The organism is Gordonia amarae NBRC 15530, assembly GCF_000241345.1.
Lineage (GTDB): Bacteria > Actinomycetota > Actinomycetes > Mycobacteriales > Mycobacteriaceae > Gordonia > Gordonia amarae.
Genome location: NZ_BAED01000061.1, coordinates 1 through 55457, shown reverse-complemented (window position 1 = coordinate 55457; position 55457 = coordinate 1). Strand labels below are relative to the sequence as shown.

The 55457-nt window shown below is 67.3% G+C and carries 54 protein-coding genes and 7 tRNA genes (1 of these 61 running past the window's edge); 28 read left to right on the top strand and 33 right to left on the bottom strand.

The window, feature by feature from the left end:
• Both GOAMR_RS17560 and GOAMR_RS17555 read right to left on the bottom strand, forming a co-directional pair.
• Positions 1–354, bottom strand: partial view of a sulfurtransferase gene (locus tag GOAMR_RS17560; RefSeq protein ID WP_005190946.1) — the beginning only. The gene continues 486 nt to the left of window position 1, outside the view; only the first 354 of its 840 coding nucleotides appear in the window; its start codon is at positions 352–354; its stop codon lies off the left edge, out of view.
• Between the two features lie 365 nt (positions 355–719).
• The gene (locus GOAMR_RS17555; RefSeq protein WP_005190943.1) at positions 720–1679 is read right to left on the bottom strand and encodes an LmeA family phospholipid-binding protein; all 960 of its coding nucleotides are present in this window, start codon (positions 1677–1679) and stop codon (positions 720–722) included.
• 111 nt (positions 1680–1790) lie between these two features.
• Between GOAMR_RS17555 and GOAMR_RS17550 the strand changes: the two genes are divergently transcribed.
• Together GOAMR_RS17550 and mshD are read left to right on the top strand one after the other, a co-directional pair.
• Complete coding sequence (locus tag GOAMR_RS17550) at positions 1791–2564, top strand: winged helix-turn-helix transcriptional regulator (RefSeq protein ID WP_005190940.1); 774 nt, start codon at positions 1791–1793, stop codon at positions 2562–2564.
• The gene (gene mshD / locus GOAMR_RS17545; protein WP_005190936.1) at positions 2557–3450 is read left to right on the top strand and encodes a mycothiol synthase; all 894 of its coding nucleotides are present in this window, start codon (positions 2557–2559) and stop codon (positions 3448–3450) included. The genes GOAMR_RS17550 and mshD overlap by 8 nt, the downstream gene beginning before the upstream one ends.
• Before the next feature lie 96 nt (positions 3451–3546).
• Here the strand turns inward: mshD and GOAMR_RS17540 are convergent, their stop codons facing one another.
• A complete protein-coding gene (locus GOAMR_RS17540; protein ID WP_005190933.1) occupies positions 3547–4770 on the bottom strand; it encodes a citrate synthase in 1224 nt (407 codons plus the stop codon).
• An 81-nt stretch (positions 4771–4851) separates the two neighbouring features.
• On the opposite strand from GOAMR_RS17540, the gene GOAMR_RS17535 reads away from it, so the two are divergent.
• Positions 4852–5982, top strand: a complete 1131-nt coding sequence (locus tag GOAMR_RS17535) for a citrate/2-methylcitrate synthase (protein WP_040515707.1) — start codon at positions 4852–4854, stop codon at positions 5980–5982.
• Positions 5983–5995: 13 nt separating this feature from the next.
• Here GOAMR_RS17535 and GOAMR_RS17530 read toward each other — a convergent pair whose 3' ends face one another.
• Positions 5996–7132, bottom strand: a complete 1137-nt coding sequence (locus GOAMR_RS17530; RefSeq protein ID WP_005190928.1) for an LLM class flavin-dependent oxidoreductase — start codon at positions 7130–7132, stop codon at positions 5996–5998.
• Between the two features lie 241 nt (positions 7133–7373).
• Here GOAMR_RS17530 and pstS point away from each other — a divergent pair, with 241 nt between their 5' ends.
• From pstS to pstB, 4 genes are all read left to right on the top strand, one after another.
• Positions 7374–8438, top strand: a complete 1065-nt coding sequence (gene pstS, locus GOAMR_RS17525; RefSeq protein WP_005190926.1) for a phosphate ABC transporter substrate-binding protein PstS — start codon at positions 7374–7376, stop codon at positions 8436–8438.
• Positions 8439–8578: 140 nt separating this feature from the next.
• Positions 8579–9613: a phosphate ABC transporter permease subunit PstC gene (gene pstC, locus GOAMR_RS17520; protein WP_005190924.1), complete on the top strand. Its 1035-nt coding sequence runs from the start codon at positions 8579–8581 to the stop codon at positions 9611–9613.
• A 1-nt stretch (position 9614) separates the two neighbouring features.
• Positions 9615–10517 (top strand): phosphate ABC transporter permease PstA, encoded by a 903-nt coding sequence (gene pstA / locus GOAMR_RS17515; RefSeq protein WP_005190921.1) that lies wholly within the window; start codon positions 9615–9617, stop codon positions 10515–10517.
• A gap of 49 nt (positions 10518–10566) precedes the next feature.
• Positions 10567–11343, top strand: a complete 777-nt coding sequence (pstB, locus tag GOAMR_RS17510; RefSeq protein ID WP_005190919.1) for a phosphate ABC transporter ATP-binding protein PstB — start codon at positions 10567–10569, stop codon at positions 11341–11343.
• Positions 11344–11508: 165 nt separating this feature from the next.
• On the opposite strand, the gene phoU is transcribed toward pstB, so the two are convergent.
• The 5 genes from phoU to GOAMR_RS17485 form a co-directional block, all read right to left on the bottom strand.
• Positions 11509–12171: a phosphate signaling complex protein PhoU gene (gene phoU / locus GOAMR_RS17505; protein ID WP_005190917.1), complete on the bottom strand. Its 663-nt coding sequence runs from the start codon at positions 12169–12171 to the stop codon at positions 11509–11511.
• Between the two features lie 114 nt (positions 12172–12285).
• Positions 12286–14625: an LCP family protein gene (locus GOAMR_RS17500; protein WP_005190914.1), complete on the bottom strand. Its 2340-nt coding sequence runs from the start codon at positions 14623–14625 to the stop codon at positions 12286–12288.
• 463 nt (positions 14626–15088) lie between these two features.
• Entirely contained in the window at positions 15089–16294 is a 1206-nt protein-coding gene (dusB, locus tag GOAMR_RS17495; protein WP_085949080.1) for a tRNA dihydrouridine synthase DusB, read from the bottom strand.
• Positions 16291–17289 carry an acyl-ACP desaturase gene (locus GOAMR_RS25385; protein ID WP_005190909.1) on the bottom strand — a complete coding sequence of 333 codons (999 nt, stop codon included), beginning with the start codon at positions 17287–17289 and terminating at the stop codon, positions 16291–16293. The genes dusB and GOAMR_RS25385 overlap by 4 nt, the downstream gene beginning before the upstream one ends.
• A gap of 136 nt (positions 17290–17425) precedes the next feature.
• The gene (locus tag GOAMR_RS17485) at positions 17426–17953 is read right to left on the bottom strand and encodes a nuclear transport factor 2 family protein (RefSeq protein WP_005190907.1); all 528 of its coding nucleotides are present in this window, start codon (positions 17951–17953) and stop codon (positions 17426–17428) included.
• 164 nt (positions 17954–18117) lie between these two features.
• On the opposite strand from GOAMR_RS17485, the gene GOAMR_RS17480 reads away from it, so the two are divergent.
• On the top strand, positions 18118–19515 hold the full coding sequence (locus GOAMR_RS17480) for a WS/DGAT/MGAT family O-acyltransferase (RefSeq protein ID WP_005190903.1): 1398 nt from the start codon (positions 18118–18120) through the stop codon (positions 19513–19515).
• Positions 19516–19700: 185 nt separating this feature from the next.
• On the opposite strand, the gene GOAMR_RS17475 is transcribed toward GOAMR_RS17480, so the two are convergent.
• The 3 genes from GOAMR_RS17475 to GOAMR_RS17465 form a co-directional block, all read right to left on the bottom strand.
• Entirely contained in the window at positions 19701–21722 is a 2022-nt protein-coding gene (locus tag GOAMR_RS17475; protein ID WP_040515738.1) for an NAD(+) synthase, read from the bottom strand.
• Between the two features lie 70 nt (positions 21723–21792).
• A complete protein-coding gene (locus GOAMR_RS23770; RefSeq protein ID WP_005190897.1) occupies positions 21793–22461 on the bottom strand; it encodes a TetR/AcrR family transcriptional regulator in 669 nt (222 codons plus the stop codon).
• Positions 22461–23366: a fumarylacetoacetate hydrolase family protein gene (locus tag GOAMR_RS17465; RefSeq protein WP_005190894.1), complete on the bottom strand. Its 906-nt coding sequence runs from the start codon at positions 23364–23366 to the stop codon at positions 22461–22463. The genes GOAMR_RS23770 and GOAMR_RS17465 overlap by 1 nt, the downstream gene beginning before the upstream one ends.
• A 172-nt stretch (positions 23367–23538) precedes the next feature.
• Between GOAMR_RS17465 and GOAMR_RS17460 the strand changes: the two genes are divergently transcribed.
• Together GOAMR_RS17460 and GOAMR_RS17455 are read left to right on the top strand one after the other, a co-directional pair.
• Complete coding sequence (locus GOAMR_RS17460; protein ID WP_005190892.1) at positions 23539–23841, top strand: helix-turn-helix domain-containing protein; 303 nt, start codon at positions 23539–23541, stop codon at positions 23839–23841.
• A gap of 79 nt (positions 23842–23920) precedes the next feature.
• Positions 23921–24658, top strand: coding sequence for a type II toxin-antitoxin system HipA family toxin (locus GOAMR_RS17455; RefSeq protein WP_005190890.1), 738 nt, complete (start codon positions 23921–23923; stop codon positions 24656–24658).
• Positions 24659–24720: 62 nt separating this feature from the next.
• On the opposite strand, the gene GOAMR_RS17450 is transcribed toward GOAMR_RS17455, so the two are convergent.
• The gene (locus GOAMR_RS17450) at positions 24721–25779 is read right to left on the bottom strand and encodes an MBL fold metallo-hydrolase (RefSeq protein WP_005190887.1); all 1059 of its coding nucleotides are present in this window, start codon (positions 25777–25779) and stop codon (positions 24721–24723) included.
• A 146-nt stretch (positions 25780–25925) separates the two neighbouring features.
• On the opposite strand from GOAMR_RS17450, the gene GOAMR_RS17445 reads away from it, so the two are divergent.
• Positions 25926–27077, top strand: coding sequence for a CaiB/BaiF CoA transferase family protein (locus GOAMR_RS17445; protein WP_050942793.1), 1152 nt, complete (start codon positions 25926–25928; stop codon positions 27075–27077).
• A 4-nt stretch (positions 27078–27081) separates the two neighbouring features.
• On the opposite strand, the gene GOAMR_RS17440 is transcribed toward GOAMR_RS17445, so the two are convergent.
• Complete coding sequence (locus GOAMR_RS17440; protein WP_005190883.1) at positions 27082–27990, bottom strand: hypothetical protein; 909 nt, start codon at positions 27988–27990, stop codon at positions 27082–27084.
• Between the two features lie 107 nt (positions 27991–28097).
• Here GOAMR_RS17440 and GOAMR_RS23765 point away from each other — a divergent pair, with 107 nt between their 5' ends.
• From GOAMR_RS23765 to GOAMR_RS17420, 4 genes are all read left to right on the top strand, one after another.
• A complete protein-coding gene (locus GOAMR_RS23765) occupies positions 28098–28673 on the top strand; it encodes a hypothetical protein (RefSeq protein ID WP_005190881.1) in 576 nt (191 codons plus the stop codon).
• A gap of 67 nt (positions 28674–28740) precedes the next feature.
• Complete coding sequence (locus GOAMR_RS17430) at positions 28741–29412, top strand: YcnI family protein (RefSeq protein WP_005190878.1); 672 nt, start codon at positions 28741–28743, stop codon at positions 29410–29412.
• Entirely contained in the window at positions 29405–29923 is a 519-nt protein-coding gene (locus GOAMR_RS17425) for a copper resistance CopC family protein (protein ID WP_005190877.1), read from the top strand. Before GOAMR_RS17430 ends, GOAMR_RS17425 begins: the two co-directional genes overlap by 8 nt.
• A gap of 7 nt (positions 29924–29930) precedes the next feature.
• Entirely contained in the window at positions 29931–30860 is a 930-nt protein-coding gene (locus GOAMR_RS17420; RefSeq protein ID WP_005190875.1) for a CopD family protein, read from the top strand.
• An 11-nt stretch (positions 30861–30871) separates the two neighbouring features.
• On the opposite strand, the gene GOAMR_RS17415 is transcribed toward GOAMR_RS17420, so the two are convergent.
• Positions 30872–31789 (bottom strand): alpha/beta fold hydrolase, encoded by a 918-nt coding sequence (locus GOAMR_RS17415; RefSeq protein WP_005190873.1) that lies wholly within the window; start codon positions 31787–31789, stop codon positions 30872–30874.
• A gap of 125 nt (positions 31790–31914) precedes the next feature.
• On the opposite strand from GOAMR_RS17415, the gene GOAMR_RS17410 reads away from it, so the two are divergent.
• Positions 31915–32802, top strand: coding sequence for an alpha/beta fold hydrolase (locus GOAMR_RS17410; protein WP_040515702.1), 888 nt, complete (start codon positions 31915–31917; stop codon positions 32800–32802).
• Here the strand turns inward: GOAMR_RS17410 and GOAMR_RS17405 are convergent.
• The 4 genes from GOAMR_RS17405 to GOAMR_RS17390 all read right to left on the bottom strand — a co-directional run bounded on the left by GOAMR_RS17405 (position 32792) and on the right by GOAMR_RS17390 (position 35522).
• Complete coding sequence (locus tag GOAMR_RS17405; protein WP_005190868.1) at positions 32792–33250, bottom strand: hypothetical protein; 459 nt, start codon at positions 33248–33250, stop codon at positions 32792–32794. The two genes, GOAMR_RS17410 and GOAMR_RS17405, sit on opposite strands and share 11 nt — an antisense overlap.
• Positions 33251–33562: 312 nt before the next feature.
• Positions 33563–33636, bottom strand: a tRNA-Lys gene (locus GOAMR_RS17400).
• A 96-nt stretch (positions 33637–33732) separates the two neighbouring features.
• Positions 33733–34488: an HAD family hydrolase gene (locus GOAMR_RS17395; RefSeq protein ID WP_005190867.1), complete on the bottom strand. Its 756-nt coding sequence runs from the start codon at positions 34486–34488 to the stop codon at positions 33733–33735.
• A 32-nt stretch (positions 34489–34520) separates the two neighbouring features.
• Positions 34521–35522, bottom strand: coding sequence for a phosphotransferase (locus GOAMR_RS17390; RefSeq protein ID WP_244427442.1), 1002 nt, complete (start codon positions 35520–35522; stop codon positions 34521–34523).
• A gap of 207 nt (positions 35523–35729) precedes the next feature.
• Between GOAMR_RS17390 and GOAMR_RS17385 the strand changes: the two genes are divergently transcribed.
• The 3 genes from GOAMR_RS17385 to GOAMR_RS17375 all read left to right on the top strand — a co-directional run bounded on the left by GOAMR_RS17385 (position 35730) and on the right by GOAMR_RS17375 (position 36027).
• Positions 35730–35802, top strand: a tRNA-Glu gene (locus GOAMR_RS17385).
• A gap of 42 nt (positions 35803–35844) precedes the next feature.
• Positions 35845–35918: transfer RNA gene (locus GOAMR_RS17380), tRNA-Asp, on the top strand.
• Positions 35919–35950: 32 nt separating this feature from the next.
• Positions 35951–36027 (top strand) — tRNA-Phe (locus GOAMR_RS17375).
• 199 nt (positions 36028–36226) lie between these two features.
• Here the strand turns inward: GOAMR_RS17375 and GOAMR_RS17370 are convergent.
• From GOAMR_RS17370 to galT, 3 genes are all read right to left on the bottom strand, one after another.
• The gene (locus tag GOAMR_RS17370) at positions 36227–37249 is read right to left on the bottom strand and encodes a restriction endonuclease (protein ID WP_005190864.1); all 1023 of its coding nucleotides are present in this window, start codon (positions 37247–37249) and stop codon (positions 36227–36229) included.
• Positions 37250–37343: 94 nt separating this feature from the next.
• Positions 37344–38417, bottom strand: a complete 1074-nt coding sequence (galK, locus tag GOAMR_RS17365) for a galactokinase (protein ID WP_005190862.1) — start codon at positions 38415–38417, stop codon at positions 37344–37346.
• Entirely contained in the window at positions 38414–39577 is a 1164-nt protein-coding gene (gene galT, locus GOAMR_RS17360; protein WP_005190860.1) for a galactose-1-phosphate uridylyltransferase, read from the bottom strand. The genes galK and galT overlap by 4 nt, the downstream gene beginning before the upstream one ends.
• A gap of 158 nt (positions 39578–39735) precedes the next feature.
• On the opposite strand from galT, the gene GOAMR_RS17355 reads away from it, so the two are divergent.
• The 4 genes from GOAMR_RS17355 to GOAMR_RS17340 all read left to right on the top strand — a co-directional run bounded on the left by GOAMR_RS17355 (position 39736) and on the right by GOAMR_RS17340 (position 41819).
• Positions 39736–39808 (top strand) — tRNA-Glu (locus GOAMR_RS17355).
• A gap of 42 nt (positions 39809–39850) precedes the next feature.
• Positions 39851–39927, top strand: a tRNA-Asp gene (locus GOAMR_RS17350).
• A 28-nt stretch (positions 39928–39955) separates the two neighbouring features.
• Positions 39956–40032, top strand: a tRNA-Phe gene (locus tag GOAMR_RS17345).
• A 164-nt stretch (positions 40033–40196) separates the two neighbouring features.
• On the top strand, positions 40197–41819 hold the full coding sequence (locus GOAMR_RS17340; RefSeq protein ID WP_005190858.1) for an AMP-binding protein: 1623 nt from the start codon (positions 40197–40199) through the stop codon (positions 41817–41819).
• A gap of 14 nt (positions 41820–41833) precedes the next feature.
• On the opposite strand, the gene GOAMR_RS17335 is transcribed toward GOAMR_RS17340, so the two are convergent.
• The 4 genes from GOAMR_RS17335 to GOAMR_RS17320 all read right to left on the bottom strand — a co-directional run bounded on the left by GOAMR_RS17335 (position 41834) and on the right by GOAMR_RS17320 (position 43222).
• Positions 41834–42262 (bottom strand): type II toxin-antitoxin system VapC family toxin, encoded by a 429-nt coding sequence (locus tag GOAMR_RS17335; RefSeq protein ID WP_005190855.1) that lies wholly within the window; start codon positions 42260–42262, stop codon positions 41834–41836.
• Positions 42259–42477 carry a hypothetical protein gene (locus tag GOAMR_RS17330; protein WP_040515730.1) on the bottom strand — a complete coding sequence of 73 codons (219 nt, stop codon included), beginning with the start codon at positions 42475–42477 and terminating at the stop codon, positions 42259–42261. The genes GOAMR_RS17335 and GOAMR_RS17330 overlap by 4 nt, the downstream gene beginning before the upstream one ends.
• A gap of 86 nt (positions 42478–42563) precedes the next feature.
• Positions 42564–42824 carry a metal-sensitive transcriptional regulator gene (locus tag GOAMR_RS17325; protein WP_005190849.1) on the bottom strand — a complete coding sequence of 87 codons (261 nt, stop codon included), beginning with the start codon at positions 42822–42824 and terminating at the stop codon, positions 42564–42566.
• Entirely contained in the window at positions 42821–43222 is a 402-nt protein-coding gene (locus GOAMR_RS17320; RefSeq protein ID WP_005190844.1) for a DUF302 domain-containing protein, read from the bottom strand. The genes GOAMR_RS17325 and GOAMR_RS17320 overlap by 4 nt, the downstream gene beginning before the upstream one ends.
• 315 nt (positions 43223–43537) lie before the next feature.
• On the opposite strand from GOAMR_RS17320, the gene GOAMR_RS17315 reads away from it, so the two are divergent.
• From GOAMR_RS17315 to GOAMR_RS17310, 3 genes are all read left to right on the top strand, one after another.
• Complete coding sequence (locus GOAMR_RS17315) at positions 43538–43918, top strand: carboxymuconolactone decarboxylase family protein (protein ID WP_005190842.1); 381 nt, start codon at positions 43538–43540, stop codon at positions 43916–43918.
• Positions 43919–43945: 27 nt separating this feature from the next.
• Positions 43946–44113 carry a DUF8730 family Cys-rich protein gene (locus tag GOAMR_RS25980; protein WP_005190838.1) on the top strand — a complete coding sequence of 56 codons (168 nt, stop codon included), beginning with the start codon at positions 43946–43948 and terminating at the stop codon, positions 44111–44113.
• Positions 44114–44321: 208 nt separating this feature from the next.
• Positions 44322–44921, top strand: coding sequence for a dihydrofolate reductase family protein (locus GOAMR_RS17310; RefSeq protein ID WP_005190834.1), 600 nt, complete (start codon positions 44322–44324; stop codon positions 44919–44921).
• A gap of 1 nt (position 44922) precedes the next feature.
• Here the strand turns inward: GOAMR_RS17310 and GOAMR_RS17305 are convergent, their stop codons facing one another.
• From GOAMR_RS17305 to GOAMR_RS17275, 7 genes are all read right to left on the bottom strand, one after another.
• Positions 44923–46467: a ferredoxin reductase domain-containing protein gene (locus GOAMR_RS17305; protein WP_005190832.1), complete on the bottom strand. Its 1545-nt coding sequence runs from the start codon at positions 46465–46467 to the stop codon at positions 44923–44925.
• Entirely contained in the window at positions 46464–47351 is an 888-nt protein-coding gene (locus GOAMR_RS17300; RefSeq protein WP_040515727.1) for an FAD:protein FMN transferase, read from the bottom strand. The genes GOAMR_RS17305 and GOAMR_RS17300 overlap by 4 nt, the downstream gene beginning before the upstream one ends.
• Before the next feature lie 112 nt (positions 47352–47463).
• Positions 47464–49548, bottom strand: coding sequence for an AMP-binding protein (locus tag GOAMR_RS17295; protein WP_005190827.1), 2085 nt, complete (start codon positions 49546–49548; stop codon positions 47464–47466).
• The gene (locus tag GOAMR_RS17290) at positions 49545–50423 is read right to left on the bottom strand and encodes a 1-acyl-sn-glycerol-3-phosphate acyltransferase (protein ID WP_005190825.1); all 879 of its coding nucleotides are present in this window, start codon (positions 50421–50423) and stop codon (positions 49545–49547) included. The genes GOAMR_RS17295 and GOAMR_RS17290 overlap by 4 nt, the downstream gene beginning before the upstream one ends.
• Before the next feature lie 132 nt (positions 50424–50555).
• The gene (locus GOAMR_RS17285) at positions 50556–51314 is read right to left on the bottom strand and encodes an IclR family transcriptional regulator (protein WP_005190823.1); all 759 of its coding nucleotides are present in this window, start codon (positions 51312–51314) and stop codon (positions 50556–50558) included.
• A 17-nt stretch (positions 51315–51331) separates the two neighbouring features.
• Positions 51332–52525 (bottom strand): cytochrome P450, encoded by a 1194-nt coding sequence (locus GOAMR_RS17280; RefSeq protein ID WP_005190821.1) that lies wholly within the window; start codon positions 52523–52525, stop codon positions 51332–51334.
• Between the two features lie 15 nt (positions 52526–52540).
• Complete coding sequence (locus tag GOAMR_RS17275; protein WP_005190819.1) at positions 52541–53512, bottom strand: PDR/VanB family oxidoreductase; 972 nt, start codon at positions 53510–53512, stop codon at positions 52541–52543.
• A 147-nt stretch (positions 53513–53659) separates the two neighbouring features.
• On the opposite strand from GOAMR_RS17275, the gene GOAMR_RS17270 reads away from it, so the two are divergent.
• Both GOAMR_RS17270 and GOAMR_RS17265 read left to right on the top strand, forming a co-directional pair.
• Positions 53660–54844 carry a 4-hydroxybenzoate 3-monooxygenase gene (locus GOAMR_RS17270; RefSeq protein ID WP_005190818.1) on the top strand — a complete coding sequence of 395 codons (1185 nt, stop codon included), beginning with the start codon at positions 53660–53662 and terminating at the stop codon, positions 54842–54844.
• Between the two features lie 62 nt (positions 54845–54906).
• Positions 54907–55457 (top strand): dioxygenase family protein (locus GOAMR_RS17265; RefSeq protein WP_005190815.1); only part of this gene is annotated, 551 nt, incomplete at its 3' end.

Genomic DNA, 55457 nt, shown 5'->3' with positions numbered 1-55457 from the left:
GAGCTCCCACTTCTTGCGGCCGCCGTCGAGCAGCTTGACGTCCTGATGGCCGTACAGCTTGAAGTACCAGTAGGCGTAGGCGGCGAACCAGTTGTTGTTGCCGCCGTACAGGATGACGGTGTCGTCGTTGGCGATGCCGCGCTCGGACAGCAGCGCCGAGAACTGCTCGCGGTTGACGAAGTCGCGACGGACCTGATCCTGCAGGTCCTTCTTCCAGTCGAGCTTGATGGCGCCGGGGATGTGGCCGCCGTCGTAGGCGCTGGTGTCCTCGTCGACCTCGACGAAGACGGTCTTGTCGGCGTTGAGGTTCTGCTCAGCCCATTCGGTGCTGACCAGGACGTCGGAACGTGCCATTGTGGTGTCCTTTCGAAAGACAGGATGTCTCGATTTTCTTGGATCTTGCTGGTGGGGAGTCTGCAGGCCGACGGCACGGAGAGGCCGGGACGCTGCGGGCGTGGACATGGCTGTCCTTCGAGATGCACCGGGAACGGGACACTTCTGGGTGAAAGCGCTCACCCGTCGAGCGGAACGCGGCGCGGTCGCTGATCAGCGACAGCAACAAGTGGCGCAACGACAGAAGTCGATCGCGCGGCGACGGGTGAGAAGGAACTCACGGCGCTGTTGCATGGGGACGAGACTACAGGAGCCTGTTGCCGCGCCCACACCCACGGGGTGCGCGGCACCACCGGACATGCTCGACTACCGGATGGAAGCGCAGGTCAGAAGCTGTTCAGGCTGAGATCACGATGATCGGAACGGCCCTCGATGAGGATGTCGCTGCCCGCGCTGGTGACCGACGACGGTGACATCCCCCACGGCATCGGGATGGGTGGGAGCGCGATCGTGAACCGCTTGAGCACGGCCTGCAGCAGGTCCGCCTTGGCCGGGTTCGTGTCCAGATCGCCGGCGTCGGCATGCTCCTCCGGGCCCTTGTACAGCCCGTACGCGGACACCCGCAGGCGGCCGTCGCTGAGCGACAGGTCGACCAGCACGCTCACCCGGACCGTTTCGCCGGTGAACCCCGAGGCCGACGGGGAGGTCGCCGGGGTGGGCAGGCCGCCGGGCGGGGTGGGCGGCACGGCGACCGTCCCGTTGAGCACCACCCCGTGTGAGCGTGTGAGGACGCCGTCACCGGGTCCGCCGGCGCCGGCCTTGCCCGGTTCGGCAGGGGTGGTGACGTACAGGTCGGTGATGCCCAGCAGTCTGCCCAGGTTGGGGGAATCGAGCCGGACCGAGGCGGTGACGTCGTCGGCGGTGAGGGTGTCGCCGGAACCGAACCGGAAACCGCCGCCTGTGTCGGGCCTCACGGCACCGGTGAGCACGGTCATCTCCGCGAAACAGCCGCCGCGGGACTCGCAGCCTTCGATCGGCACCCCGCGGGCGGTGATGATCGAGCCGGAGAACTCGCCGTCGCGGGCGTGGTTGATGAACGGGAAGCCCTTGAGGGTGACCTGTGGTTCGTAGTCGACGCGCGGGGAGGTCAGCAGCGCCCGCGCCAGCGATCGTTCGGCCCGCACGGCCAGCGCGGCGTCTGTCAGATACGCCACCCCGGCGGCGGCGAGCACCATGACAATGATCACGATGAGCGGGCGGTTGTGCCCGAAATGCCGCCTTTTGCCGCTGGTGGGCGCGCCGGTACGACCTCGCGTATGCGCCTTGTTAACAGCCGGGTCCGACATTGGCGTTATTCTGTCATCTGTCGCGTACAAGGTGGTAAGGCGATGGACACAAAGCGGACCGGGTCCTAATACATTCCGGTCTGCCCGACGTAGCCGATCGGAGCTGCATTCGTGGATCTCCTGCTCCTCACCGCCGACCCCAACCCGGATTCGGTGCTGCCCGCACTGTCGTTGCTGGCGCACAACGTCCGCGTTGCGCCCACAGAGGTGTCGTCGCTGATGGAGGTCGGCAACGCGGATGTGGCGATCGTCGACGCCCGCACCGACCTCGCCGCCGCCCGCGGCCTGTGCCGTCTCCTCGGCAGCACCGGATCGTCGACACCCGTCGCCGCCGTCCTCACCGAAGGCGGCCTGGTGGCCGTCAACGCCGACTGGGGCATCGACGAGTTCCTGCTGCCCGCCACCGGCCCCGCCGAGATCGACGCCCGGCTGCGCCTGCTCATGGTGCGCACCCGTGGCCTGAGCACCGACGAGGCGGCCGGCAAGGTCACCCTCGGCGAGCTGGTCATCGACGAGGGCACCTACACCGCCCGGCTGCGCGGCAAACCGCTCGACCTCACCTACAAGGAGTTCGAACTCCTCAAATATCTGGCGCAGAACGCGGGCCGGGTGTTCACCCGCGCGCAACTGTTGCAAGAGGTGTGGGGCTACGACTTCTTCGGCGGCACCCGCACCGTCGACGTCCATGTGCGACGCCTGCGCGCCAAGCTCGGCAGCGAGCACGAGTCGCTGATCGGCACCGTGCGCAACGTCGGCTACAAGGCGGTCCGGCCCAACCGTGGCCGCAATGCCGCCCCCGACCAGGGTGCCGACGATCATGCCGACGACGACTTCGACGGCGCGGACGTGGACAGCATGGAAGGAGAGCTTGTCGCCGATGAGTGAGGTGCGGGTGGCCGATACGCTCACCGCCGACGAAGCCCGGTGGGCGCACGAGCTGATCGCGTCGGCCACCACCGCCGACGGTGTCGCGCCGCTGTCCGAGCAGGGCCGGCTGGCTGTCGACGGACTCGGCGACAGCACCGACGGTACTGTGCGGCACATTCTCCTACCTCACGGATATGCCGTCGTGGTGGTGGCTGCGGGTGACGGGTCGGCGATGATCGAGGCCGTCGTCGATCCGGAACATCGCCGCCACGGGTACGGCCGTGCGCTGGTCGAGGAGGCGTTCGCGCAGGCCGGGGAACTCGGTGTTCAGGCGAACATCTGGGCGCACGGTGATCTGCCCGGCGCCGCTGCACTCGCGACATCGCTCGGCCTGACCCGCAATCGTGAACTGCTGCAGCTGCGTCGGCCTGCGGGAGACGGCTCCGACCTGCCTGAGCAGGTGGTGGATGAGTCTATCGAACTGCGCACCTACAACGGACCTGCCGACGACGCCGAGATCCTGCGGGTCAACAACGCGGCCTTCGACTGGCACCCCGAACAGGGTGGTTGGAGTCTTGCGCAGATCCACGAACGAACCGGTTCCGACTGGTTCAACCCCGAAGGGCTGTTCCTCGCCTACGACCGGGAATCATCGCAGCTCTTGGGTTTTCACTGGACCAAGATGCAGTCGCCGGAACTGGCCGAGGTGTACATCGTCGGCGTCGACCCGGCCGCCCAGGGTCGCGGCCTCGGCCGGCTGCTCACCCTGGCCGGCCTGTATTACTTTGTGCGCGTGGGTGCCTCAGAGGTCATGCTGTACGTCGAAGGCGACAACACCGCCGCCCTGAACACCTACGAGAAACTCGGATTCACCCGGTACGCGGTGGATATCGCATACGGGTGAGAACACGCTCGGCTCACCGGGTTTCGAGGCTCCTCGCCTAGCGGCTCGTCGCGCCTCAACCGGCATCGGGGCCGGTGTATCAGGTGGTTGGTACGACTAGGGCCGGACTCCGGTGTAGACCCCTTCGGGGCGGAACCGGAGACGGCGTTCCTGGTACTCCTCGAGGGCGTGTGCGGTCCAGCCGGCCGTTCGGGCGAGAGCGAAGATCGTCTCGGCCGCATTGTCATTCATCCCGAAGCTCAGCGCCATGGCGGCGAGAGCGAGGTCGGAGGTGATGAATCCGTGATGCTCCTCCCGGGTGTCGATCGACCTGGCGACGACGTTCAGCGCGGCTACTGGCCGGGGGTCGGGAGGGTTTGCTGCGGTGAGGAATTCGATGATGCACTCGGCGCGGGGGTCGCGGTGCGAGTAGACGACATGACCGGTTCCCGGGATGGGGGTGTCGGCGGCGATGCGTTCGGAGACGGCCCTTTCCGGGTTGTCCAGGGCGGATTGCAGAAAACGGTAGGCCATCGTGGTCGCACCGCCGTGCATCGGTCCGTCGAATGCGCCCAGGCCGGCACTCAGAACTGCGTAGATGCTGCCGCGGGCGCTGGCCGCCACCCGCGCGGCCACGGTGCCCGCGGACAGGTCGTGGTCGGCGAGCAGGACCAGCGCGGCGTTGAGCAGGGAGGTTCGTTCGGGTGAACCCGGTTCGGTGGTCAGGTGTGGCCATAGGCGTTCGGCCACAGTGCCTTCGGGATCGACAACAGGTTCACCCACGGCTGCGATCGCGGTGGCCATGACCAGGGCGGCCGACGATGAAACCGATTCCGGGTCGATGCGATGGCGCAGAACTTCGTGGGCACCAAGAAGATCCACGACGATCCGGATGCGATCGAGGTCTCGGGCGCTGTCGCCGCACACCGCTCGCACCGAGGCGGCGACCTGCTCATCGGCCGGTTGGTCCGGCCACGGCACCTGCCATAGCATTCCCGCGACTTCCTCGAATGCTGTTGTGCGGGCGAGTTCCCGCGCATCAAGGCCGCGGTAGTACAGCGTGTCGTCGTGCAGGTGGGTGACCTGGGTCCGGATGCGTTCGACGACACCCGACGGTGGTCGGTTACGGGTGCCCGACAAGAGCTTCTCCACCTCGTCGACACCGAAGACGCTGCCATCGTGGCCGTCGATCCGGCTGCTGGTGAGCCGCCCGCGGCTGACGTACGAGTAGACCGTCGCCGGTTTGACGCCGAGGACCCTGGCGACCTGTTCGGTGGTCAGGTAGTCGCGCCCGTCATGGTGGATCGGGGCAGGCCAGCGCCGGGAATGTGTCCGCTTCACACATTGATTAAATCAACATTGACTGAGCTTGCTCAAGGTTGTCATCGTGGCGGGAGGGCAACCGCACCAGAGGAGCACACAATGAGCGAGACGATGATCGCACCACCCGGACTCAGCGGAGTCGTGGTCGCCGACACCGAGATCGGGGACGTGCGCGGGGACGAGGGCTTTTACCACTACCGGCAGTATCCGGCGATCGAGCTGGCCCGCAGCAGCAGCTTCGAAGAGGTGTGGCATCTGTTCGCTCACGGACACCTGCCCGACGAACCCGAGCTGGCTGCGTTCGGCAGGAAGGTCGCGACAATGCGCCCCATACCGGACGAGGTCGGTGGGATCGTCGCGTCGGCGGCGTTGCTTGGCGCGCCGCGAACCGAGCTGTCGGCGTTGCGTACGGCGCTGTCCGCGGTCGGCGCCGCAGCCGGGGCCCGTCCGCTGTGGGATGCGACCGACGAGCAGGCACTCGGTGACGCTCTGCGCGCTGCGGCGGTGACACCGACGCTGCTGGCGGCCATGTACCGGCTACGCAACGGTGACGATCCGGTGCCCCCGCGCGAGGATCTTCCGGTCGCCGCGAACTGGCTGTACATGCTGACGGGCCACGAACCCGCACCGCACTACGCGCGCGCCGTCGAACAGTACCTGATCGCGACCATCGATCACGGATTCAACGCCTCCACATTCACCGCGCGGGTGATCGCCTCCACCGGTGCGGATGTGTACGCCGCGATATGCGGTGCCATCGGCGCTTTCTCGGGGCCACTGCATGGCGGTGCGCCCGATCGGGCACTGGATTCACTGGATGAGATCGCCGCCCACGGCAACGCGGCCGGGTGGGCGCGGCAGCAGGTCGCCGAGCGCAAACGCATCATGGGATTCGGTCACGCGGTGTACCGCACCACCGATCCTCGGTCAGAGCTGTTGCGCGGCATCGCCGTTGAGTTGGGTGGCCCGCTGGTCGATCGGGCGCTGGAGGCCGAGCGAGCCGTCACCGATGTTCTCGCGCAGGCGCACCCGGACCGTCCGCGCTATGCCAACGTCGAATTCTATGCCGGAGTGGTGATGGAGAGCTGCGGGATCCCCCGGTCGATGTTCACCCCTACGTTCGCGGTGAGCCGCGTCGTCGGATGGTGTGCGAACATTCTGGAACAGTCCAAGAGCCGCAAGATCATTCGGCCGGCTGCCCGATATGTGGGTACTCCGCCGCGGCGGTGACCAGCGGGACCGGTCAGCCCTTCAGCAGTGGGATGAGGAGGTCGGCGGCGATCTCGGCCTCGCGGGCCAGGGGCCAGCCCGACAGGATCCAGGCGTCGACGCCGGCCTGTTCGCCGACCTTGCGCATCGCCTTGGCGACGTTCTCGGCGCTGCCGACGAAGTAGGTGCCGGTGCCCTTGCCCGCGATGTCGAAGGGAGGCTCGGCGGCGGTCCAGGTGGTCAGGCCCGCTGCCATGTTGGGGGCGAACTCCAGCGCCGAACGATCGGGGAGCTTTCCGGCGCGCAGGGCCTCGATGCGGGCGAGGACCTGCGGGTCGTCGCTGGTCAGGTCGTCCAGGCCGGGGTATCCGAAGCTCTTGAGATTGCGGTCGGCGGTGGCCAGCACCGTCTCGGGCCGGGTCTGGGTGAGTTGCCACTCGAACCGGTCCCACGCCTCCTCCTCGGTCTCCCGGACGATGACGCTGGCGAGCACGCCGAACCTGAGGGTGCGTCGGCGTTCGGCGGCCGCGGTGCGGACCTTGTCGAACAGGGCGGTGAGGGCATCCGGTTCGGACATGAACGACAGGTACACGTCGAGTACGTCGACGGCGTGCTCGATGCCCTCCGGGGAGGCGCCGGTACCCCAGATCGGAAGTCCGCCCGGCTGTCGCGGCCCGGGGATGGCCGGCTTGTACCGCTTGTCGTAGGAGAAGAACTCACCCTCGTATGCGTCGGTGTCGTCGAGGTACAGGTCCTTCACCTTGGACCAGTACTCCGACGACAGCCGGTAACGCTCGGCCTTCGGGGTGAACTGTCCGTAGCGCCGCAGCACCGGGTCGGCGCCGTTGACCTGGTTGATGATGAGCCGGCCACCCGAGTACTGGTCGAACACCTGGGCTTCCTCGGCCATCAGCACCGGCGGTTTGACGCCGGGGTAGCAGGGGATGAGGAAGCGCAGGTCGGTGGTGTCGCCGATCAGGGCGATGGGTTCGCGGGCGGTGGTCAGCGCGCCGTAGAAGCCGAGCCGGTCCAGGGTGCGGGCCTGGTGACGGATGACGTCGAACGACGGGGTGACCCGCTGCTCTGGTTCCCAGGGCGCCTCACCGTCGGTGGGGTTGATGTACCAGAGGAACGCCGGGTCGCCGGGATGGAAATCGTCTGCGTCGCGCACAAAGGCAAGGCTAGCCTAGTTACTGCCCCGGTGAGCAACGGCAGTGGTCACACCGTACCTTCCGGTATCGCCCTTAACGCCCCGCGCTATTCACTCCCAGTTCACCTCGCGTCGAGAAGTCGGCCACTGGTCGCCCCTAGCGTCAAACCGGACACCGGCCCCGGGACTCCCGGGGCGCCGGTGACATCTGCCCCGACAGTCGTGTGCGGGCGCATGTGATGAGCGAAAGGCGACACCAGAGGTGAAGATTTCCCGTAAAGGCGCGGCTCTCGCGCTGACCGCGGCCGCGGCGACCGTGCTGGCGACCTCGTGCAGCAGCGACGGAGACAAAGCGATCAGCGGTGAGGGATCGACCGCACAGCAGAAGGCAATGGAGCACTTCAGCGACAAACTCGCCGAAAACACCGACATCATCCTGGACTACACCGGAAGCGGCTCCGGCGACGGCATCAAGAAGTTCATCAGCGGAGACGTCGACTTCGCCGGCTCCGACTCGGCACTCAAGGACGCCGAGATCACCGACGCCAAAGCCCGCTGCGGCGGCAACGACGCCTGGCACATCCCGCTCGTCGCCGGCCCCGTCGCCATCGCCTACAACCTTGAGGGCGTCGACAAGCTGACCCTGAACCCGCAGGTCCTCGCCGGGATCTTCGACTCGAAGATCACCAAGTGGAACGACCCGGCCATCGCCAAGCTCAACCCGGGCGTCACGCTGCCCGACACCGCCATCAAGCCGGTGCACCGCAGCGACAGCTCCGGCACCACCGACAACTTCCAGCGCTTCCTGCAGAGCGCCGCCCCCACCGCGTGGCCGTACGAGCACAGCAAGGAATTCCAAGGCAAGGGCGGTTCGGGCGCGGCCAAGTCGACCGGCGTCGGCGACACCGTGAAGAAGTCGCCCGGCTCGATCACCTACGTCGAGTGGGGCTTCGCCACCGAGAACAAACTCGGCATCGCGGCCATCGACTTCGGATCCGGCGCCGTCCAACTCAACGCCGAGAGCGCCGGCAAGGCCCTCGACGCGGTCAAGTTCACGACGCCCGGCAGCAAGGACCTCGTCGTTGACACCGACGCGCTGTTCGCCTCCCAGGAACCCGGCGCCTACCCGCTCGTGCTCACCCCGTACTCCATCGTGTGCTCCACCGGCTACGAGGACTCGGAAATCAGCAGCACCCTCAAAGAGGCCTTCACCAAGATCCTCGACGAAGGTCAGGAAGGCCTCGGCGAGGTCGGGTACGTGCCGCTGCCCGACGGCTTCAAGACCACGCTCCGGACCACCATCGACGCCCTGGACTCCGGCAACTAGGGCGTGCCCACGGGCCGAACCGGCGGGAGACCCGGTGCCTGATCCGGCGGGCGCAGGGGCGGCGTCCGCGTGAGACACTCGATACGTCGCGAGGAAGTGACATGACCAGGGCAGATGATCGGACCAGAACAGGGAGAACGATGACCTCCCTCACCAAGGGGCCGAGCCCGGACAGCGGCGACGCCATGTCCGGACACGACACCGGCGGCACCCCGCCGGACGGGAAGGGACGGGTGCTCGGCACCGACGGCGGTAAACGGCTCGGCGACGTCATCTTCAAGAACCTCGCCGTCGGGTCGGGCATGCTGGTGACCGCGGTCATCTTCCTGATCGCCGCGTTCCTCGTCGCGCAGGCCGTGCCGTCCCTGTTCGACAACAAGGCCAACTTCTTCACCTACCAGGGACAGTGGGTGACCTCCGGCGGCGACCTACGATTCGGCATCCCGCGCCTGCTGTACACGACGATCTTCGTGTCGGTGATCGCGCTGCTGATCGCGATGCCCGTCGCCCTGGGCATCGCGATCTACCTCACCGAGTACGCGCCGAAACGGCTCGTCGGACCCATCACCTACACGGTCGACCTGCTCGCGGCTGTTCCGTCGATCGTGTACGGCCTGTGGGGCATCCTCGTGCTCGGGCCGGTGCTGCAACCCATCAACGAATGGCTCGTCGGGCACCTGACCTGGCTGTTCCTGTTCCAGGAACCCGAACAGGCCACCAACATGGACACCGGCGCCACCCTGCTGACCGCCGGTATCGTGCTCGCGGTGATGATCCTGCCCATCATCACCGCCGTCACCCGCGAGGTGTTCGCGCAGACTCCCGTCGGGCATCGTGAGGCCGCCCTCGCGCTCGGTGCCACCAAATGGGAGGTCGTGCGGGTGGCCGTGCTTCCCTTCGGCAAGTCCGGCTACATCAGCGGCGGCATGCTCGGCCTCGGCCGCGCCCTGGGCGAGACCATGGCCCTGATGCTGATCATCTCCTCGGCCGGGCCGATCAACTTCAACCTCATGGAGAGCGGCGAGACCTTCGCCAGCAAGATCGCCCTCAACGCCGCCGAATTCGACTCACCGGCCAAGACCGGTGCGTACATCTCCGCGGGCCTGACCCTGTTCGTGCTGACGTTCATCGTCAACGCCGCCGCGCGTGCGGTGGTCAGCGGAAAGGCCAACTGACATGTCGATAACCCTCGACGACCACGGGGCCGTCCCCGTCAAGAACACACCGTCCGGATTCACCCCGCTCAGCCGCCGCCGGACCGTCACCGACAAGGTGGTGCGGGTCCTGGTCCTCGCCGCCCTGCTGCTCGCCCTGGTACCGCTGGTGTGGCTGACGATCACCCTCGTCAGCAAGGGCATCGGCCCCGTCATCGACCCCGAATGGTGGACGAAACCGCAGATCCGTGGCGGTGCGGCCAACGCCATCATCGGCACCCTCATCCAGACGGCGCTGGCCGCGGTCATCTCCGTGCCGCTCGGCATTCTGGTGGCGATCTACCTGGTCGAATACAGCGACCGGACCTCGCCGATGGCCCGGGCCACCACCTTCATGGTCGACATCCTCTCCGGCGTGCCGTCGATCGTGGCCGCGCTTTTCGTGTACGCGGCCTGGCGCACCACCCTCGGCATGGAACGCTCCGGTTTCGTCGTGGCCATCGCGCTGGTGCTGCTCATGGTGCCGCTGGTGGTGCGGTCCACCGAGGAGATGCTCAAGATCGTCCCGCAGGATCTGCGCGAGGCGTCGTACGCGCTCGGCATCCCCAAGTGGAAGACGATCGCGGCGATCGTGCTGCCCACCGCGCTGTCGGGCATCGTCACCGGCGTGATGCTCGCGATCGCACGAGTGATGGGCGAATCGGCGCCCGTGCTGATCCTTGTCGGATCCACCCGCGCCACCAACTGGAATCCCTTCGACGGCAGCCAGCAGTCGCTGCCGCTGATGATGGTGCAGGAATACGGCAAAGGCCCCGGCTCCTTCGACAACGTGTGGGGTTCAGCGCTGACGCTGGTCATTCTCGTGGCGATCATCTACTTCGGCGCCAAGGTCGTCTCGAAGGCGTTCTCCCCTCAACAGTCCTGACATAACCGGCATCTCCGCATGCCGGATCTCTCCCCAGAACGGACCGATCATGGCCAAGCGCCTCGACATCAAAGATCTGAATATCTATTACGGCAACTTCCACGCCGTCAAGGACGTGAGCCTGGAGGTGCCGCCGCGCAGCATCACCGCGTTCATCGGGCCGTCGGGCTGCGGTAAATCCACCGTGCTGCGCACCCTCAACCGGATGCACGAGGTCACCCCGGGCGCGTACGCCGTCGGCAGTGTGCTGCTCGACGGTGAGGACATCTACGCCAAGAACGTCGACCCGGTGAGTGTGCGCGCCACCATCGGCATGGTGTTCCAGCGGCCCAACCCGTTCCCCACGATGTCGATCCGCGACAACGTTGTCGCCGGCCTGCGGCTGCAGGGGGTGCGCAACAAGGCCGAACTCGAGGAGGTGGCCGAACGTAGCCTGCGCGGGGCCAACCTGTGGAACGAGGTCAAGGACCGGCTCGACAAACCCGGCGGCGGACTGTCGGGCGGTCAGCAGCAGCGGCTGTGCATCGCCCGGGCCATCGCGGTCTCGCCCGCGGTGCTGCTCATGGACGAGCCGTGCTCGGCGCTCGACCCCATTTCGACGCTCGCGATCGAGGACCTGATGGGTGAGCTCAAGAAGGACTACACGATCGTCATCGTCACCCACAACATGCAGCAGGCAGCCCGGGTGAGCGACCAGACCGCGTTCTTCAACCTCGAAGGAGTGGGGCAGCCCGGTCAGCTCGTCGAGATCAACGACACCGAGACCATGTTCACCCACCCGGCCAAGAAGGAGACCGAGGACTACATCTCGGGCCGGTTCGGCTGAGGTTTTCGCTGGTTGAGGTGTGAGGAGCGCTAGCGACGAGCCTCGAAACCGGGCGAGCCGACAATGTCATCTCACCGGGTTTCGAGGCTCCTCGCCTAGCGGCTCGTCGCACCTCAACCGGCGAAGGGGAAGGGGGCCCGAACCGGCGACGAGGGAGGCTGGCGGCTAGGAGGCGTCCTCGAATTGTTCGGGGAGTTTGCCGGTGGCCTGGAAGAAGACGCGGCGGCCCACCATGACGGCGTGGTCGGCGAAGCGTTCGTAGTAGCGGCCCAGCAGGGTGACGTCGACGGCTGCGGCCACACCGTGATCCCAGTCCCGGTCCATCAGGACCGTGAAAAGGTGACGGTGCAGGTCGTCCATCGCGTCGTCGTCCTCCTGCAGACGGGCGGCGGCCTCGTGGTCGAGGGAGTTGAGCACCTCGCGGGCGTTGTGGGCCAGGGCGATGGCCAGCCGGCCCATCTCGGCAAAGTAGCCGTTGACCTCCTCGGGGAGGGCCTTGGCCGGGTGGCGGCGGCGGGCGACCTTGGCCACGTGCAGCGCGAGGGCCCCCATCCGGTCGACGTCGCCGACGATCTGGAACGCGCTGACCACGCCGCGCAGATCACCGGCCACCGGTGCCTGCAGCGCGAGCACCGCGAACGCCTGTTCCTCGGCCTGCGTCGCCAGCGCGTTCATCCGATCGTGGTCGGCGATGACCCCCTCGGCGAGCGCCAGGTCGGCCTGCAGAAGTGCCCGAGTGGCACGCGACATCGCAGCACCGGCCAGCTCGCACATATCACCCAGGATCGTGTTCAGCCGCTGGAGCTGCTCTTGATAGGCGGTACGCATATGGTCCAGATTACTTGGCCGGGTGATCGGGTCGGCGAGGTCGCAATGAACGTCGCATGAACGTGCCCTGTCGCACATGCCGCGGTGGGGTGTGAGCCGCCGGGTTCACCGAGGTCAGGAGCAGGTGGTGTCGCCTGCGTTGGTGACGGTCAGGTCGTTGGGCAGGTTGCTGCCGCGGGCCGCGGGCAGCTTCTTCACCGACAGGGTCGAACCGGCCGCGGGCTGTTCACCGATGCTCTCGCTGTAGTCGTGGCCGAGGATCACCTCGACACCCGATTTGACGTTGCGGTCGGGCTGGATGGAGGCTCCCGGGATCATCGCGGCCACCGTCGCGGCGGCGTCCTCCTCACCGGTGCCGTACCGGACGACGGTGTCATCGCGTTGCTCGGAGGCGTCGGCGATACCGGGGATGACGAAGCCGAGCGGGGCGAGCAGGTCGGCGGCGGCGCTGGCCACACCCGCCTGGCCGGTGCCGTTGAGGACGCGGACCGTCACCTGGGTGGGATCGAGCGCGGTCGCCGACACCGTCTGCGGCTTGGCCGTGGTGGACGACGGGCTGCTCGAGGTGGAACTCGACGAGCCGGTCTTCTTGTCGTCCTTCTTCTTCTCGTCTTTCTTCTTTTTGTCCGACTTCTCCTTGTCGGCCTTCTTCTTGGCCTCACCCGGCAGCGGGTCGTCGTCGATGATGGCGTTGAAGATGGCGTTGACGTCGTCGGTGCGCGGGATCTCGTTGTTGGACCCGTCGGTGGAGGTGCCCGACGTGGGGATCGTCACGAAGCTGACCCGGCCGGCGTCCATGCCCTGCATCGACTCGGCCAGCTTGATCAGCGACTTGGTGTCGACGCCGTCGACGAAGCTGTGGTTGATGAACGTGTTGACAATGCCGTTGAGCTTGCCCGGGTTGGACAGCACATTGCCCGACAGCGTCGACCGCAGCAGAGACGACATGAACAGCTGCTGGCGTTTGATACGACCGTAGTCGCCGTTGCCCTCGGTCTCGATCTTGCGGGCGCGCACATAGTTCAGGGCGTAGCGGCCGTTGAGCTTCTTGGGACCTTTCTTACGCAGGATCCAGCCGAGTTCGTAGTCGTAGAGGGGGACCGTCGAGCACACCTCGACGCCGCCGATGGCGCGCACCACCTTCTCGAAACCGTCGAAGTCCATCGCGATGAAGTGGTTGATGTTGAGGCCACTCATCGCGGTGAGCACCTGCACCAGGCATTTGGGACCGCCCTCGGCATACACCGAGTTCAGCTTGACCGCCTCGGCGGCCGGCAGCACGTTGGCAGCGTCGTAGGTGCCGTTGTCGTTGTCCCACGACGAGCAGTCGGGCCGGTCGACCTGCAGGTCACGCGGGAACGAGACGGCGACGACGCGGTCGCGGTCCGACGGCACGCTGACCAGGATGACGGTGTCCGAGCGGGCACCTTCGACGTCGTCGGCGCTGCCCGCACCCAGGGTGGAGTTCTTGCCGCCACGGGTGTCGGTGCCGACGATCAGATAGTTCTCGTCGCCGTGCTGGGCGTCCTTGTTGCGGATGTTGTCGTCGCCGGAGTCGAGGGCCTCGATGGACCGCCAGTTGCCGTTCACCGACTGGATGTAGCCCCACACGAATCCGGTGCCGACGAGCGAGAGGACACAGGCCACCGCCACCAGGATGCGGCCGGTGATGGTCGCGTCGCGGACCAGCGCCTTGCGGCGGGCGGCTTTCCCTCGGGCCGCGGCCACCCGGGTGCGGGCCGCGGCCAGGTCGGGGGTGCGTTGCAGCGGGCGGGCCCGGCCCTTGATCAGCGAGCGGGCCGGCTGCTCGGGCTCGGTGGCCGGCGTCTCGGCAGCTGTCTCGTCGTCGGCTGTGAGAGCTGCGACGGAGACCGGTTCGGTGTCGGCCGGCTCCGCGGTCTTGTCGGCTGCCGGCGGCACGGGGGTTTCCGGCGCCGTGTCGTCGCCGACGACCGGGATGAGCTCTGTCGGTGTGTCGTCCTGGCCGGACCGCGCGGGGGCGACCGGGGGGATGACGTCGAACGGGGCGTCCGACGGGGCGGGTTCCTGGCCGCGGGATTCGGCGATCGCACGCCGCCGGGTGGCCTGCTCGGACAGGTCGACATCGGCGTCGCGGTCACCGATCGTCGGGATGCGCTGGGTGACGTCGAGGCCGGGCGGCGCGACGGGTGGGCGGTTGCGGCCCTGCGGCGTACCGCCGGGCGGGGGCGGGGAGGTGTGTCGGCCGGGCCTGCCTCCGGGCCGGGGCGGGGGGACATCCCGGATCGGGGGCCGCGGCCGCTGCTCACGGCGGTCGCGCGCCTCGGCGTCGCGCTGGTTCTGGTCCCGGTCGCCACGGAACAGCGACCCGAACCGGTGCGCCATCGTCGGCGACTCGTCGGGCTCCGGCTGTCCGGCGTCGTCGAAGGCCTCACCCTCGGCGTTCATCTGCTCGAGCAGCTCACGCACCGTCATCCGGGAACGTCCGCGCACGTAGCGATCGTTGGTGCTGGGCTCGTGGAGTCCACCCGGGACGGGCGGGATCACCTGGGGGCCGGGACGGCGCGGCGGTTGCGGCCCTCGCGGCGGCTGCGGCGCGGGCCGTCCCTGAGGGCCGGGTTGACCTGGGGCGCCGTGCCTGCCCTGCGGGCCGCGTCCACGCTGAGGGGGCGGGCCCTGGTCGGGTCGGCGTCCGGGCGGGGTGTCGTCGCCGGTGTCACCGGAATGCGGACCGTCGGGTCCGGACTTCCTGCGGCTCACGTGCGTCGGCTACCTCTCGCGTCTGGAACTCGATACCCCGACCTTCAGCGCCTTACTGAAGTGCATCGAATGTACCCACTGGTGTGGGCATCCCAAACATCCTACCGAGCGCACCTGAGAAGAATCGATCGGCGCGGCCCCGCCGTGGTGCGCGTCTCAGTGATTCCCTGGTGCCGGCTCAGCCGCCCGAATGCATGATCTCGGCACCCTCGGGGACGATGTCCTCGTACGGGTCGTCGAGCCAGCCTTCGGGCAGGGCCACCTTCGCGGGCGAACCCTGCCGGCCGCGCGGGCCGTGCCCGTCGGTCGGGAACGGAGCATCCGCGGGCAGTGCGCCGACGAGTTCGCGCAGCTCATCGAGGCTGGTGACCAGCGACATCCGCGAGCGGATCTCCGACCCGGCCGGGAAACCGCGCAGGTACCAGGCGACGTGTTTGCGGATCTCGCGGCAGCCCTTGAACTCGCCGCCGCCCTCGAGGTGGTCGTAGTGGGCGATCAGCAGCTCGCAGTGCCGGATGATGATGTCCGACACCTGGCCCAGCGTCGGGGCCTCCGGGGCGGGACGGCCGTTCAGCAGCGCCGACAACTCGGCGAACAGCCACGGCCTGCCCAGGCAGCCACGTCCGATGACCACGCCGTCGCAGCCGGTGCGCTCCATCATCGCCACCGCGTCGACGGGTTCGAAGATGTCGCCGTTGCCGAGCACCGGCACGTCGGTGACGTGCTCCTTGAGCCGGGCGATCTCGTCCCAGTCGGCGGTACCCGAATACCGCTGCGACGCCGTGCGGGCGTGCAGCGCGACCGCCTTCGCGCCCTCGGCGGCGGCGATCCGGCCCGCGTCGAGGTGGGTGCGGTGCTCGTCGTCGATGCCGATGCGGAACTTGACCGTCACCGGGATGTCGGTGCCCTCGGTGGCCCGGACCGCGGCGGCGACGATGCGCTGGAACAGCTTGCGCTTGTACGGGATCGCCGATCCGCCGCCCTTGCGGGTGACCTTGGGCACCGGGCAGCCGAAGTTCATGTCGATGTGGTCGGCGAGATTGTCGTCGACGATCATCTTGGCCGCGGCGTAGGTGTACTCCGGGTCGACGGTGTACAGCTGCATCGACCGTGGGTTCTCCTCGGGGGCGAACGTGGTCATGTGCATCGTCACCGGATGCCGCTCGACGAGCGCGCGGGCGGTGACCATCTCACAGACGTACAGACCCGATACCGTGCCGGTGCGCTCGAGTTCGAGTTCGCGGCACAGGGTGCGGAAGGCGACGTTGGTGACGCCGGCCATCGGCGCGAGTACGACGGGACTCGCGAGTTCGATGGAACCGATGCGTAGCGGCTCCCGGGCGGGTGCCCGGGTGTCGTCGGAGGCGGCGAGTGTGGTGCTCAGGATGCCTTCTTTTCCTGCCGGGCCTTCTTGAGGGCCTCGCGGGCCAGCGAGCGGTCGCGCATCTCCTCGAACTTGACGGTGTCGCGTTCGAGCTGCTCGAGGAAGGCGGCGAGCTCCTCGCGGGTCTTCTCGCCCTCGGGGCCGAAGTCGTCGCGGCCGAACACATCCCACTTGCGCAGTACCGGCATCAAGACCTCGTCGAGGTGCTGGCGCAGGTCGTAGATGCCGTGCTTGGCCATCAGCACGCCGTGTCGGCGGAAGTTGGGCATGCCCGCGCCCGGCATCTGGAAGTTGGTGACGATGTCGGTGACCGCGCGCAGCGTCTGGTCGGGGGCGATGTCCATGCCCGCGCCGCAGACGTTGCGGTAGAACTGCATGTGCAGGTTCTCGTCGGCCGCGATGCGCTGCAGCAGCTTGTCGGCGATCGGATCGTTGCAGGCCTTGCCGGTGTTCTTGTGGCTGACTCGGGTGGCCAGCTCCTGGAACGTCACATATGCCACGGCCCGCAGCAGCCCCGCCTGGCCGCCGGCGGTGAGTTCGCCCGCGCGGTCACCGGCGGTCAGCTCCGGGGAGTAGCCGTTGGTCATGTGCGTCATCCGGGCCTGTTCGAGGGCCACCGGGTCGACGCCGCGCGTGACGACCAGGTAGTCGCGCATGGCGATGCCGTGGCGGTTCTCCTCGGCGGTCCAGCGGCCCACCCAGTAGCCCCACGCCGAGTCCATCGAGAAGTTGTCGGCGATCACCCGGTGATAGGACGGCAGGTTGTCCTCGGTGAGCAGGTTGGTGATCATCGCCGCCTGGGCGACATCGCTGAGCCGGGACTGCTCGGGGTCGTAGTCGACACCGCCGAGCGCGGCGAAGTTGCGGCCCTCGTCCCAGGGCACGTAGTCGTGCGGATTCCAGTCTCGTGCTGCCTTCAGATGGCGATTCACGTTGGCTTCGGCAACGGACTCCAACTCTCGTAGGAGTTCCAATTGCGTCAGTTCACGGGTCATTGCAGTCCTTCGGGCAGATCTGGGGTAGGGCCGGTCGGTGCCCTACCATACGGCACACTCCAGCGCACACCCAAGTCCAGGTTACGGTTCCGTAGCCAAGGTGTCAGTTGGGTGTGATCAGCGTGCCGGCGCCCTGCTACCTGGGTCCGCGGCGGAACATCGCCCCCGGTCCGGTCATCCATTCCAGCGCGGCGTCGTCGAGAGTGCCCAGCGCTTCGGCCTTTTCGCACCAGCGCATCGCCGCGATGCCGAACTTGAGCGGGTTGTAGATGTCCTCCTCGCGGCTCCACAGGCCGTCGCCCGCATAGGTGAGGATGGTGATGTTGGTCGCGGTGATGGCGGTGCCGTCACCGGGGTCGCGCATCGGGTTGTCGACCTCGCAGATCACCCGGCCGCGTTCGGTGTCGACGACGTGCCACAGCGACGGGTATCCGGTCATGTGACTGCCCGGGAAGGCGGTCATCGTCCGCCAGATCCATTCGCGGATCTCCTCGCGGCCGTGCATGGTGCCCAGGGCATGCTCGATGTAGTCGGCGTCCTCGGTGAACTGTTCGGCGAACCGGTCCCAGTCGCGGCTGATCGCGATCTCGGCGACGGTCTGCTGGAACCGGGTGAACGCCGCGTCCAGCTCGGCGGCGGAGAAGGGGGGCGGTGTCGATGTCATCCCCAGTAACCTAGCAAGCGCTAGGTTGTTCTGGCGACACGGATTCAGTAACCGGCGATGACCGGGTACGCATTCTGCAATGATCGTGACGCCCGCCCATCGGCGGTGCACGATGGTGAACAGCCCCTGCGGGGTTGTCGACGGTGATGGAGGTGCACGGGCCGATGGAGCGTCTGAGCGGGCTGGATGCGTCATTTCTCTACCTGGAGACGCGATCTCAACTGATGCACGTGGTGGGTGTCATCGAGATCGACCCGTCGACGATGCCAGGTGGGTACTCCTTCCACGCGATGCGCGACGAACTCAGCCGCCGCATCTCCGCCATGCCCAACTTCCGCCGCAAACTCGACAACTCGCTGCTCAACATCGACCACCCGGTGTGGGTCGAGGACGCCGACTTCGACATCGAGAAGCACGTTCGGCGCGTCGGGGTGCCCGCACCCGGCGGTGAACGCGAACTCACCGAACTCATCGGCCACATCGCCGGCCGCGAACTGCACCGCAGCAAACCGCTGTGGGAGATGTGGGTCATCGAAGGCATGGCCAACGGCAACGTCGCCGTCGTGCTGCGGATGCACCACGCCAACGTCGACGGTGTCACCAGCGCCGAGATGCTCTCGCAGTTGTGCACCATCACCCCCGAGCCGCCGCAGCTCGACACCGACAAGATCAAGGAGACCGCGGGCGGCACATCGCGATTGACGATGGCCGTCGGCGGTGCGCTGAACTTCGTGCAGCGGCCGCTGGCATTGGCGCGGCTGCTGCCCGGCACGGTCAAGGTGCCGATCGGCTGGGCCAAGCGGGCCATGGAGGGTTCGGCGATGCCGCTGCCGTTCCAGGCGCCGGGCACCCCGTTCAACGCCCCGATCACCCCGCACCGCTCGCTCGCGCTCACCCAACTGCCGCTCGACGACGTCAAGCGTGTCAAGGACAGATACGGCGCCAAGATCAACGACGTCGTGCTGGCGATCGCGGCGGGCGCTCTGCGGTCCTACCTGCAGAACCACGGCGGGCTGCCGGACCGCCCGCTGGTGGCGATGGTGCCGGTGTCGGTGCACGGCTCCGATGAGACCGCGCTCGTGGAGACCGGCACCAACAAGGTCAGCGGCATGTTCACCCAGCTCGCCACCGATGTCGACGATCCGGTGGAGCGGGTGGAGCGGGCCGCCGAGCTCGCCCGCCGGTCCAAGGACCACCACGCCGACATCGACGCCAACATCCTGCGCGCGTGGGCCCAGTTCGCGCCGGGAGAGATTCTCCAGCAGCTGATGAAATCCTATGGCGGACGCAAACTTTCGGCGCTGCACCCGCCGGTGTTCAATGTGGTGGTCTCCAATGTGCCCGGGCCGCCGCTGCCGCTGTACTACCTCGGTGCGCGCGTCGTCGGCGTGTACCCGCTCGGCCCGATCTTCCACGGCCTCGGCCTCAACATCAGCGTGTTCTCCGTCGACAAGTCCATCAACGTCGGACTGCTCGGCTGCACAGAGCTGGTTCCCGACATCGACAAACTCGCCCATTCCTTCGAGGACGAACTCGCCAAACTCGTCGACACCTGCGACTGACATCGTCGGCGTGCGGGGTTTCGAAGCTCGTCGCCGGCGCTCCTCGCACCTCAACCGGCGGAAGGATGCCCATTTTCGCTGGTTGAGGCCGGTTGGTGGGTCGGGTTCGTTCCCTTCGCTGGTTGAGGTGCGACGAGCCGCTAGGCGAGGAGCCTCGAAACCCGGTGAGAGAACAGTGTCCGCAACTATTTCCGGAGTTCGTCCAGCCAGGTGCGGGCCGAGACGTCCGACGGGGAACGCCAGTCGCCACGCGGCGACAGTGAACCGCCCGAACCGATCTTGGGCCCGTTGGGCATCGCGGTGCGTTTGAACTGGGCGCCCATGAAGCGCCGCAGGAACTCGGCGAGCCAGTGGTCGATGGTGGCGGCGTCGTACTCGTTGCGGCGGTCCTCCGGCATCATCTCCGACCACGGGCCACGCGTGCGATCGCCCCAGGCGTGCCGGGCCAGGAACGCGACTTTACTTGGGCGGTAACCGAATCGGGTGGTGTAGTAGAGGAAGAAGTCGTGCAGTTCGTACGGGCCGACGGTGTCCTCGGTGGACTGCACGGCGCCGTCCTCGCCGGGCGGGACGAGTTCGGGGGAGATCACGTCGTCGAGGATCTCCTGCAGCGTCGTGGTGGTGCGCGCCGAGTACTCGCCGGTGTCGATCATCCACCGGATCAGGTGCTGGATCAGGGTTTTCGGTACCGAGGTATTGACGTTGTAATGCGACATCTGATCACCCACCCCGTAGGTGCACCAGCCCAGCGCCAGTTCCGACAGGTCGCCGGTACCCAGTACGATCGCGCCGTGATGATTGGCCAGACGGAACAGATGTGAGGTGCGTTCGCCGGCCTGCACGTTCTCGAAGGTGATGTCGAAAACCTTCTCGCCCTTGGCATACGGATGGCCGAGGTCGGCCAGCATCTGCTCGCACGAGGGACGGATGTCGAGTTCGGTGCCCGAGACGCCCAGCGAGTCCATCAACTCGTGCGCCCGGCGCAGGGTGGCGCCGCCGGTGGCGAAGCCGGGCATCGTGTAGGCCAGGATATTGGTGCGCGGCAGGCCGATCCGGTCAAACGTGTCGACGGCCACCAGCAGTGCCAGCGTCGAGTCCAGGCCGCCGGACACCCCGATGACGATCTTCTGTAATCCCGTGGAGCGCAGGCGTTGTGCCAGTCCCTGTACCTGGATGTTGCGGACCTCGCGGCAGCGCTCGTCGCGGTCGGCGGTGCCGGTGGGCACGAACGGGAACCGGGGCACCAGCCGGTGCAGCGCGCCGTCGGCGTCGTCGAGGGTGCCGAAGCTGAACGGTATGCGCCGCAACGGCTTCAGTCGCTCTGCGAAGTCCCCGGCCTGATCGCGCAGGCTGATCATCCGCAGGCGTTCCTGGCGCAGCCGGTCGAGATCGATGTCGGCGGTGATGATCTGATCGGCCATCGAGAACTGTTCGCTGCGCGCGAGCAGCGTGCCGTTCTCGGAGATGAGGGCGTCGGCGTCCCAGGCGAGGTCGGTGGTGGATTCGCCGTAGCCGGCCGCCACATACAGGTGGGCGGCGATGCAGCGGGCGGAGTGCCCGGTGCACAACGACTTCCGGTAGCTCTCCTTGCCGACGGTGACCGGGCTGCCCGACAGATTCGCCAGCACCGTCGCCCCCGCGAGCGAGGCCCAGGTGCTCGGCGGGATCGCCACCCAGCCGTCCTCGCAGATCTCCACATGCAGCGCGAAACCGGGGAGGTCGGTGGCCTCGAAGATCAGGTCGGCACCGAACGGCACCGTCTGACCGAGCACGGTGACGGTGTCGGTGACCGCATCGCGGGCCGCCGAGAAGTACCGCTGCTCGTAGAACTCGCGGTAGTTGGGCAGATACGACTTGGGCACCACACCCAGCAGTTCGCCGTCGCGCAGCACGGCCGCGCAATTGAACAGCGCATCACCCACATTCAGCGGCAATCCGACCGCCACCACCGGCCGCAGTCCACGACTGGCCTCCAGCACCTCGGCGAGCCCGGCCAGCGAGGCGTCGAGGATCGCGTCCTGCTGGACCAGGTCGTCGATGCTGTACCCGGTCAGCCCCAGCTCGGGGAACACCACCAGCGCCGTGTCCTGCGCGGCTGCCTCCCGCAGCAGCGCGACGGTGCGTTCGGTGTTGAACCTGGGATCGGCGGCCTTGATGACCGGCACCGCCCCGGCGACGCGGGCAAATCCGTGTGAGTAGACAGACACAGCCATGAGCGTAGTTGCTGACCGGACCTGAGTTTGCTGCTGAACCCGGAAACCGGGTCTTACGGCAAACTCACCGGGGCTTGCCGCCGAGCAGTGCGTCGATGCCGCCGGTGACGAACGTGATCAGCGCGGCGTACCGCTGCGGGAAGTGGTCGCTGCGGATCGCGGCGTGGGTGAGCGCGTCGACCCGCAGATTGGCGGAGAAGACCTGCAGCGTGGCGGCCAGCATGTTCAGGTAGGCGTCGTGGACGGTCGCGGAGTCGGCATCCGGATACAGTGCGGCAAGCCGCTCGATGAACTCGGCCGCGACACCGTTGTACTCGTCGGCCACCAGCAACTGCACCGGGTGCGCGGAATTGGCCAGTTGTGCGACGAACCGGAAGTAGCGGCTCCATCCGGGGCCGTCGTCGATCCGGGCCATCATCGGTTCGGTGAACGCCAGCACCAGGGCGTGCAGCCGATCGGTGCGCGGGCCGTCATCGGGAAGGGCGGCCAGGCGGCGGCGACGGTCGTCGTTGATGGGGCGGATCCGCCGCAGCAGCACCTCCCGGACCAGCTGGTCCTTGCCGCCGAAGACATCGCTGATCGCGGCCACCCGGGTACCGGCATGGTCGGTGATGTCCCGGACGCTCACGGCCTGATGGCCGCGTACGGCGAACAGTTCTTCTGCGCTGTCGAGCAGGCTCGTGCGGGTGCGCTCCCGATTGGCCTCGCGGATACCGGGCGTGCGGGGCGCCATCAGCCCAGGATGGGGTGTTCGATCTGTCCGACGCCGTCGAGCGTCAGGGTCAGGGTGTCGCCGGGCGAGACCCAGTTACCCGTCTCCATACCGCTGCCACCGGCCAGGGTGCCGGTGGCCAGCAACTCGCCGGGCCGCAGTTGCTCGGATTTCGACGCGTGCGCCAGCATCTCGCCGACGCTCCACCACAGGCCCGCACTCGACACGGTGCTGACGGTCTTCCCGTTGATGGCGACGCTTCCCGTCAGCGCGTCGATGCGGGGTAGGACCTCGTCGGGGGTGACTGCGGTCGCCGACATCGAGTTGGCGAAGTGCTTGGACTTCTGCGGCCCGAGGCCACTGGCCATCTCGGCGCGCTGCACATCGCGGGCGCTGAAATCGTTGACCAGGACGAACGCGCCGATCGCGGCGACGGCCTCGTCGGGGGTGGCATCGAGCAGCGGCGCCGCCAGCACGATCCCGAGTTCGAGTTCGTAGTCGAGCGCCGACGAATACGACGGTGCCCGCATCGGGGTGCCCGACGGCACGAACGTCAGGTGATTGCCCATGTAGTACTCGGGTTGCCGGTAGAACAGTGCCGCCGGCTTGAACATCGGGAACGGTCGCCGGGTCAGCTTCTCGATGAGGGACGCGGCCCGGTACTGCCCTGGATGGAACCGGCGTACGAGCCCGCGCGCCGCGTCGATGTTGTGTTGCTCGCACAGCAGGAAGTCGCGGAACGAGACCGGCTGGAACGGCAGCAGATGCTCGGAGCGCTCGAGGTGTTCACGCGCGAGCGTCAGTTCCCACTCGGGATCGAACACCTGCCCACCGAACGCCCCGGCGTCGTCGGTGTCCGCCCAATCACCGCCTGTCGACTGCTGGACGACAAGCCGCCCATCCCGGTGTACCCGCCGCAGTTTCATCGCCCGACCCTCTCACTTTCGGAACAGTTGTTCCGAATTCTATCCGGATGATGGAGCAGATGTTCCGCTTTGGCTGATCAAGGGCTGATGTACCGAACTAATGACTTGTATACCAGTCGTTAACGGGTAATGTGGCTGACAAAGGCGCTGTTAAGTTCTCGGGAGGTTGTTGATGGCAACGAAGCGGGTGCCGTATCCGGTGCAGCGCGCATCGTCGGACATCGGAAAGCAGCTCGCGCTGTGGCGGCGCATGCAGAACCTGACCGCGCAACAGGTCGCCGAGCGCGCCGATATCTCCCGTGACACCCTCCGGCGCCTCGAACACGGCGACCCCGGTGTGACGATGGCCTCGTTGCTCGGTGTGCTCCGTGCTCTCGGTGCGCTCGACCGGGCCGTCGACGCCCTCGACCCCATGCAGACCGATATCGGCCGCATCCGGGCCATCGAGTCCATTCCGAAGCGGGTCCGCCATTGACCGATCTGGACGTCTACATCGACATCGCCGGCAAGCCGCCCGGGCCGGGACCGACTACTTCACAGTGCATCGCAGCAGGGTGAGCACCACATTCACCTACGACTCGGCATATCTGGCGGGCACCGCCGGAGACCTCGAACCAGGTTTGCCGGTATCCGCCGGTCAGCAATACGTGGACGGTCTGCCGGGTGCCTTCGCCGATTCGTCACCCGATCGCTGGGGCCGGAATCTGATCGACAAACGTCGTCGTGCGGCGCAGCGGGAGGCATCGCAGCGGTTACCCGCGGCCACCGCGATCGACTACCTCGTCGGCGTCAGTGACATCACTCGGCAAGGCGATCTTCGTTTCGCCGACAGACGCGACCCGAAGAGCTTCCTGGCGCCGGGGCACGATGTGCCCAAACTGGTTTCGCTTCCGGAGTTACTGAACGCCGCCGACAACGTTTCCCGATCGGATGCACTGGCGGTCGGAGACCTCGATGCGGTGAAGAGTCTGCTCGACGCCGGGTCCGGCTCGCTCGGCGGTGCCCGGCCCAAGGCTTCGGTACGCGCGGACGACGGGCGTCTCCTGATCGCGAAGTTCCCGCATCCGGGCGATGAGTGGGATGTGATGGCATGGGAGAAAACAACTCTCGATCTGGCCGAAGCGGCGGGCATCACCGCGCCGAGGCGGCGGCTGACCAGGGTCGGTACCCGAAACGTGCTGCTCGTCGAAAGATTCGACCGATCCGGATCATTCCGGGTCGGCTACATCCGGGTGAGATCGAACTGTTCGCAGATGCCGTCGAGAACGGACTCGCTCTCCTCGGGGAGCTGACGTAATCGTCGGAATGAGCCCAGAGTTCGCCGGCGAACCCGGAAACCGGGCCGGCGGCAAACTCAGGCGGGGGCCGGGGTGGCTACCGACCAACGCTGGGGGATGCCGTCGTCGTGGGTGAGGATGCCGCGGACCTTCAGGACGGTGAGGTGGGCGTGGGTTTCGCGGGTGGCCATCCGCCGCAGGGGGAGCAGTAGATCGTCGAAGGGGCGGGACCACGACACCGAGCGGGCGATCTCCCACGCGGTGATCTCCGGGTCGGCCGCCACCGCGGCGGTGATCTCGTCGAAGCGTTCCTCGTGGTGCGCCAGCAGGGCGGTGACGCGGTCGGCCAGGCCCCGGAAGCGGTACTCGTGCGACGGGAGTGCCTCGACGTCGGGAAGCTGTTCGGTGTGCGCCAGCGACACCAGATAGGCGTCGAGCGGGTCGCCGGGCTGGAAGATCGTGGTGGACACGTTGGGGCTGATACGCGGCAGGAGGTGGTCGCCGGTGAACACGGTGCCCGCGTCCTCGTCGAGGAAACACAGGTGGCCGGGGGTGTGGCCGGGAGTCCACAGCGCGCGGACGTTCCAGCCGGGCAGGTTCAGCGGCTGCTGGTCGTCGAGCTCGACGTCGACGGTGCGTCCGTCCGGGAGCCGGGTGAACGAGCGCATCCCGGTCTCCGGAATGTCGGTGGGTGCACCGAGCCGGGCGAGTTGCTCTGTGGCCCAGTTCTGTTCGCGTTCGATCTCGTCGTCGTTGCGGAACCGCATGAACTTCGCGTCGTTGCTGTGCATGGCGAGCGTGAAGTCGGTCAGCTCGAGCAGTCGGGGTACGAGGCCGAAATGGTCGGGGTGCAGGTGGGTGATCGCGACGTACCGGATGTCGTCGATGTCGTGGCCGGTGGCGTGGATGCCGTCGACCAGCGCCCGCCACGACTCGTCGGTGTCCAGGCCGGTGTCGATGAGGGCGATCCCGTCGGGCAGCACCAGCGCGTAGACCAGGGTGTACCGCAGCGGCGACTGCGGCATCGGCACCGGAATGGACCACATTCCGGGCCGGACCTCCTCGATCGGCGGCATGGTCTTGGCGACCCATGCCTCGCGCTGACTGTGACCGGTGATCTCCACGGTGGACGTCATCGTTGTGGCCTCCTCAAGGACGCGCAGGGCTGCTCCTCCATGAGAGCACACATCCCGATAACCATTCGGGAAGGGTTACGATAGCCACACCGCGACCCACGCCGACCAGGTTGACCGGCACCACCGTCATCGGCGATTGTGGCGGAATGGATCGTGTGCCGCAGGGAACGCTGCCGCTGGACGGGATCACCGTCGTCGCCCTCGAACAAGCCGTCGCCGCACCACTGGCCACCCGGCACCTCGCCGACCTCGGTGCCCGCGTCATCAAGGTGGAACGGCCCGACGGCGGCGACTTCGCCCGCAATTACGACGCCGACGTGAACGGCCTGGCCTCCCACTTCGTCTGGCTCAACCGCGGCAAGGAATCGATCGTCCTCGACCTGCGCGACGACGCCGACAACGCCCTCCTGCACAAGCTGCTCGCCCGTGCCGACGTCTTCGTGCAGAACCTGGCCCCGGGCGCCGCGGCCCGCCTCGGCTTCGGTGCCGACGACCTGCGCGCCGGCCATCCGCGGCTGATCGTCGTCGACCTGTCCGGATACGGCGACGACGGCCCGTACCGCGACCGCAAGGCCTACGACATGCTCATCCAGGCCGAGACCGGCCTCATCTCCGTCACCGGCACCCCCGATGCCGCGGCCAAGACCGGGGTCCCCGCCGCCGACATCGGTGCCGGGCTGTACGTCCTCACCTCGGTGCTGTCGGCGCTGGTCCGCAGGGGTGTCACCGGGGAGGGGGCGACGGTGTCGGTGTCGATGTTCGACGCGATCGCCGAATGGATGGGCCACCCGCTCTACATCCGGATGTACGGCGGCAGGCAGGTCGAGCGCGCCGGCGTCGGTCACGCGGCGATCGTGCCGTACGACCGTTATCCCACCACCGACGGCGAGATCCTGATCGGAGTGCAGAACGAACGCGGCTGGGCGTCGTTGATGACCGACGTGCTGGGCCGCCCCGAACTGGTCGACGATCCGCGCTACGCCACCAACATCGCCCGCGTCGAACGCCGCGCCGAGGTGGACGGGCTCGTGGCCGCCGAAACCGCCAAGTTCACCACCGCCGACCTCGACACACGCCTCGCGGCCGCCGGGGTGCCCGCGGCCGAGATCCGCGAACTCGACGGCCTCGCCGATCATCCGCAGCTGAGCGCGCGCGACCGCTGGCGCACCGTCGGCACCGAGAAGGGTGACGTACGTGCGATACTGCCGCCGATGACCTTCGCCGACGTTGAGCTGGCGATGGGCGATGTGCCCGCACTCGGCGAGCACACGGACAAGATCCGCGCCGAGTTCGCCTGAGCGGCTACTCCTCCGCGGGTCCGCCGACCGGGCCGAACACGTACGCACCCGACCGAAGGAACGTGACCGGGGCGCGTTCGGCGCCGTTGACCAGTGGGGCGAGCGCCTCCCGCAGCGCGACCCGCCAGCGGGCGGCGACGATCGGCTCGGTGCGCCGCATCGACTCGATGTCGCTGGGCACCGGGACGACGACGGTCGCCGCGTCGGTGACGACCTCGGGTTTGCCCTGCGGATGATTGTGATCTTGCAGGTCGACGGTGTACACCACACCGGGACCACCCGGGTCGACCACGGGCGCGTCGGGGATGGGGATGTCGAGCGGCCACGACATGAACAGCCTGTCGGTGGCGTCGGTTCCGGCCGGCTCGATGCCGAGTTCCCCGTAGAAGTCCACCAGATACTCCCGCGGCCTGGCGCCGAGTTTGACCAGGTTGAAGTAGGCGTTGCGGGAGACGAGCGGATCGAACGTCCAGGTGATCTCCGACAGCCCACGGTCGATGGCCCACTGCCGTTGATACAGCTTCAGCGCATACCCGAGGTTGTGCCCGCGTCCCAGCCGCGACACCCCGGTGAGGTGACTGTGCAGGGTCTGGCCGACGGGGGCTCCGAAGAACCCGATGCTGCCACCGGCGAGCACGCCGTCGATGAAGGCTCCCACCACGTAGTTGCCGGTGTGCGCGAGCACCCGCAGGGACTCGATGTCCATCGTCCGGTTGGTGGGGTCGGGCCGCCACACGTCGTCGAAGACCTTGGCCAGCGCCGTCAGATCGGCGGCATCGGTGAGCTCCCGGATCACGACGCGCTCGGAGGCGCCGGTGCCGTCAGGCTGTGCGCCTGATGTCTGCTGTGCACCTGACGTCTGCTGTGCACGTGACGACTGCGACGGCGCAGAGTCCGCGGGCGAAAGTGCCATGCTGTCGATTCTGTCATCTGTGCCCGGTGCCGGTGCTTGTTATCCCGTAGCGGTGTGTCCGGGGGCGCCCGGCGAACCGGACAGAAACGACGGTGCGGTGGCGTGGGATGCTGGAGGACGTGAAACGCGAGCGAGGAGATGTGCTGCCCGTCCGGGCCGCGATCGCCCTCGCCGTGCCCGCCCTTGGTGTCACCGCCCACGGCTCGGCCGGTGGCGGATCCGCGTCGGCATCGGACCTGGTCCTGCTGTCCGGTGTGGGTGCGGTGGCCGCGATCGCCGCCGCGCCGTCGCACCGCAACGCGGCCGACGCCGTGCGGCGGCCCTTGTCGGCGATGCTGCGACTGGCCGTCGTGCTGTCGACGGCGCAGGTCGCCGCGCATCTGCTGCTCGCCGCGGGAACCCATCCGATGCCCGCGCACGCCTCGGGCTTGTCGTGGTCGATGCTCGCCGCGCACGCGGCGGCCACCGGGCTGACGGCCGTCGCCATCGCGGTGGCCGCGCAACTGGCGCAGGTCGTCGGCGCGGTGCTGGTGGCCGTCCGCAGGCTGGTGGCCGGGCAGAGCACACCGCAGCGGGTAGCTCGCGTCGCCACCGGCACGGCACGCCGGCTGTCGTCGGCGGTGCTGTCCGGTGCGGGCGGGGTCCGGGGACCTCCGGGAATGGTCGCAGCACCCTCACTGTGACCCCGCACGCCCCGGCCGAGGCCTTGGCGTGTTCCCTGATGTTGCCCGAAAGGCAGTGAATCCAACCATGTTTCGTTTGAATCGTTCGTCTGCGACAGCCCTGTTCGCCGTGGCCGCGATCGGTGGTGCGGGCACCACCCTCGGTGCCGGTGCGGCCGGCGCCCACGTCAGCGCCAACGCACCCACCCTCACCCAAGGCGGCTACGGGGTGGTGACCCTCGTGGTGCCCAACGAGTCCGACACCGCTGCCACCACCGCCGTCACCGTCACCCTGCCCCGCCTCAAGTCGGCGCGGCCCGAGGTGATCACTGGATGGAAAACCGAGGTCACCAAGGACCCGAAGACAGAGGAGACCACCTCGATCACCTGGACCGCACTGCCCGGCACCCAGGGCGTCCCCGTCGGGCAATTCGGCCAGTTCCGGCTCGCCGGCGGACCGTTCCCCGAACAGGACACCGTCGAACTGCCCGCCGTGCAGACCTACGCCGACGGCGAGAAGGTCAACTGGAATCAGCCGACACCCGAGAACGGAGACGAGCCCGAACATCCGGCGCCCACGCTGACGCTGCCGGAGGGCACGGGCGACGGGGGTCACGGCGCACCGTCGGCGGCCAAGGACGACGGCACGTCCGACACCACCGCACGCTGGCTGGGCGGTGCCGGTCTGGTCGTCGGCATCGCCGGTGTGGCGTTCGGCCTGCTCGCCGGACGGCGCGGCAAGGGAGGCGACAATGCGTAAACCGGTCGCGATCACGCTGATGTTCCTGCTGACGACGCTGTTCGGGGCAGTGTGGGCGGCACCCGCATCGGCGCATTCGTCGCTGAGGTCGTCGGTGCCGGAGGAGGGCGCGCAACTGTCGGCGAGCCCGCCCGAGGTGGTGCTGACCTTCAACGAACCCCTGCAGGAACAGTTCGCGGTGCTCACCGTCGTCGGGCCCGACGGCAACTTCTGGCAGGACGGCACGGCGACGGTCGACGGTCCGCGCCTGCGGGTCGCGCTGCGTCCGCTCGGGCCGGCGGGCACCTACACCGTCAACTACCGGGTCACCTCGGCCGACGGGCACCCGATCGAAGGACAGCGGCGTTTCACCCTCACCGTCGCGGGGACCGGTACCCCGGGAGCGTCGGCGACCGACGAATCAGGCTCCGACGGTGGAACCCCGGTGTGGCCGTTCATCATCGGTGCCGTCGTCGTCATCGGTGCCGGTGTGGGCGTGGTGTTCGTGACTTCCCGTCGCACGAAGAGCTGACGCGCCCGTGAACCCGACCGACGGCCGCACCCGGGCACTGCTGGTGATCGCCTGCGTGCCGGTGATGGCCGGCGGTCTGGTTCTGGCCGCGTTGCTCGGCGAGGCCGGGGGATCGGCGGACATCGTCGACGGGTTCGCCGCACCGGCCGTCGTCGCCCTCGCCGCCGCCGTCCTGCTGGTGGGTCTCGGTGGTCTGCCCGCGCTCGGCGCCACCCCGTCGTCGACGGCGATCGGCGTGACCGGGGGAGTCTGGGCGGCGGCGTCGCTGGTGGCGGCCTGGACCCGCGCCGCCGATCAGGTGGGTACCGGGATCGGCGAGGTGGGTGTCGGGCAGTTCTCCGAGGTGATGAGCCACGGCGCACCCGACCTCGTCGCCGCCGTGTGCGCGCTCGCTGTCGTCGGCTGGGCATGCGCCGACCTGCTCACCGGTACCGGCATTCCCGTGCAACTCGTCGCGGTCCTCGGCGGCGTCGGCCTGGTGGCCGTGGCGATCTCGGCACACCCCGGCACCCACGCGGTGATGCCGGTGCTCGTCGCCGTGCACGCGCTGGCCGCGGCCTGGTGGTGCGGCACCCTCGCCGCGCTGGTGCTGACCGTACGTGGGCGGTCGGGCTGGGCGAGCGGCCTGCCGCGATTCTCCGAACTCGCCGCGTGGGCGGTTCTCGCGCTGGTGCTGACCGGTGTGGTGTCGGCGGCCATCGAACTCGGGTCGGTGCCGGCGCTGGTCACCACCGGCTACGGCCTGGTTGTCGTCGGAAAATCGGCCGGGCTGGTCGCGCTTGTCGCGCTGGCCGCCCGGCACCGCGCCGGCTGGGTGCCCGACGCGGCCCGGCACCGAAGCACGCAGGCCCAGTCCCTCCGCCTTGCCGCGGTGCAACTCGCGGTGATGGCGGTGGTCCTGGGCCTCGCGGCGGGGTTGTCGGTCACAGCCCCCTGAGATCGGACTACTTACATCTTGCTGGGCCGTTCGGCGTCCCAGACGGCGTTGAGTTCATCGATGATGTCGGTGGCCTGATGCAGCGTCGACAGGTGACTGTCGCCGGGCATCGGGTACAGCTTGGCGTCGGGCAGCAGCGACACCATGTGCTCGCCGTGTGAGAACGGGATGATGTGGTCGGCGTCGCCGTGCCACCAGCGCACCGGCACCTTGATGTCGGAGACCTGGAAACCCCAGTCGGAGGCGAACACCAGGATGTCGGCGAACGGGGCCTCCATCCGGCGGCGGCCACCGAAGATCAGGTCGTCGAGGAACATCGCCGAGAATTCGGGCCGGTTCAGCGCCTCACGGTCGGCCTTGGGGGAGGTCAGTCCGTACAGCTTGACGGCGGGACCGCCGAACGGCTTGGCCACCGACAGGATCGAGCTGAGGACGGTTCCGATCTGGGCACCGGCGACCCGCACCAGCGGCGCCGCGCGGACGCCCAGCTCCATCGCGCCACCGCCGATCCGCTCGGGACCGACGGTCGGTGCGACGCCGCCCAGGACACCGACGGTGACCACCCGGTCGGGGAAGACCGACGCCGTCGCCAGGGTGTACGGCCCGCCGCCGGACAGCCCGATGACGGCGAACTCGTCGATCGCCAGAGCGTCGGCGACGGTGATCAGGTCGTTCGGGAACTCGGAGACTGAGTTGTACTTGTGCGGGGTCGACGCCCCGACGCCCGGCCGGTCCAGACCGATGATCCGGAACCCCTTCTCCTCAGCGTAGGCGCGTGCCTGCAGCGGGATCTGACGACGTGCGCCGGGAGTTCCGTGCAACCAGAAAAAGGTTCGTCCACCGGGTTCGCCCCATTCGGCGAAGCCCATCCGCCGGCCTTCGCCGACCTTGATCGAGCCCTCGATCTTCGGGCGTTCGACTTCCATCATGAGAAACAGAATGGCATGACTTGTGTCACACTGTCACCGTCGGGTCCCACTGACCACCACAAACGTCCGGGTTTGTTCGTTTGGGTCCTCTCGTGCGGCGGTCCGAACGCGTACCGTTTGAAGTTGTGAGTCCTGAGTTGCTGCAGCGCACCCGGCGCAGCGTGCGCCACCTCGTGCGGCCGTACCCGCTGCGTGATCTTCCCGCCGGCACGATGCTTGATCTGCCCGGGCGCGGACAGACCTTCGTCACCGACTCCGGACCCAAGGACGCACCCGCGGTGATCCTGCTGCATTCGGTGCTCACCACCGGACTGCTGTGCTGGTATCCGGTGATCCCGGCACTCAACGAGCGTTACCGTGTCATCACGCTCGACCACCGCCGCCACGGCCGAGGCATCCGGTCCGACGACTTCACCCTCGATGACGCCGCCGACGACACCGTCGCCGTCGCCGATGTGCTCGGCGTCGACAGGTTCACCGCCGCCGGTTTCTCGATGGGCGGCGGTATCGCACAACTTATCTGGCGCCGGCACCCGGGCCGACTCAACGGCATGGTGCTGTGCTCGACGGGACCGTTCTTCTCCGAACAGGATCCACGGGCGCAGGCCGTCGCGGAGAAGGTCGGCCGCTTCTCAGCACCCCTCTACAAGGTGCTGCCGAAGTCGACACGTCTCGACGACACCGACGCACACACCACCGTCTGGGCGTTCCGCCAGTTCCTGTCCACCTCGCTCCCGGATTTCGGGATGTTCGGGGAAGGCCTGGGCCGCTTCGATTCCCGCGACTGGCTCGGCGACATCGACGTCCCTACCTCGGTGCTGGTGTCCACCCGCGACAAGGTGGTTCCGCCGTCGCGTCAGCAACTGCTGCTCGACGGTATCCCGGGGGCCCGGCGCTTCGAGGTGCACGGCGGCCACGCGTGTTGCGTGCTCGGCGCCGAGGACTTCATCGAACCGTTCGGTGCCGCCGTCGACGCGGCGTCGGTGCACGTCCCGCGCGCGATCAGATCGTGAGTGTGCCCGTGCAGACAGGGCCGGGCAGGGTCAGCAACAGTCCGCGATTGACCGACGTGATGGTGATGCGGGTCGGCCCCTTCGCCGGGATGTCATTGACGAAATAGCCGCTGTTGTCCCCGAGCCCGTGCTGCCAATGCCTCTTGTAGACACGGGATTTACCGGTCGTCAGGCTGGTGACCTTGATCGTCGTGTCCGACCAGTAGGGGAGGAAACTCTTGCTGTCGGAGTGGATCGAGAACCTCCCGGGCTCGGTGGTGTCGGTGGTGATCGTGGCGCCGCCGTAGGACGGAACATCGCTGAGGTTCGGGTTGGTTCCGTAGCAGTGCTCGGCTATGTATCTCTGGCGCACCGCGGCATCGGCCTGCGGCGTGGCCGTCCAGGCGAGAGTGGCGACCAGCCCCGCAGCACACAGTGTGGCCCCGGTTGAGATACGTTGTCCGGTCATCGTTGTCTCCGATCATGGAGTGAGTACCAGTAGGTGTTTCGCAATGGTAACGAAATTTCGGTCGTGAATCTCTTGGCGATCAGATGTAGCGAGTATGCGGTCAGTGCTCCGCGTCTGCCTTCCACCGATGGAGCGCACTACGGACTTTTCGTCGGAAGTCCAACAGATGTCGAAACTGCGATACAGTTTGTCCTGGTCACGAAGTCTTCGGGTCTGATTTCGTCGCGCCCGGCCACGAGCACTTGTGGCAGTGCATGGCGATAGCTACAACGAACCCCTGCTCGGCCGTGCTGGCTGAACAGGGGTTTCGTGTGCCCCCACTAGGATTCGAACCTAGGACCTGCGGATTAAAAGTCCGTAGCTCTAACCAGCTGAGCTATAGGGGCGCAGTGCCCCGCATCAGCGAGGCAGGGATGAGTGTACACGGATGGCGGGGTTGGTTTCCGGGGGGACCGGTGCGTGTCGCGATGCGGGTGCGGCGGTCACCAGTCGGCCATGTCGCCGGTGGCCAGACCGAGGAGTTCCAGTAGTTGGCGGTGGTCGGTGATGGTGTGGTCGGGGACGGTGTCCCCGTGGATCTTGGTGCCCTGGTCGGAGTCGAACATCATCGTCTGCATGCCGGCGTTCTGTCCGCCGAAGATGTCGCGGAACATGTCGTTGCCCACGTACAGGGTGTTCTCGGCCGGCACGCCGAGGGCGTCGACGGCCATGTCGAACAGCCGCCGGTCGGGTTTGCGGTAGCCGTGATCTCCCGACACGATCACCGCTTCGAAGAAGTCGCGGATGCCGACGGCGTGCAGCTCGCCGCGGGCGTAGCTCGACTGGGCGTCGGTGACGATGGCCATCGGGATGCGCCCGTGCAGTATCGAAAGCACCCTGCGCACATAGGGATACAGCTTGAGTCTGCGCCGGGTCACGCCCCGGTAGGTTTCGGCGAGCAGGACCGGGAGCTGGGCCAGCTTCTCCGGTGGCAGTGAGCGGGTGAAATCGGTTGCGTGAGTGTCGATGACGGCACGCCAGACCTCCTCCGCGTCGAACTCGGGATACTGCTCCGCGCTGGCGCGTTTCTGGGCCGAAAGTGTCTGGAAATACAGGTCTCTGACCTCGTGGCGGCGTAGGTCGATGCCCTGGTAGGTCAGCAGGTGCCCGACCGCCCGGAATGCCTCCTCCATGTCGTCGACGGTGAGGATCTCGATCAATGTGCCATTGACGTCGAACGCTATCGCTTCGATGTCCACGTCGTTGTGCTCCTTGCGATGTCAGGTGTTGATCAGGCGGCGCGCAGGTGCCGCTTGGCCTGCCGGATCAGGCGCCTGCGGTAATGATCGTCGACATAGTCGTTGCGCGCGATCCGCAGCAGATTGAGTCCCATGTAGTACGGGACCCGTGAGGTGATCGACGCGAAAGTGACCTCCCTGTCCGGGAAGTGGCACGAATACTCCCACAGAAAATGCCCGATGAACGGTTCGGCGCGATGACGGCTGCCCGTCGCCGACATGAACGCGTGCTGCAGTTCGCCCGCCACCCGCCCGACGTCGAACATGCGGTCACCGGGGGCCGTGCGTTCGAGGTCGATGGCGGCGACGTCGAGACCGTGCCCGAACAGGAAATTCGCCGGGGTGGCGTCGCCGTGCAGCAGCACCTGCCGATCGCTCCACATACGGGGCCGCATCCGCCACAGCCCCGACAGCCACAGCAGTTCGTCGCAGTCCCACTGGCCGATCTTGTTGCGCCGCTGCAGGACCGACAGGAGATACCTGAGATACGCGGTGTCGACGTCGAAGTCGACGGTCTCCCCGCTCGCGCTGCGGTTGTGCTGGGTGGCCAGGAAGTAGGCGAGCGCTTTGAGGCGCCAGTACAGGTGGGCGTCGTCGCCGTGGTGGGTGGCGCGCCGGATCGCGTGAAAAAACGGCTCGCCCTTGTAGAACTCGGTGGCGATCACACAGTTGGTGTCCGGGTCGACGCCCAGCGGCCGGATCACATGATGCGGGGAGCCGACCAGGTCGTAGCCGCGCAGCCGCTCCATCGCCTCGTGTTCCTGGTAGGCCACGCGTGCCGCCCGCTCGCGATCCCAGCCGAACTTGGGGCCGTAGAACTTGCAGATGATGCGCGCGTGGCTGTGCGACTCCTCGTAGCCGTACACCTCGTTGCTGCCGTTGAGCCGGAACGCCCGGAACCGCGGATGCCGGCGCCACTGGCCGAGCTGGTCGCTGAGGATCGAGTGGAGGAAGCCGTAGAGGCGGTCTTGTGTCGAGACATGTCCGACATACACTCCGATCACTGTCACCTCTTGTGATGTGCGTCGTTGGCCCGGATGTTCCCCGGAGTTCAGACAGTAGGAGTGTCTGGTTTCCGTGCAGTTACGATTCGTGGTGCGCACGTGAACTCCCGCCGGAACCGCCATTTTGGCGCGCTGAGCAGGCGATTTGTCCATCACGGGCGGCGTGTCATAAGCTGATGCGGCTCCCAACGGGAACCGGCCCCCTTCGTCTAGCGGCCTAGGACGCCGCCCTTTCAAGGCGGTAGCGCGGGTTCGAATCCCGTAGGGGGTACGCTGCACAAGCCCCTTGCGGGTGCGGGCAACAACAGAATATGGCCCTGTGGCGCAGTTGGTTAGCGCGCCGCCCTGTCACGGCGGAGGTCGCGGGTTCGAGTCCCGTCAGGGTCGCTTTATGGTTTCGGTTTCCGCCGGCGCCGTCTGGCCAGGTAGCTCAGTTGGTACGAGCGTCCGCCTGAAAAGCGGAAGGTCGCCGGTTCGATCCCGGCCCTGGCCACCATCACCACCCACCCCATCGCGGGTGGGTTTTGTGTTGTATGCACGGATTGACGTGGTACGCAAGCTCGTCGTCGTACGGCAGCACGCGTGATTGGCCGACTGCAGTGAGCAGCGCACACAACATGTCGTTCGGCAATGGAGACGCTGGCAATAACCTCCGGGTGCCGGGTCTCTGACCTTGGCGCTCGGGTAGCCACTGGTCAGATTCCTGCGGAGTCGTCAACCACGAGCACCGGGCGCAGTGGGATGGCCGAACGCCACCGCGATGGCAGACGGTCGTAGTTCCGGAGTACGAGGTCGACCAATGCCTCGCCACCGATAAGGCGAAGGCCCTGACGATTGCGTTCGATGGCCATAGCTTCGCGGGTGTACGAGCCGAGCGAGACGAACAGACTGAGCTCGTTTTGCGTTTGTGTCCCGATCAGTTGCTGAACATCTGGGGCACCAATGTTGCTCGTCAAATGCTTACACTGCACCTTGATCAACGGGGGCTCGACACCGAGGGGATCGCGGTGGGCGAGTACATCGACTCCACCATCCTGTGAGTAGGAGGTGGTCCGAGCTTGGTAGCCCAGCGCGCATAGGAGATCAGCGACGAACTCTTCGAATTCTTGGTGGGACAGGGCCGACTTGAGTCGCTCCAGCACGAAATCCCGAGTGTGGCGTTCGATGCGGCTCGCTCGTGGCTCATCGACACCATCGAGATCGTCCTCGGCAGGTAGGGGAGTCGGAGGTGTGACTGCGACTTGCGAACCGACGTCTCCGATCGAAAGCTTGGACAAGAATTCGTCCGGGTGCTTCCGGATGCCAAATACTGTGAGTAGACAACCTATTTCGTACAGTGCGGGCTGTGAGAAGTCGGTCCTCGACAAGCCTAATCTCCCCCAACGGACCGGCCTGCGGTGTCGGTGTGTCGGTTCGTCAGGGTGGAATTCGTATGGGCCGGTGACGACGCCGATGTTGATCGTGCTGTCAGGTCGGTACGGCGCGACTACGACGTCACCTTCGCTGATTTCGTCGGCGAATCTCAGCAGAGTGCCTGCCCAGGAGGCGATTGACCGCGGCTTATCGTCCGGAAAGGTTCGGGCCAGAGTTGCTTTGAGCTGTTCGCGCTCCAGCCCGATCTGGCTCAGGTCACCGATCTCGTCCCAGCCGACACTGACGAACCCTCCATCGATGAGTTCGGTGGTCAGGGCGTCGTTGCGAACTCCGAACACTGCCATACAGAGATACTGCCAAGCGTCTCGTACCGACGTGGCACCGGAGTGCTCACCGGGGCAGCCTGCCGTGACTGTGCCGGGCCTGATCGACCGGTGCTCAGGTCAGGTGGGCACCGGCGCCGGCGCGCATGGTGCGGACCGTCGGGCGTGGGTGGCCTGCCTGTTCGACGGCGTCGGGGAGGGTGGCCGTCAGGGTGTCGACGGCTCCGGTGGGCACGAGGGCGACCACCGAGCCGCCGAAGCCGCCACCGGTCATCCGGGCGCCGGTAGCGCCGAGCAACCTGGCGGATTCGACAATGAAATCGATTGCCGGAATTGTGATCTCGAAGTAGTAGCGCATCGAGAAGTGGGACTGGTTCATCGCGGTGGCCAGGGTCGGGAGGTCGCCGTCGGCGAGTGCCCGGGCGGCGGTGATCACCCGGGTGTTCTCGGTGAGGACGTGCCGGGCCCGCTTCCGCAGCTCACCCGGGGGCACGTCCCGCCAGCCTTCGGCGGATGCCTGGCGCAACGATTCGACGCCGAGGGCCGCCGCCGCCGCGACGCAGGACCGGTGCCGCGCCGCGTAGTCGCCCGCGGAATTGTGGTGCGGTGAGTTGGAATCGATCACCACCAGTTCGGCCTCGCGCAGCTGCATCCGGACAGCGTCGACGGTCAGGCTGTCGAAGTCGATCAGCATCGCCGTGTCCGGTTGGCCGTGCAGGCTGGCGAGCTGATCGAGCAGGCCGGTAGGCGTGCCCACGTAGTCGTTCTCGGCCTGGTGCGCGAGCACCGCGAGATCGTGGCGGTTCACCTGCGCACCGGCTGTCAGGGCCAGCAGCACCGCGCACTCCAGGGCCGCCGACGACGAGAGCCCGGCGCCGACTGGAACGTCGGAACGGATCCGCATCCGCCCGCCCGGGGCCGGGCGCCCGCTGCGGCGCAGCGCCCACACGCAGCCCGCGATGTAGGAGGCCCAGCCAGTGATCTCGCCGGGCGTCGTCGACAGGCCGATCTCCACCTGGCCGTCGCGGCTGTCGGAGGTGACGGTCAGGGTGTCGGCGGCTGGGTCGCGGTCGAACTCGGCGGTCGAGCCGACGGTGAGCGCGATCGGCAGCGCGTACCCGCGGTTGTAGTCGGTGTGCTCGCCGATGAGGTTCAGCCGTCCCGGCGCAAAGGCGCGGATGGTGCTCACAAAAGTTCTCCTGTGCGTGCGATCGCCTCGCGCAGATCGGTGGCGACCTGTTCGGGCAACTTGTCCGTCACGAACGCGTCGCGGGCGGATTCGGACCCCGCGAGATACTTGAGTTTGTCCGCGCTGCGCCGGACCGAGAACATCTCCGCATGCAGGTATCCCTCGGATTGCGTTGCCGCGGAATCCGATCGGGTGTCGTTGGAGCGTTCATCGCCCGTGCTCCGGTACTGATGCCACGACGCTATGTACGGCAGCGGGCAATCGTAGAGTGCGTCGTAGGCGCGCAGCACCGTCAGATACACCCGCGCGAGGTCGTCTGCTTCCGCATCGGTGAGTTCGGTCAGGTTGTGGCAGTGCCGATTCGGGTAGATGTGGACCTCCGCGGGCCAGCGGGCCGCGAACGGCACGAACGCGGTGACATGTTCGGTACGCACGATGACCCGCTCACCTTCCTCGGTCTCCCGGGCGATGATGTCCGAGAACAGGTTCCGTCCCGTCGCGTGCCGATGGCCGCGGGCACGGGTGAGCACCGTCGCCGTGCGGTGGGTCAGGAACGGGTACGCGTAGATCTGGCCGTGCGGATGCGACAGGGTCACCCCGATCTCCTCGCCACGATTCTCGAAACAGTGCACCTCCTCGATCCCGTCCCGGCCGAGCAGATCGCGGGTGCGCTCCGTCCACGCGTCGATGACCAGGCGCGCGTGCCGGGCGGTCAGCTTCGAGAACGACCCGTCGTGGTCGCTGGAGAAGCACACCACCTCGCACCGGCCGTAGCCGTCGACGGCCGTGCCGTACCCAGCGGGTGGTGGCAATATGAACCCTGACCCGGCCCGTGCGGAGGACAGCGACGGAAAGCGGTTCTCGAACACCGCGACGTCGTAGCCGTTGGCCGGGATCTCGCTGGACAGGCCGTCGGCGTCGGGGCACAGGGGACACATGGTGCGCGGCGGTTTGTAGGTTCGTTCCTGACGGGTAGGCGCCATCATCACCCAGTCGCCGAGCTGGGTGTCGAAACGTAGTTCGGTGGGGCTGCCCGGTGCCCGCGCCGGCAGGTCACGACGGTCCTCGTGGATCCGCGGCGGGGCGGCGAGGGCGAAGAACAGGATTTCGCGCCCGTCGGCCAGGGTCGATCGGGTCGGCGCTGCTACCGTCCGGGTCACTGTTGTCCTTTCGTCAGGTGCTCCCGCAGCCTAACGACTGCACGGAAGCGGCGATTCAGAACGCCCGCGGTACCGTCTTGACCTGCTGGTTTGGGAAATATCAGGGTGGTGTCATAAGCTTGCCTAGCTCCTTCGGGAGTGGCTCCCAACGGGAACCGGCCCCCTTCGTCTAGCGGCCTAGGACGCCGCCCTTTCAAGGCGGTAGCGCGGGTTCGAATCCCGTAGGGGGTACGCTGCACAAGCCCCTTGCGGGTGCGGGCAACAACAGAATATGGCCCTGTGGCGCAGTTGGTTAGCGCGCCGCCCTGTCACGGCGGAGGTCGCGGGTTCGAGTCCCGTCAGGGTCGCCAAAAGGTTTCGGTTTTCACCGGGCCTTCCGGCCAGGTAGCTCAGTTGGTACGAGCGTCCGCCTGAAAAGCGGAAGGTCGCCGGTTCGATCCCGGCCCTGGCCACCATCACCACCCACCCGTTTCGGGTGGGTTTTGTGTTTTCCGGATAGTACTGTTCACCGATCGGGTGGGACCGTTCATCGCATCGGGCGATGTGATCCTGCCGGTGTGACCCGCCACGTCGTAGGGTGGGACAGTTGTCAGGTTCACAGGCGTACCAGGAGGAAGACATGTCGACGACCAGCACTCCCGTTCCGAACCGGTCCGAGATGAGTCCCCTGCGCTTCCTGGAACGCTCGGCGAACGTCTTCCCCGACCGCGCCGCCATCGTCTATGGCGAACGCACCTACACCTACGCCGAGTTCGCCGATGAGACGCAGCGCCTGGCCCGGGTCCTGGCGTCGAAGATTGAGCCGGGAGACCGCGTGGCCTACCTGGCCCCGAACATCCCCGAGATGTTGATCGCCCACTTCGCGGTGCCGCTGGCGGGCGGCGTGCTGGTGGCTCTCAACTCCCGGCTTGCCGGCGCCGAACTGGCGTACATCCTCAATCACTCCGAGGCGACGATCCTGGTGGCCGATTCCGAGTTCCACTCGACGGTCGCCGCGATCGCCGACGTCATCCCGAGCCTGCACACCGTCGTCGAGGTCGAGGATCCCGAATTCGGGACGCCCGCCGGGGTCGAGGAGATCGAGGGCCTCGTCTCTTACGCCGAATTCCTTTCCGGTGCCGGGGATCTGCCCGCCCGACCGTGGACCGTCGACGACGAGAACACCGTCATCACCATCAACTACACCTCGGGCACCACCGGAAAACCCAAGGGCGTCATGTACACCCACCGCGGCGCCTACCTGAACTCGTTCGGGGAGACCTTCCACAACCAGTTCACCGGGCACACCCGCTACCTGTGGACACTGCCGATGTTCCACTGCAACGGCTGGTGCACACCGTGGGCGGTGACCGCCGCGTCGGGCACCCACATCTGTCTGCGGGCGGTGCGTGCCGATGCCATCTGGTCGGCCATCGACGACCTCGGCGCCACCCACATGTGCGGTGCCCCGACGGTGTGCACGACGATCGTCGGCGCCGAGCAGGCACACGAACTGGATCGGCCGTTGCGCATCACCACCGCCGGCGCACCGCCGTCGCCGACAGTGATCGGCCAGCTCAGCGCCATCGGCATCACGGTGGTGCATGTGTACGGCCTCACCGAGGTGTACGGCCCGTTCACCATCTGTGAATACCAGGACGCCTGGGACGACCTGTCCGCCGACGAACGTGCGAAGAAGCTGTCCCGGCAGGGTGTGTCGATGGTGCAGGCAGAAGACGTGCGCGTCATCGACCGCGAACAGCAAGGCCTTGTCGACGTGCCCGCCGACGGCGAGACAATGGGCGAGATCCTCCTGCGCGGCAACAATGTGATGGCCGGCTACTTCAAGGACCCGGCGGCCACCGCCGAGGCGTTCGCCGGCGGGTGGTTCCACACCGGCGACCTCGGTGTCATGCACCCCGACGGCTACGTCCAGCTGCGCGACCGCGCCAAGGACATCATCATCTCCGGCGGCGAGAACATCTCCACCGTCGAGGTCGAGCAGGCCCTCGTCAGCCACGACGCCGTGCTCGACGTGGCGGTTGTCGGTGTGCCCGACGAGAAGTGGGGCGAACGTCCCCGCGCTTACGTTCTGCTCAACCCCGGTGCCACCCTGACCGCCGAAGAACTCATCGCCTACGGTCGAAAGATGTTGGCGGGCTATAAGATTCCCCGCGACATCGTCTTCCCCGACGACCTGCCGCGTACCTCCACCGGCAAGGTGATGAAGTTCGAACTCCGTAAGCAGGCCGCGCAGGGGTAGCACGGTCGCCGCGGCTAGAACGTCTCCGGTAGCAGAGTGAAATGCCCGCCGAGCCTGGGGACCATCGAACTGAAGTGACGGCGGTCGAAAGTGGCGATCTCGTGAGCATCGTAGCGTTCGGCCACAGCCACCACGGAGGCATCCGTTCCGCCCAGTGGAAACGATGCGAAGCGCCGTACGAGCTCTGCCATGCGCGCGATGTCGGCGGTGGTGAGGTCGACGACTGTGAACGTTCCATCAACGATCGAGTCCAGGAAAGCGGCTTCCACCTCCGGACCACCGTGGTGATTGAGCCAGTAGCAGGTCTCGGCAACAACCATCGGAGACATCAGGATACGTTCACCCGCCATGAGCAGGTCCCGGAACAGGTTGTTCGCTGCGACATAGTGCTCGTCTCGGGTATTCGCCAGCGCCACCAGTGGCCCTGTGTCGCAGACGATCACCGGTCGCTGCCGAAACCCTGCGCCAGCGTGGAATCGATGTATTCGGGTGCTGATCCATTGGCCGGGCCGTCGGTGATCATTCCGGCGAACTTCGGTGGCCACCCATTCCGGATACCGGCCCCGGAGATCCTGCGAGCGTCGTGCAGTAGAGTCTCCACCTGGTCGTCGGCCATGCTTTCGATGAGGTGGATGAGTTCGTCGCGGCTCGCGGTCATGAGCACAGGGTATCCGAGACCCGCTGACAGGTGTCCACGATCGTGCGGCGGCGGTATCGGCTATCCGCGACGAACTCCGAGCCGTGCTATGCGAGGGCTAGGAAGAGTTTTTCCAGTTTCTTGCTGTCGACGTTTTCGGGGCCCTCAGTGGCGATGCAGTGTTGGAGACCCGTCGCCACGAGAGCGTAGCCGCTGCGGCCGAGGGCCTTGTTGACGGCGGCGAGCTGGGTGAGGACGTCCTCGCAGTCCTGGCCCTCCTCCAGCATGCGGATCACCGTGGCGAGGTGGCCGTGTGCCCGCTTGAGACGGGTGACGATGGGCTTGGCGCCATCTTCGGGGATCTTCACGCATTCACTCCTGTGAGGTTGTCGAGCATCGAGCCGAGCAGTGTACGGGCCTCGGTGGCCACGGCTTCGAGTTCGGAGCTGCCGGTGAACGCCGGCATGACACCGGGGTCCATGATCTCGACGAGTGAACCGTCACCGTCGGTGCTGACCACGACGTTGCAGGGGAGCAGGGCTGCGACGCGGGGGTCGGCCTGCAGGGCCTGAAGGGCCAGTTGCGGGCGGCACGCGCCGAGGATGATCTTGGGTGCGACGTCGACGCCCAGCTTCTTCTTCAGCGTTGCGGCGATGTCGATTTCGGTGAGCACGCCGAAGCCGACACCGGCGAGCCCTTCGCGGACGGCGGTCACCGCCCGCTCATAGGGCAGGCCCAGCGTGCGGGTCATGGTGAATTCGGTCATGTCGGCCTCCTTGCCGGTCCTTCCGTGGACAACTCCCATCATTGCATAACCCCCTGGGGGGATGCTAGGTTTGCGATGTCATATCCCCCCGGGGGGTTAATTTCCGGACTTGTCGCAAGGAGGGCACATGTCCAACAGTCACCACCGGCAAGTTCTCGCTGTCATGGGCAAAGGTCAGTGAGCACCGAGCCGGTGGCGCTGCGCCTGACCGGCCGCGCCACCTGGTCCTGCCCGGCGTGGATGGCAAAGATCCTGCCCGACATCAACTTCGCCCACAACTGACCCCGAACACACTCACCCAGAAGGAGACTCATCATGTCCAGCACCACGGAAAATCGCACAGGTGAATCCGGGGCGGCCACCCTGCGTAAACTGGGGCCGCAGCACCGGGCCCTGCGCAAGGCCATCCCCGACGTCTACGCCGGCTTCGGTGCGCTGGCCGCCGCGGCGTTCGAGGACGGTGCGCTCGACCGGAAGACCAAGGAACTCATCGCGTTCGCGATCGGCGTCGTCGAGGGCTGCGACGGCTGCATCGCCTCGCACGGGCAGGCCGCGGTCAAGGCCGGAGCCACCGAACAGGAAGCCGCCGAAGCGATCGGTGTCACCTTCCTGATGCACGGCGGTCCCGCCACCATCCACGGTGCCCGCGCCTACGAGGTGTTCCGCGAATTCGTTTCCGAACAGGCCGGACAGTAGCGGCGAGAAGCTGATAGGAAGTACGACATGTGTCAACCAATCCGATGCCGCGTCTGCGGTAAGACCACCTGGACCGGCTGCGGCAGTCACATCGAGGAGGTCCGCCGCACCGTGCCCGCGGCCGACTGGTGTCCGGGCCACGCCACCCAGTCCAGCCACGCCACCCAGTCCACCGGGGATCAACCCAGGTCCTGACAGCCGGAAACACCGGACAACCGCTGGCGACGCGACCCGCGTCGTCGGCGGATGTTGTGTGCCGTCTGCGCTCGCTCCCGAAAACCGCTTGCGCGGCGCCGGAGGTGCGCGTACGTTGGCCGACATGATCTCCTGAGCCCCCACCCACGGTCATCTCACGCCTGGCAATGCCGACGGCGCGCCATTTTTCACCCTTTGAGGGGCTCCCATGCGAAAGCTTGTTTATCTTGTCGCGACCACGATCGACGGCTTCGTCTCCGACGCCGCCGACAGCGACCCCACCGGAACCGTATTCGATCCCGTCGGCGCCCACGCGGCACCGCTGATGGCTGAATACCCGGAGATGATTCCCACCCACATCCGGCCCATGCTCGGCCTGACCGACACTCCGCCAAAGCATTTCGACACCGTCTTGGAAGGGCGCGGCTCCTACGAGATCGGTCTGGCCGGCGGCGTCACGAACGCCTACCGGCATCTGCGGCACCTGGTGTTCTCCACCACGATGACCGGCGTCGACGATCCGGCGATCGAACTCGTGAACACCGATCCCGCCGCGCGCATCCGGGAACTGAAAGCCGAAGACGGACTGGACATCTGGCTGTGCGGCGGCGGAACTCTGGCCGGAGTGCTGCGCGACGAGATCGACGAACTGCACCTGAAGGTGTATCCGGTCGTGCTGGGAAAAGGTGTGCCGCTCTTCGGGATTCCCACTCAGGACAGCCGTCCCGGACTCGACCACTTCACCCTGCGATCGGCCACGCCGTACGACAGCGGGGTGTCGCTGATGATCTACGACCGCACGCGGTGAGTCAGTAGCCGGTGAACGAGTCGGTGTGAATCCGCCACGGCCGCAACAACAGATCGCGGTGGGCGCGGGTCAGACGCGACCGGGTTGCGGACACGAAAGCGGGCACCCCGGAGATGTAGTAGCGGGGCAGCGGGCCGCCCGTGACCAGTTCCTCGGACAGTTCGACGATGCGGTCGATCGCCTCCGGTGACGCGTCCGGGTTCTCGATGATCACCACCCGCGCCCCGTGCGCGACGGCCTCATCGAGAACATCGCGGTAGACACGGCGGCTGTCGTCGCCGACCATGTGCACGAGCAGAATTCGCGACAGGTCGGCGCCGGCGGCCAGCCACGTCCGCAGCATCGAGATGTACGGGGTGATGCCGATGCCGGAGGCGATCAGCACGATCTGGTCGGTGGCGAAGTTTTTCGGCCGCACCACGAAGTCGCCGCCCTGGTTGTCGATGAACGCCGACTGCCGCTGTCCGATCAGCCGTGCTTTGAACGGTGACGGCTGCGGGCCTGTGGTGAACGAGAATTCGGTGGCGTCGGCACCGGACGGCGACGAGAACGAGAACACGCGCCGCGAACTGTGCCACACCGGCATCGACCAGCTCGGGGCGCTGAGGGTGGCCCACTGTCCGGGAACGAAACCCGGTGCGCCGCCGACCGGGTCGCCGGAGATCACGTAGGTGCCCGCCGCCGACGGGGCGGTGGTCGCCGACAACTGGATTCGGCGGGCCGACCCGGTGGCCAGCCGCACCGCGAACGCGAACAGGCAGCCCAAGGCGAGCGCGATCTCCGGGTCGAATGAGAACTCGTACGACGAGGTGATGTCGATCTTGACCTGGCAGTGCATCAGCACACCGACCAGCGCGCCGTAGGCGAGCAGCGGCCCGCGCCGGGCCGGCGAGGTCAGCGGTTCGGGCAGCATGATCGTGCCCAGGAACAGCACCGGCGTCGATGTGAGCCACATCTTCAGATCCGGCACCGCGGTGACCTGCCCGGCGATCAGCAGCGTGATCGCCGACGCCGCCAGATACACCGCGACCAGCTCCCACACCCGCAGCACCGTCACCAGCAGCGCCCCGATCACCAGCATCGGGATCAGCAGCGGCTCGGCCGCCACCCACCACGGGATGTACATCAGCCCACCGATATCTGCGTACGTCAGGGCGTAGCACACGACGGCACCCACCACGACGGGATTGACGATGAGGCGTTTGCGCCAGACCAGCACATACTTCGACAGCGCGGCCGCCGCGGCACCGATCGCCGCGGTCTTCCAGGTGGCGCTGTCGTTGGCGACCGGCATCACGAAGAACAGGATGAGTGCGGTGATCAGCCACGAATCCGAATTAGGCGGCACCCGGACGATCGCCGCGCACAGGTACGTGACCGTACCGCACACGACGATCACCGTGACCAGAGACTTGAGCAGCTCGGATGGGGCGTAGCCGAACTGGTCGTCGGTGGCGGCCACCACGAAGGCGCACGCGATGAGCGCGGCGAGTGCGACCAGGACAGCCCGGTGGCCGCTCAGCCAGGGCGGAATGAACCGTGTCATAGAAAAAGCTCCCAGTCCGGATTGTCCGAATAGTCGACGGTCCCATTGTGCCGGACGACCACGTAATCGAAGTCGGTGCCGAGCTGGGCCGACTGTTCCCGTAGTCGCTCGGGCGGGGTGAAGAACAGCGCCGTCGACAGGCCGTCGGCGAGCATCGCGGTGGGTGCGATCACCCACGTCGCCACCACATCCCACGTCGGGGTACCGGTCGTGGGGTCGATGATGTGGTGCCAATCCCCGTGCTCGCCCCAGGCCCGGCGGTTGCGCGCCGACGCGCAGATCGCACCCGAGCCCAGCGTCGCGACACCGATCGCCTTCGACGGATCGCCCGGATGCTCGAGGGCCACCCGCACCGGATCACCGGTGGAGATCACCATGTCGCCGCTGCCGTCGACGATGAAGCTGTCGGTATAACCGGCGACGATCTCCGCGACCCGGTCGATCGCGAAACCCTTCCCGGCGGCTCCGACGTCGAACACCGTCGCCGTTGTGGTGACGAGGTCGCCGTCGTGTGTGGCGATCACATCGTTCCAGGCAGGGCACGGCGAGATGCCGCCGATCCGGCGCAGCGTGTACTGCGCGTCGTATCCGGCGTTGACCAGCGCCTGCCCGACGAGCGGGGACACCGCGCCGCCGGTCACCCGGTAGAGCCGCTCGTACCAGTCGATGAGCGGTTGATCGCCGACCGGGATCGGGAACCGCCCGGGGCCGCGCGCCATGTCGGCGACCATCGAGTCGTCGCGGAACCTCGACCAGGTCCGGTCGATGCGTTCGAGCTCCGCGGTCACCGCGGCGGCGCCGGTTGCCGGCAACGGCTCGGGTGTGGATACCACCCATCCGGTGCCCAGCGCCTCGAACTCCCAGTCGTGAGGGGCGTCGGCCATGGCCAGCACACTACCGGCGAGTGGTAACCGCAGGCTTACCTATTGCTGTGAGTACGCTTGTGTCCGCCATTTCGCTGGTTGAGGTGCCCCGGCACAGGGGGCGCAGCAACCCTCAGCGGGCGGCGAGGTCGCGGCGCAGGACCTTTCCGGTGGCGTTGCGCGGCAACTCGTCGACGAACTCGACGTCGCGGGGCACCTTGTAGCCGGCGAGCTCGGACTTGACCAGCGACTTCAGCTCGTCGGCGGTCACCTTCTGGCCCTCGCGCACCACCACGAACGCCCGCAGCCGTTGACCGAACTTCTCGTCGTCTACTCCGATCGCGGCGACATCGGCGACCGACGGATGCCGGGAGATCGCGTCCTCGACCTCCTTGGGGAAGACGTTCTCGCCGCCGGAGACGATCATGTCGTCGTCGCGGCCCACCACGAACAGCCTGCCCGCCGCGTCGAAGCGGCCGACGTCGCCGGTGGCCATCAGGCCGTTGCGGCGCTGCTTGTCACCACCGCCCGAATAGCCGTCGAACAGTTGCGAATTGCCGACGAAGATGCGGCCGACCTCGCCCTGTGGGACCTCGGAGTTGTTGTCGTCCAGCAACTTGATGGTGGTGCCGCGGGTCGGCTTGCCCGCAGTGCCGGGGGCGCGGCGCATGTCCTCGGGGGTGGCGATGGTGGCGTTGGCGACCTCGGTGGAGCCGTACAGGTTGTACAGGTTCTCGCCGAAGGCAGTCATCCACCGATCCGAAAGATCGCCCGGCAGAGCCGATCCCGACGCCGTGACCACCGTCAGCGAGGACGTGTCGTACTGCTGGCGCACGTCTCCGGGTAGTTCGAGGATCCGTTGCAGCATCACCGGCACCACCGCCAGCGCCTGCACCTTGTGCTGGTCGATGGTGGCCAGCCACTGCTCCGGATCGAACTTCCGGACGCACACCAGGGTGCAGCCCAGTCCCAGTCCGAGCAGCAGGTTCGACAGCCCCCAGGTGTGGAATACGGGGGCGGCCAGTCCCATCTGCATACCGGCCTTGAGCGGGATACGGTCGAGCAGGGCGGCGGGAGCCTCCAGCGTCGGAATCGATCCGCCACCCGAGATCGCACCTCGTGCCGCACCTTTCGGTGTTCCCGTGGTACCCGAGGTGAGGATGGTGATCTTGCTGGTGTGGCCCGGCGTCGGCGGCGAACTGTTCGGGTAGGCCGCGGCCAGGGCGGCCAGCGACGTCGGTTCGGGCTCAAGATCGGTGCTCGCGCCGTCGGCGAGGACAGCCCTGCGGTTGGCGGCCGCCTCGGACACCAGGTCGGCGAACTCGGAGTCGTAGATGATCGCCGACGGCTGTTCGCGACGGCACACCTCGGTGATCTGGTTGCCGGAGAATCCGGTGTTGAGCAGCAACAGATCGGCACCGGCCTTGGCGACCGCCGCCATCGCCAGCACGAAACCGCGGTGGTTGCGGGCGAGCAAGGCCACGCCGTCCCCCTCGCTGACCCCGATCATGCGCAGACCGGCGGCGATCGATGTGCTCTGCCTGTCGGCCTCGGCGTAGGTGAGTGCGCCCTCCTCGTCGATGATCGCGATGCGGTCGGGGTGCCGGGCCTCGCCGATCGCCAGCAGCGACGCCGGGGTCAGTCCCCAGTTGCGTGCGGCGAACCCGATGCGCACCAGGCGATCCGGGCGCATCGGCGCGATGATGCCGGCTTTGGTGAGGGTGGTGAGATTCTCGACCTCGTCGGTGAGGCGGCGCGGCACCGACTTGCCGGGCGCACTGCCGATCTCACCCTCGGCCTCGGTCTTGATCGCGACGACCATGTCCTTGAGGACCGAGAACACCTTGGGGTAGGCGGCCAGGTCGGCGACCGCACCCAGCAGGCCCGGCGCATCGTAGGACACCCGCAGGGTGAGCGAGGTGCCGCCGCCGACGGCGCGCAGCCGCAGCCGGAAGCGGTGCGACACACCGCCATAGGTGGCCCACGCCAACTCCCGCGGCTCGGTGTACTCGGTGACGATGACGCTGCCGCCGATCGTGGCGCCACCCACCTGGATCAGCACCCGGTAGCGGGCGTCGAGTTCGGGTTTGCGGCCCGGTTCCTGGGCCACCACCTGCATCCGGGAGCCGGTGAACCGGGACAGGGACACCGGGTCGGCGCACAGCGCCCACACCTCGTCGATGGGGGCGGCGATGACTTCGCGATGTTCGATTTTCATCCGAGAACCGGCAGCTTTCGTTCGGCTTGGAGAGCGGTCAGCACATCCTGCATCTGGCCGACCACATCGTCGTACACCTTGTCCAGGTCGGGGTCCTCGCCGTAGGTGGCGCGCAGGTCGATCGGCGGCAGATACGAGATGGTGATCTTGGCGGGCAGCGGGATGAACGGCGCGAACGGCAGGGTGATCCCGAACGGCGCCGACAGCACGATCGGCAGTACCTTGATCCGCATTGTCCGGTCGAGGCCGAGGAATCGGGCGATGTTGTCGCCGCGGGCCAGGAACAGCGCCGTTTCCTGACCGCCGATGGTCACCTGCGGCACGATCGGCACGTCGTGTTTGAGTGCCAGCCGCAGGAAACCCTTGCGGCGGTCGAAGTCGACAAGCGCCGACTGCGACGTGGGCCGGTATACCTCGTAGTCGCCGCCCGGAAACACCTGCAGCAGCCCGCCGTCGGCGAGGACGGTGTGGCCGTTCTCCGGGTCGGCCTCGACGGTGCCGAACTTACGCAGCATCGGCGCGAGAGGCGAGTTGAGCACCATGCGGTGCGCGAGCTGATAGAACGGCCGCTGCGCCCCGAAGTAGGAGGTCACGGCGAGCTGGCTGATCAGTACCTCCGGCGACAGGATGCCACCGGTGTGATTGCCGACGATCAGTGCCGGACCCTTGGCCGGGATGTGGTGCAGCCCGCGTACATCGGGCCGGAACCAGGCGGTGATCAGCAGCCACATTCCGGGCAGCATCTCCCGGATCGCGTCGGGGTCACGGTCGTCGAGATTGCCCACCCGCAGCCGCGGCAGGAACCGCTTGACCTGGCCGGTCACCAACGACAGCACAGCGGGACCCACCCCGGTGCCGCCCGATTCTCCACTCATCCTCAGTCCCTCCAGGCATGCGTCATTATGGCAAGAGCAGCCGCCGATGAACGGTAGTCGCCGCTCCTCCGGTGCGTTGGTGTTTACCGAAAAATGGTCACGATCGTCAACAAGGTGAACGCGGTGTCCTCCTCACCTGCCGCGCTGTTGCGCGAGGGTCTCGGAGATGGCCTGCGCGGCGGCCTGCAGCGCGGGCAGGTGGTTGTGGGCGTTCGCATCGTTGGGGACGACGATCGACAACGCGGCGATGACGGTGCCGCGCCCGTCGCGCAGTGGCACAGCGATGCCGGTGGCGTCCTCGGTGAAGAAGCCCCGGCACAGCGCATAACCGCGTAGGCGGGTGTCGGCGATGATGCGGCGCAACTGCCCGGGGGCGGTGACGGTGTACGGGGTGAACCGTTCGAGCCGGCCGGCGAGCACCGTCTCGGCGACACCGGGCGGACCGTAGGCCAGCAGCACCAGCCCGGCCGACGACGCCGCCAGCGGCAGCCGGCCGGCCAGACGGGCGACATTCTGCACCGCGTTGCGGGCGATGAGCCGTTCGAGGACCAGTACGTCGGCGTCGTCGCGGATGCCGAGCTGCACGTTGTGCCCGACGATGCGGTGCAGCATCTGCATCACTGGCAGCGCGGTGTCCCGCAGTGAGAGCGCGGGCAGTGCGCGCGAGGCCAGTTCCCACAGATGCACGTTCACCCGCACCCGGCGTTCGGTATCGCGTTCGAGCAGCCGGTGTGTCACCAGTTCCTCGATGAGCCGGGATGCGGTGGCCACATGCAGGCCGGTGCGCCGGGAGATCTCGGAGACGGTCAGCACCGGGCTGTCGGAGTCGAAGCATTCGAGGATCGACACCGCGCGCGTCAGCACGGATTCGCGCGTCGGGCCGTCGGTCATCGTGGTGCTCTCACCTTTCAGGCATGCAGCCGGGCCGGGATCGACTCCCACGCCCGGAGCGTGTTGTTATGGTGCCGCACCGGCGGGCCGGTGAGTTCGATTCGGGAGATCCGCGTCGCCAGCGCCGACAGGATGGCCTCGGCCTCCAGCCGCGCCACATGCTGCCCGACGCACTGATGGATGCCCATCCCGAAGCCGACATGCCCGGACGGGTCGCGGCTCAGGTCGAAGGCGTCGGGGTCGTCCCAGCGCCGCGGATCGCGATTGGCCGAGCCGAGGAACAGTAGGATCTTCTCGCCCTCACCGATCACGGTGCCGCCGAGCTCGACGTCGCGGGTGGCGGTGCGGAAGAAGGTCTGCACCGGCGACTCGTAGCGCACCGCCTCGTCGAACGCGGTGCGGATCAGGTGCGGGTTCTCGCGCACCGCCTGCCAGGCGTCGGGGTAGGTGGCGAAGCAGTACAGGACCGCCGCCAGCCCGTGCACGGTGGTGTCCACGCCCGCGGACAGCAGCGAACGCACGATGGTGGGCGCCTGCTCGGGCAGAATGTCGCCACGGTCGGCGGCCTCCCAGATCTGCATGCCGAACCCGTCGGGGGTCAGTTTGTCGCGGGCGCACTGCTCGTTCACCCACGCCGAGATGCCGGCGATGGTCGGTTCGCCCTTGCGGACCAGGTCGTTCTTGGGGCCGAACGCGTTGAACAGATGATCGCCGTAGGGCAGCAGGTTCTCCCGGCCTTCGCGGGGGATGCCGACGGCGTCGGGGAACACCCGCAGCGGGTACGCGGCGGCGATGTCCTTGGCCAGGTCCACCTCGCCCCGGGAGATCACCTGCTCGACCAGTTCCTCACCGGCGCGCAGCCATTCGGCGCGCATCGCCCGCAGCACCCGCGGGGTGAGGATCGGTTCGAGGACGTGGCGCGGGGCGTCGTGCACGGGTGGGTCGGTCTCCAGCAGCAGACTCGGTGGACGCCACGGTGTTTCGGTGCGGAAGTTGCTCAGTCCCACCCCCGCCGACGATTCGAAGCTCTGCCAGTCGGTGAGGGCGGCGTGCACCTGCGCGTGCCGGCCGGCGGCGTAGACGCCGTAGTGGGGCAGGCGGGTGATCGGCCCGGCCTCGCGCAGCCGGTGGTGGAAGTCGGTGGGGTCCTCGAGGATCTCGTGGGAGAACGGGTCGTCGTCGAGTGCGGGCAGTTCGGTGGTGGCAAGCATGGTGGGGGCCTTTCGTCAGGCGTCGAGGACGAGCCGGTCACCGCAACTGCGGGACACGCACACGAACATCGATCGGTTGGCGCGCCGTTCGGCGTCGGTGAGCAGGGAGTCGCGGTGGTCGGGGATGCCGGCCAGGACCGGGGTTTCGCAGGTGCCGCAGGTGCCCTGGGCGCACGAGGACAGCACCGGCACGCCCGCCTCGCGCAGCGCGTCGAGCACGGTCACCTCGGGGGAGACCGTCACCACGGTGCCGGTGCGGTGCAACTCGACCTCGAAGGGCTCCGAGCGCACCGGCGGCGGATTGTCCTTGGGCACAAAACGTTCGATACGCAGGTGGCCGTCCGGCAGGTCGCCGCAGGCGGTTTCGACGGCGGCCAGTAGCGGCGCCGGACCGCAGCAGTACACCTTGGTGCCGGCGGGCTGCCCGGCGACCGCGCCGTCGAGGTCGAGATGCCCGAACTCGTCCTTCGGCCAGATCCGCACCTCGCCGCCGAGATCACTGGTCAGCCCGTCGACGAAGGCCATCGTCTCGCGGGTACGCCCGCCGTACAGCAGGGTCCACGGGACACCGGCGGCCGACGCGGCGTGCAACATCGGCAGGATCGGGGTGATGCCGATGCCGCCGGCGATGAACAGGTACCGGGTGGCGGGGGCGAGGTGGAAGTTGTTGCGGGGACCGCCGATCACCACCTCGTCGCCCACGGCCAGGGTGTCGTGGACGTAGGCCGAGCCGCCCCGGCCGTCGGGTTCGCGCAGTACGGCAACCTTGTACCGGTGCGCATCCCAGCGGTCGCCGCACAGGGAGTACTGGCGGGTCAGCCCGCCGGGCAGGATGAGGTCGATGTGGGCGCCGGGCGCCCATTCGGGCAGGCGACCGCCGTCGGGCAGTTGCAGGGTCAGGGCGCAGACACCGGCGGCGACGGTGGTCTTGTCCGTCACCCGCAGAGTGCGGAGACCGGAGGCGGGCTGGGGGCTGTTATCGGGCATATCACCAGGAAAGCGGTCATGTGACCTGAACCACTACAGCATTCTCATCAGGTGAGAATGTGGTGTTCCGGGGTCCGGGAGGCCCTCTAGCGTCACAATCATTCCGCGAGACCTCGCGGCCTGCAGCCCTACACCCAGGAGGAGTCCGTGAGCCGGACCGTTGAACACACCCAGGTCGCCATCGTCGGCGGCGGACCGGCCGGACTGATGCTGTCGCACCTGTTGCAGCGCAGCGGGATCGACTCGATCGTCATTGATATCCGCAGCCGCGCCGAAATCGAGCAGACGCACCGCGCCGGCATCCTCGAACGTGACAGTGTGCGGCTGCTCGTCGACACCGGCGTCTCGGACCGGGTGCTGCGCGACGGCTACGAACACCACGGCATCGAACTCGGCTTCGGCGGTGGCGGCTATCGCATCGACTTCAACGAACTGATCGGCGCGTCGGTGCAGCTCTACCCGCAGACCGATGTGTTCATCGACCTCGCCGACGCCCGCGCCCGCGACGGCGGCGACGTCCGGTTCGGGGTGAGCGAGGTGTCGGTGGCCGACGTGACCACCGACCATCCGGCGATGCTGTTCACCGACGCCGACGGGGTGGCCCGCGAGGTGCGCGCGCAGATCCTCGTGGGCACCGACGGCTCGCGCAGCATCTGCCGCAAGGAGGTGCCGGAAAGCGAACGCCGGCAATATTTCCGGGAGTATCCTTTCGCGTGGTTCGGGATCCTGTGCGAGGCGCCGCCGAGCGCGCCCGAACTGATCTACAGCCACTCCGACGACGGCTTCGCGCTCATCAGTCAGCGCACGGACACCTTGCAGCGCATGTACTTTCAATGTGATCCGACCGAGGACGTCGACGCCTGGTCGGACGAGCGGATCTGGGAACAGTTGCAGCGCCGCGTCAATGCCAACGGTTACGCCCTCAAGGAGGGGCCGATCACCTCGAAGACGGTCCTGCCCTTCCGCAGCTTTGTGCAGGAGCCGATGCGGTACGCGAACATGGTGCTCGCGGGCGACGCCGCGCACACGGTGCCGCCCACCGGCGCGAAGGGTCTCAACCTCGCCCTCGCCGACGTCCGGGTGCTGGCCGAATGCCTCGAACGCCATCTGCGCCAAGGGGATACCGCCGCGCTCGACGATTACGTGACCCGCGCGCTGGGCCGGGTGTGGAAGGCGCAGCACTTCTCCTACTGGATGACCACCATGCTGCACCGGCTGCCCGAGGCGAGCGACTTCGACGTGCGCCGCCAGATCGGTGAACTCACCTCCATTGTCTCGTCCACCGCCGGCTCGACCTACCTCGCCGAGGGGTACACCGGCTGGCCCCAATAGTTTTCGCCCTCCCGAGATTCAGCCCTCGTCACAGTCTCAGCCCACCACGAACAGAGGTAGCGATGTCCGACCTGACCGATCGCCTGTACCTGCCGAGCGCCACCCATGCGCCGCTGTACTTCCCGGACTACAAGACCACCCGGCTGCGCAGTCCCAGCAAAGACCTGATCCTCATCCCCGAACGGCTCGGTGAGATCACCGGGCCGGTGTTCGGCGACGGCGACGTCACCTCGGAGGAATCCGACATGACCATCGCCAACGGCGGCGAGGCGATCGGGCAGCGGATCATCGTGCATGGCCAGGTGCGCGATTCGAACAACAAACCCGTTCCCGACACTCTCATCGAGGTGTGGCAGGCCAACGCCGCCGGCCGTTACCGGCATCGCAACGACTCGTGGCCGGCCCCGCTGGACCCGCACTTCAACGGTGTTGCAAGGACTTTGACCGACGCCCAGGGCAACTACGAGTTCACCACCATCAAGCCCGGCGCCTACCCGTGGGGCAACCACCACAATGCGTGGCGTCCGGCCCATATCCACTTCTCGCTGTTCGGGCGGGCCTACACCGAGCGTCTGGTCACCCAGATGTACTTTCCCGACGACCCGTTCTTCTT

What these genes read in the sequence shown, in the direction of transcription:
- GOAMR_RS17555 (WP_005190943.1), bottom strand. Translation starts at nt 1,679, where the DNA reads ATGTCGGACCCGGCTGTTAACAAGGCGCATACGCGAGGTCGTACCGGC.
- mshD (WP_005190936.1), top strand. Translation starts at nt 2,557, where the DNA reads ATGAGTGAGGTGCGGGTGGCCGATACGCTCACCGCCGACGAAGCCCGG.
- GOAMR_RS17535 (WP_040515707.1), top strand. Translation starts at nt 4,852, where the DNA reads ATGAGCGAGACGATGATCGCACCACCCGGACTCAGCGGAGTCGTGGTC.
- pstC (WP_005190924.1), top strand. Translation starts at nt 8,579, where the DNA reads ATGACCTCCCTCACCAAGGGGCCGAGCCCGGACAGCGGCGACGCCATG.
- pstA (WP_005190921.1), top strand. Translation starts at nt 9,615, where the DNA reads ATGTCGATAACCCTCGACGACCACGGGGCCGTCCCCGTCAAGAACACA.
- pstB (WP_005190919.1), top strand. Translation starts at nt 10,567, where the DNA reads ATGGCCAAGCGCCTCGACATCAAAGATCTGAATATCTATTACGGCAAC.
- phoU (WP_005190917.1), bottom strand. Translation starts at nt 12,171, where the DNA reads ATGCGTACCGCCTATCAAGAGCAGCTCCAGCGGCTGAACACGATCCTG.
- GOAMR_RS17500 (WP_005190914.1), bottom strand. Translation starts at nt 14,625, where the DNA reads ATGACGGTGCGTGAGCTGCTCGAGCAGATGAACGCCGAGGGTGAGGCC.
- GOAMR_RS25385 (WP_005190909.1), bottom strand. Translation starts at nt 17,289, where the DNA reads ATGACCCGTGAACTGACGCAATTGGAACTCCTACGAGAGTTGGAGTCC.
- GOAMR_RS17485 (WP_005190907.1), bottom strand. Translation starts at nt 17,953, where the DNA reads ATGACATCGACACCGCCCCCCTTCTCCGCCGCCGAGCTGGACGCGGCG.
- GOAMR_RS17480 (WP_005190903.1), top strand. Translation starts at nt 18,118, where the DNA reads ATGGAGCGTCTGAGCGGGCTGGATGCGTCATTTCTCTACCTGGAGACG.
- GOAMR_RS23770 (WP_005190897.1), bottom strand. Translation starts at nt 22,461, where the DNA reads ATGGCGCCCCGCACGCCCGGTATCCGCGAGGCCAATCGGGAGCGCACC.
- GOAMR_RS17465 (WP_005190894.1), bottom strand. Translation starts at nt 23,366, where the DNA reads ATGAAACTGCGGCGGGTACACCGGGATGGGCGGCTTGTCGTCCAGCAG.
- GOAMR_RS17460 (WP_005190892.1), top strand. Translation starts at nt 23,539, where the DNA reads ATGGCAACGAAGCGGGTGCCGTATCCGGTGCAGCGCGCATCGTCGGAC.
- GOAMR_RS17450 (WP_005190887.1), bottom strand. Translation starts at nt 25,779, where the DNA reads ATGACGTCCACCGTGGAGATCACCGGTCACAGTCAGCGCGAGGCATGG.
- GOAMR_RS17445 (WP_050942793.1), top strand. Translation starts at nt 25,926, where the DNA reads ATGGATCGTGTGCCGCAGGGAACGCTGCCGCTGGACGGGATCACCGTC.
- GOAMR_RS17440 (WP_005190883.1), bottom strand. Translation starts at nt 27,990, where the DNA reads ATGGCACTTTCGCCCGCGGACTCTGCGCCGTCGCAGTCGTCACGTGCA.
- GOAMR_RS23765 (WP_005190881.1), top strand. Translation starts at nt 28,098, where the DNA reads ATGCTGGAGGACGTGAAACGCGAGCGAGGAGATGTGCTGCCCGTCCGG.
- GOAMR_RS17430 (WP_005190878.1), top strand. Translation starts at nt 28,741, where the DNA reads ATGTTTCGTTTGAATCGTTCGTCTGCGACAGCCCTGTTCGCCGTGGCC.
- GOAMR_RS17425 (WP_005190877.1), top strand. Translation starts at nt 29,405, where the DNA reads ATGCGTAAACCGGTCGCGATCACGCTGATGTTCCTGCTGACGACGCTG.
- GOAMR_RS17415 (WP_005190873.1), bottom strand. Translation starts at nt 31,789, where the DNA reads ATGATGGAAGTCGAACGCCCGAAGATCGAGGGCTCGATCAAGGTCGGC.
- GOAMR_RS17405 (WP_005190868.1), bottom strand. Translation starts at nt 33,250, where the DNA reads ATGACCGGACAACGTATCTCAACCGGGGCCACACTGTGTGCTGCGGGG.
- GOAMR_RS17370 (WP_005190864.1), bottom strand. Translation starts at nt 37,249, where the DNA reads ATGGCAGTGTTCGGAGTTCGCAACGACGCCCTGACCACCGAACTCATC.
- GOAMR_RS17340 (WP_005190858.1), top strand. Translation starts at nt 40,197, where the DNA reads ATGTCGACGACCAGCACTCCCGTTCCGAACCGGTCCGAGATGAGTCCC.
- GOAMR_RS17330 (WP_040515730.1), bottom strand. Translation starts at nt 42,477, where the DNA reads ATGACCGCGAGCCGCGACGAACTCATCCACCTCATCGAAAGCATGGCC.
- GOAMR_RS17320 (WP_005190844.1), bottom strand. Translation starts at nt 43,222, where the DNA reads ATGACCGAATTCACCATGACCCGCACGCTGGGCCTGCCCTATGAGCGG.
- GOAMR_RS17315 (WP_005190842.1), top strand. Translation starts at nt 43,538, where the DNA reads ATGTCCAGCACCACGGAAAATCGCACAGGTGAATCCGGGGCGGCCACC.
- GOAMR_RS25980 (WP_005190838.1), top strand. Translation starts at nt 43,946, where the DNA reads ATGTGTCAACCAATCCGATGCCGCGTCTGCGGTAAGACCACCTGGACC.
- GOAMR_RS17310 (WP_005190834.1), top strand. Translation starts at nt 44,322, where the DNA reads ATGCGAAAGCTTGTTTATCTTGTCGCGACCACGATCGACGGCTTCGTC.
- GOAMR_RS17305 (WP_005190832.1), bottom strand. Translation starts at nt 46,467, where the DNA reads ATGACACGGTTCATTCCGCCCTGGCTGAGCGGCCACCGGGCTGTCCTG.
- GOAMR_RS17300 (WP_040515727.1), bottom strand. Translation starts at nt 47,351, where the DNA reads ATGGCCGACGCCCCTCACGACTGGGAGTTCGAGGCGCTGGGCACCGGA.
- GOAMR_RS17295 (WP_005190827.1), bottom strand. Translation starts at nt 49,548, where the DNA reads ATGAAAATCGAACATCGCGAAGTCATCGCCGCCCCCATCGACGAGGTG.
- GOAMR_RS17290 (WP_005190825.1), bottom strand. Translation starts at nt 50,423, where the DNA reads ATGAGTGGAGAATCGGGCGGCACCGGGGTGGGTCCCGCTGTGCTGTCG.
- GOAMR_RS17285 (WP_005190823.1), bottom strand. Translation starts at nt 51,314, where the DNA reads ATGACCGACGGCCCGACGCGCGAATCCGTGCTGACGCGCGCGGTGTCG.
- GOAMR_RS17280 (WP_005190821.1), bottom strand. Translation starts at nt 52,525, where the DNA reads ATGCTTGCCACCACCGAACTGCCCGCACTCGACGACGACCCGTTCTCC.
- GOAMR_RS17275 (WP_005190819.1), bottom strand. Translation starts at nt 53,512, where the DNA reads ATGCCCGATAACAGCCCCCAGCCCGCCTCCGGTCTCCGCACTCTGCGG.